53 protein-coding genes and 1 tRNA gene (1 of these 54 only partly in view) are annotated in these 56565 nt (G+C 64.4%); 27 read left to right on the forward strand and 27 right to left on the reverse strand.

All coding sequences use genetic code 11. From position 1 onward, the window contains the following. Nucleotides 1-664: 664 nt before the first annotated feature. The 4 genes from ACPEH1_RS07300 to ACPEH1_RS07315 form a co-directional block, all read right to left on the reverse strand. Nucleotides 665-2221 (reverse strand): DNA polymerase, encoded by a 1557-nt coding sequence (locus ACPEH1_RS07300; RefSeq protein WP_423715528.1) that lies wholly within the window; start codon nt 2219-2221, stop codon nt 665-667. Continuing rightward, complete coding sequence (locus ACPEH1_RS07305; RefSeq protein ID WP_423715529.1) at nt 2214-3929, reverse strand: RNA-directed DNA polymerase; 1716 nt, start codon at nt 3927-3929, stop codon at nt 2214-2216. The genes ACPEH1_RS07300 and ACPEH1_RS07305 overlap by 8 nt, the downstream gene beginning before the upstream one ends. Nucleotides 3930-5232: 1303 nt before the next feature. Then, the gene (locus ACPEH1_RS07310; RefSeq protein WP_423715530.1) at nt 5233-6306 is read right to left on the reverse strand and encodes a hypothetical protein; all 1074 of its coding nucleotides are present in this window, start codon (nt 6304-6306) and stop codon (nt 5233-5235) included. A gap of 288 nt (nt 6307-6594) precedes the next feature. Then, nucleotides 6595-7047 (reverse strand): hypothetical protein, encoded by a 453-nt coding sequence (locus ACPEH1_RS07315; protein WP_423715531.1) that lies wholly within the window; start codon nt 7045-7047, stop codon nt 6595-6597. Here ACPEH1_RS07315 and ACPEH1_RS07320 point away from each other — a divergent pair. Beyond that, complete coding sequence (locus tag ACPEH1_RS07320) at nt 7028-7723, forward strand: MarR family winged helix-turn-helix transcriptional regulator (protein ID WP_423715532.1); 696 nt, start codon at nt 7028-7030, stop codon at nt 7721-7723. The two genes, ACPEH1_RS07315 and ACPEH1_RS07320, sit on opposite strands and share 20 nt — an antisense overlap. A gap of 750 nt (nt 7724-8473) precedes the next feature. On the opposite strand, the gene ACPEH1_RS07325 is transcribed toward ACPEH1_RS07320, so the two are convergent. Beyond that, on the reverse strand, nt 8474-9007 hold the full coding sequence (locus ACPEH1_RS07325) for a hypothetical protein (protein WP_423715534.1): 534 nt from the start codon (nt 9005-9007) through the stop codon (nt 8474-8476). A 245-nt stretch (nt 9008-9252) separates the two neighbouring features. Between ACPEH1_RS07325 and ACPEH1_RS07330 the strand changes: the two genes are divergently transcribed. Beyond that, the gene (locus ACPEH1_RS07330) at nt 9253-9498 is read left to right on the forward strand and encodes an XRE family transcriptional regulator (RefSeq protein ID WP_423715535.1); all 246 of its coding nucleotides are present in this window, start codon (nt 9253-9255) and stop codon (nt 9496-9498) included. A gap of 5 nt (nt 9499-9503) precedes the next feature. Here the strand turns inward: ACPEH1_RS07330 and ACPEH1_RS07335 are convergent, their stop codons facing one another. Beyond that, nucleotides 9504-10706: a tyrosine-type recombinase/integrase gene (locus ACPEH1_RS07335; RefSeq protein WP_423715536.1), complete on the reverse strand. Its 1203-nt coding sequence runs from the start codon at nt 10704-10706 to the stop codon at nt 9504-9506. 264 nt (nt 10707-10970) lie between these two features. Here ACPEH1_RS07335 and ACPEH1_RS07340 point away from each other — a divergent pair, with 264 nt between their 5' ends. Continuing rightward, on the forward strand, nt 10971-11834 hold the full coding sequence (locus tag ACPEH1_RS07340) for a sce7726 family protein (RefSeq protein WP_423715537.1): 864 nt from the start codon (nt 10971-10973) through the stop codon (nt 11832-11834). A 32-nt stretch (nt 11835-11866) separates the two neighbouring features. After that, nucleotides 11867-12811 (forward strand): sce7725 family protein, encoded by a 945-nt coding sequence (locus ACPEH1_RS07345; RefSeq protein ID WP_423715538.1) that lies wholly within the window; start codon nt 11867-11869, stop codon nt 12809-12811. Between the two features lie 106 nt (nt 12812-12917). Here the strand turns inward: ACPEH1_RS07345 and ACPEH1_RS07350 are convergent, their stop codons facing one another. Beyond that, entirely contained in the window at nt 12918-13196 is a 279-nt protein-coding gene (locus tag ACPEH1_RS07350) for a hypothetical protein (protein WP_149500813.1), read from the reverse strand. A gap of 299 nt (nt 13197-13495) precedes the next feature. Between ACPEH1_RS07350 and ACPEH1_RS07355 the strand changes: the two genes are divergently transcribed. The 3 genes from ACPEH1_RS07355 to ACPEH1_RS07365 all read left to right on the forward strand — a co-directional run bounded on the left by ACPEH1_RS07355 (nt 13496) and on the right by ACPEH1_RS07365 (nt 15295). Further along, entirely contained in the window at nt 13496-14101 is a 606-nt protein-coding gene (locus ACPEH1_RS07355; protein ID WP_423715540.1) for a hypothetical protein, read from the forward strand. Continuing rightward, nucleotides 14079-14795, forward strand: coding sequence for a class I SAM-dependent methyltransferase (locus ACPEH1_RS07360; RefSeq protein ID WP_423715542.1), 717 nt, complete (start codon nt 14079-14081; stop codon nt 14793-14795). The genes ACPEH1_RS07355 and ACPEH1_RS07360 overlap by 23 nt, the downstream gene beginning before the upstream one ends. Nucleotides 14796-14875: 80 nt before the next feature. Beyond that, on the forward strand, nt 14876-15295 hold the full coding sequence (locus ACPEH1_RS07365) for a toll/interleukin-1 receptor domain-containing protein (protein ID WP_423715544.1): 420 nt from the start codon (nt 14876-14878) through the stop codon (nt 15293-15295). A 568-nt stretch (nt 15296-15863) separates the two neighbouring features. On the opposite strand, the gene ACPEH1_RS07370 is transcribed toward ACPEH1_RS07365, so the two are convergent. Beyond that, nucleotides 15864-15939 (reverse strand) — tRNA-Thr (locus ACPEH1_RS07370). Between the two features lie 59 nt (nt 15940-15998). Further along, the gene (locus tag ACPEH1_RS07375) at nt 15999-18878 is read right to left on the reverse strand and encodes an autotransporter domain-containing protein (RefSeq protein ID WP_423715545.1); all 2880 of its coding nucleotides are present in this window, start codon (nt 18876-18878) and stop codon (nt 15999-16001) included. Nucleotides 18879-19046: 168 nt separating this feature from the next. On the opposite strand from ACPEH1_RS07375, the gene ACPEH1_RS07380 reads away from it, so the two are divergent. The 4 genes from ACPEH1_RS07380 (at nt 19047) to ACPEH1_RS07395 (ending at nt 23876) form a co-directional block, all read left to right on the forward strand. After that, nucleotides 19047-19649 carry an RNA polymerase sigma factor gene (locus tag ACPEH1_RS07380; RefSeq protein ID WP_423715546.1) on the forward strand — a complete coding sequence of 201 codons (603 nt, stop codon included), beginning with the start codon at nt 19047-19049 and terminating at the stop codon, nt 19647-19649. Continuing rightward, nucleotides 19649-20626, forward strand: coding sequence for a FecR family protein (locus ACPEH1_RS07385; RefSeq protein WP_153164482.1), 978 nt, complete (start codon nt 19649-19651; stop codon nt 20624-20626). Before ACPEH1_RS07380 ends, ACPEH1_RS07385 begins: the two co-directional genes overlap by 1 nt. 62 nt (nt 20627-20688) lie before the next feature. Further along, on the forward strand, nt 20689-23424 hold the full coding sequence (locus tag ACPEH1_RS07390; RefSeq protein ID WP_423715548.1) for a TonB-dependent receptor plug domain-containing protein: 2736 nt from the start codon (nt 20689-20691) through the stop codon (nt 23422-23424). Between the two features lie 122 nt (nt 23425-23546). Beyond that, nucleotides 23547-23876, forward strand: a complete 330-nt coding sequence (locus ACPEH1_RS07395) for a YegP family protein (protein ID WP_423715550.1) — start codon at nt 23547-23549, stop codon at nt 23874-23876. Between the two features lie 42 nt (nt 23877-23918). On the opposite strand, the gene ACPEH1_RS07400 is transcribed toward ACPEH1_RS07395, so the two are convergent. From ACPEH1_RS07400 to murJ, 7 genes are all read right to left on the reverse strand, one after another. Then, nucleotides 23919-24593: a lysoplasmalogenase gene (locus ACPEH1_RS07400; RefSeq protein ID WP_423715552.1), complete on the reverse strand. Its 675-nt coding sequence runs from the start codon at nt 24591-24593 to the stop codon at nt 23919-23921. Next, nucleotides 24590-26473: a M61 family metallopeptidase gene (locus ACPEH1_RS07405; protein WP_423715553.1), complete on the reverse strand. Its 1884-nt coding sequence runs from the start codon at nt 26471-26473 to the stop codon at nt 24590-24592. Before ACPEH1_RS07405 ends, ACPEH1_RS07400 begins: the two co-directional genes overlap by 4 nt. Before the next feature lie 94 nt (nt 26474-26567). Continuing rightward, the gene (gene ispH / locus ACPEH1_RS07410; RefSeq protein WP_017354917.1) at nt 26568-27518 is read right to left on the reverse strand and encodes a 4-hydroxy-3-methylbut-2-enyl diphosphate reductase; all 951 of its coding nucleotides are present in this window, start codon (nt 27516-27518) and stop codon (nt 26568-26570) included. A 53-nt stretch (nt 27519-27571) separates the two neighbouring features. After that, nucleotides 27572-28078: a signal peptidase II gene (lspA, locus tag ACPEH1_RS07415; RefSeq protein ID WP_017354918.1), complete on the reverse strand. Its 507-nt coding sequence runs from the start codon at nt 28076-28078 to the stop codon at nt 27572-27574. Then, nucleotides 28078-30909: an isoleucine--tRNA ligase gene (ileS, locus tag ACPEH1_RS07420; protein WP_287255368.1), complete on the reverse strand. Its 2832-nt coding sequence runs from the start codon at nt 30907-30909 to the stop codon at nt 28078-28080. Before ileS ends, lspA begins: the two co-directional genes overlap by 1 nt. Beyond that, a complete protein-coding gene (locus ACPEH1_RS07425) occupies nt 30906-31853 on the reverse strand; it encodes a bifunctional riboflavin kinase/FAD synthetase (protein WP_423715554.1) in 948 nt (315 codons plus the stop codon). The genes ileS and ACPEH1_RS07425 overlap by 4 nt, the downstream gene beginning before the upstream one ends. Before the next feature lie 75 nt (nt 31854-31928). After that, nucleotides 31929-33533: a murein biosynthesis integral membrane protein MurJ gene (gene murJ / locus ACPEH1_RS07430; protein WP_423715590.1), complete on the reverse strand. Its 1605-nt coding sequence runs from the start codon at nt 33531-33533 to the stop codon at nt 31929-31931. 116 nt (nt 33534-33649) lie between these two features. Between murJ and rpsT the strand changes: the two genes are divergently transcribed. Further along, nucleotides 33650-33919, forward strand: coding sequence for a 30S ribosomal protein S20 (rpsT, locus tag ACPEH1_RS07435; protein WP_017354922.1), 270 nt, complete (start codon nt 33650-33652; stop codon nt 33917-33919). A gap of 199 nt (nt 33920-34118) precedes the next feature. Here the strand turns inward: rpsT and obgE are convergent, their stop codons facing one another. The 3 genes from obgE to rplU all read right to left on the reverse strand — a co-directional run bounded on the left by obgE (nt 34119) and on the right by rplU (nt 35960). Next, complete coding sequence (gene obgE / locus ACPEH1_RS07440; RefSeq protein ID WP_017354923.1) at nt 34119-35171, reverse strand: GTPase ObgE; 1053 nt, start codon at nt 35169-35171, stop codon at nt 34119-34121. Nucleotides 35172-35366: 195 nt separating this feature from the next. Continuing rightward, a complete protein-coding gene (gene rpmA, locus ACPEH1_RS07445) occupies nt 35367-35627 on the reverse strand; it encodes a 50S ribosomal protein L27 (RefSeq protein WP_017354924.1) in 261 nt (86 codons plus the stop codon). A gap of 15 nt (nt 35628-35642) precedes the next feature. Continuing rightward, entirely contained in the window at nt 35643-35960 is a 318-nt protein-coding gene (rplU, locus tag ACPEH1_RS07450) for a 50S ribosomal protein L21 (protein WP_017354925.1), read from the reverse strand. A gap of 293 nt (nt 35961-36253) precedes the next feature. Between rplU and uvrA the strand changes: the two genes are divergently transcribed. Together uvrA and ACPEH1_RS07460 are read left to right on the forward strand one after the other, a co-directional pair. Then, entirely contained in the window at nt 36254-39244 is a 2991-nt protein-coding gene (gene uvrA / locus ACPEH1_RS07455; protein ID WP_017354926.1) for an excinuclease ABC subunit UvrA, read from the forward strand. Then, a complete protein-coding gene (locus tag ACPEH1_RS07460; protein WP_017354927.1) occupies nt 39244-39648 on the forward strand; it encodes an acyl-CoA thioesterase in 405 nt (134 codons plus the stop codon). The genes uvrA and ACPEH1_RS07460 overlap by 1 nt, the downstream gene beginning before the upstream one ends. A 62-nt stretch (nt 39649-39710) precedes the next feature. Here ACPEH1_RS07460 and ACPEH1_RS07465 read toward each other — a convergent pair whose 3' ends face one another. Beyond that, complete coding sequence (locus ACPEH1_RS07465; RefSeq protein WP_017354928.1) at nt 39711-40154, reverse strand: copper chaperone PCu(A)C; 444 nt, start codon at nt 40152-40154, stop codon at nt 39711-39713. 34 nt (nt 40155-40188) lie between these two features. On the opposite strand from ACPEH1_RS07465, the gene ACPEH1_RS07470 reads away from it, so the two are divergent. The 4 genes from ACPEH1_RS07470 (at nt 40189) to ACPEH1_RS07485 (ending at nt 43759) form a co-directional block, all read left to right on the forward strand. Continuing rightward, nucleotides 40189-40968 (forward strand): enoyl-CoA hydratase/isomerase family protein, encoded by a 780-nt coding sequence (locus tag ACPEH1_RS07470; RefSeq protein WP_017354929.1) that lies wholly within the window; start codon nt 40189-40191, stop codon nt 40966-40968. An 83-nt stretch (nt 40969-41051) separates the two neighbouring features. Beyond that, on the forward strand, nt 41052-41960 hold the full coding sequence (gene tesB / locus ACPEH1_RS07475; RefSeq protein WP_026070594.1) for an acyl-CoA thioesterase II: 909 nt from the start codon (nt 41052-41054) through the stop codon (nt 41958-41960). 6 nt (nt 41961-41966) lie between these two features. Beyond that, nucleotides 41967-42473 (forward strand): putative signal transducing protein, encoded by a 507-nt coding sequence (locus ACPEH1_RS07480; protein ID WP_017354931.1) that lies wholly within the window; start codon nt 41967-41969, stop codon nt 42471-42473. Nucleotides 42474-42541: 68 nt separating this feature from the next. Then, nucleotides 42542-43759, forward strand: a complete 1218-nt coding sequence (locus ACPEH1_RS07485; protein ID WP_026070595.1) for an RNA polymerase sigma factor — start codon at nt 42542-42544, stop codon at nt 43757-43759. An 88-nt stretch (nt 43760-43847) separates the two neighbouring features. Here the strand turns inward: ACPEH1_RS07485 and ACPEH1_RS07490 are convergent, their stop codons facing one another. Further along, complete coding sequence (locus tag ACPEH1_RS07490; protein ID WP_153164487.1) at nt 43848-44426, reverse strand: EF-hand domain-containing protein; 579 nt, start codon at nt 44424-44426, stop codon at nt 43848-43850. A 155-nt stretch (nt 44427-44581) separates the two neighbouring features. Here ACPEH1_RS07490 and ACPEH1_RS07495 point away from each other — a divergent pair, with 155 nt between their 5' ends. Together ACPEH1_RS07495 and ACPEH1_RS07500 are read left to right on the forward strand one after the other, a co-directional pair. Next, nucleotides 44582-45337 carry an arginyltransferase gene (locus ACPEH1_RS07495; RefSeq protein WP_017354934.1) on the forward strand — a complete coding sequence of 252 codons (756 nt, stop codon included), beginning with the start codon at nt 44582-44584 and terminating at the stop codon, nt 45335-45337. A 37-nt stretch (nt 45338-45374) separates the two neighbouring features. After that, nucleotides 45375-46580, forward strand: a complete 1206-nt coding sequence (locus tag ACPEH1_RS07500; RefSeq protein WP_017354935.1) for an endonuclease/exonuclease/phosphatase family protein — start codon at nt 45375-45377, stop codon at nt 46578-46580. A 31-nt stretch (nt 46581-46611) separates the two neighbouring features. Here the strand turns inward: ACPEH1_RS07500 and purT are convergent, their stop codons facing one another. Further along, nucleotides 46612-47799, reverse strand: coding sequence for a formate-dependent phosphoribosylglycinamide formyltransferase (purT, locus tag ACPEH1_RS07505; RefSeq protein ID WP_423715555.1), 1188 nt, complete (start codon nt 47797-47799; stop codon nt 46612-46614). 139 nt (nt 47800-47938) lie between these two features. On the opposite strand from purT, the gene ACPEH1_RS07510 reads away from it, so the two are divergent. The 7 genes from ACPEH1_RS07510 to ACPEH1_RS07540 all read left to right on the forward strand — a co-directional run bounded on the left by ACPEH1_RS07510 (nt 47939) and on the right by ACPEH1_RS07540 (nt 52411). Next, nucleotides 47939-48823, forward strand: a complete 885-nt coding sequence (locus ACPEH1_RS07510) for an SPFH domain-containing protein (protein WP_153164489.1) — start codon at nt 47939-47941, stop codon at nt 48821-48823. A gap of 4 nt (nt 48824-48827) precedes the next feature. Next, a complete protein-coding gene (locus ACPEH1_RS07515) occupies nt 48828-49007 on the forward strand; it encodes a hypothetical protein (RefSeq protein WP_017354938.1) in 180 nt (59 codons plus the stop codon). After that, nucleotides 49004-49183, forward strand: coding sequence for a DUF4177 domain-containing protein (locus tag ACPEH1_RS07520; protein WP_017354939.1), 180 nt, complete (start codon nt 49004-49006; stop codon nt 49181-49183). The genes ACPEH1_RS07515 and ACPEH1_RS07520 overlap by 4 nt, the downstream gene beginning before the upstream one ends. Nucleotide 49184: 1 nt before the next feature. Further along, on the forward strand, nt 49185-50387 hold the full coding sequence (locus ACPEH1_RS07525) for an alpha/beta fold hydrolase (protein WP_423715557.1): 1203 nt from the start codon (nt 49185-49187) through the stop codon (nt 50385-50387). A gap of 90 nt (nt 50388-50477) precedes the next feature. Continuing rightward, nucleotides 50478-51032, forward strand: a complete 555-nt coding sequence (locus ACPEH1_RS07530) for a PH domain-containing protein (RefSeq protein WP_423715559.1) — start codon at nt 50478-50480, stop codon at nt 51030-51032. A gap of 9 nt (nt 51033-51041) precedes the next feature. Continuing rightward, nucleotides 51042-51851, forward strand: coding sequence for a D-alanyl-D-alanine carboxypeptidase family protein (locus ACPEH1_RS07535; protein WP_312709352.1), 810 nt, complete (start codon nt 51042-51044; stop codon nt 51849-51851). 29 nt (nt 51852-51880) lie between these two features. Next, nucleotides 51881-52411 (forward strand): hypothetical protein, encoded by a 531-nt coding sequence (locus ACPEH1_RS07540; protein ID WP_423715561.1) that lies wholly within the window; start codon nt 51881-51883, stop codon nt 52409-52411. A gap of 10 nt (nt 52412-52421) precedes the next feature. On the opposite strand, the gene ACPEH1_RS07545 is transcribed toward ACPEH1_RS07540, so the two are convergent. From ACPEH1_RS07545 to ACPEH1_RS07565, 5 genes are all read right to left on the reverse strand, one after another. Further along, nucleotides 52422-53096 (reverse strand): DNA-3-methyladenine glycosylase family protein, encoded by a 675-nt coding sequence (locus ACPEH1_RS07545; RefSeq protein WP_423715563.1) that lies wholly within the window; start codon nt 53094-53096, stop codon nt 52422-52424. A gap of 1 nt (nt 53097) precedes the next feature. Next, complete coding sequence (locus ACPEH1_RS07550) at nt 53098-53469, reverse strand: DUF423 domain-containing protein (protein ID WP_017356776.1); 372 nt, start codon at nt 53467-53469, stop codon at nt 53098-53100. Nucleotides 53470-53574: 105 nt separating this feature from the next. Then, entirely contained in the window at nt 53575-54654 is a 1080-nt protein-coding gene (locus ACPEH1_RS07555) for an SRPBCC family protein (protein ID WP_017356777.1), read from the reverse strand. A gap of 280 nt (nt 54655-54934) precedes the next feature. Beyond that, nucleotides 54935-55576, reverse strand: a complete 642-nt coding sequence (locus ACPEH1_RS07560) for a response regulator (protein ID WP_017356778.1) — start codon at nt 55574-55576, stop codon at nt 54935-54937. After that, nucleotides 55576-56565: the 3' portion of a sensor histidine kinase gene (locus ACPEH1_RS07565; protein ID WP_017356779.1), read on the reverse strand. It continues 207 nt past the right edge of the window; 990 of the gene's 1197 nt are visible here — the last part of the coding sequence; its start codon lies beyond the right edge, outside the window; it ends in the stop codon at nt 55576-55578. Before ACPEH1_RS07565 ends, ACPEH1_RS07560 begins: the two co-directional genes overlap by 1 nt.

Below are 56565 nucleotides of genomic sequence, written 5' to 3' on the forward strand. Positions count from 1 at the left end.
ACACCTGCCCAGTACGCCGCGCAGTTGGCGACGAAGAAAGATAACATCAGCACCGGACTCTAAACCCGCTCACTACTCAAGCCGGGGGGACGTCGCATCCGCAATAAGCGGCATGGAAGACAAGCCCGCAATCAGAACGCACTAACCCTTCGCGAATCAATGAGTTCCAACACTCACCCAAACAAAAAGCCCCGACCTAGGCCGGGGCTTTTGCTGAACTGGTGCCGGAAATAGGAATCGAACCTACGACCTACGCATTACGAACCCAGCCGACTGACTCCGGCGAGCGATCTAAGCGACAAGCAACTGATTGCACAAGCCCGACTCAGGCCGAGCGGACCGGCATGGACCGTTGCCAGCGGCACGTTGTACGGGGCTCGCACGGCAAGCTCCCAGGGGGGCTGTTCCGAAGACTTGCCGGAACTGGCCGCCTGACGGTAAGCGCCAACTAAGCCTTGGGCTGAGGACATCTCCATCTCGCCAGTCCCAGATGCGGACGAGGATGAGGACACTCCTTATCTATAGGGGCACTCCGTCGCTGAACCCCACACCGAGGAGCGTCGCATGACCAATGCACGTACACCGAGGGAACATAACCTTTACTGCCAGTTCTCTAGGACCCAGCAATGCGGCAGGTAAGCTCACCGTAAGCCAACGGCTCTTCCTAACCCGGCCCTCTCGCCTTGAAGAATGGCTCAATGGACGCCTTTCCAGCAATGGAACCACCAAAATGCTCCGTCATTGCAGACGCGAAAGTGTCCATTAGGAGGCACCTATCAAAGCCAGGGGGATGCTGCACCAACAGAGCGTCGTGCATGGGGACCTTAATCTTCACGCCAGGCAAGCTTGCAACCTTCAAGATCGCCTTCTTAAATATCAAAGCAGCAGTCCCCTGCACCACCTGACTCACCGAAGAGCGGCACTCCTTCGGCGTCAAAGGCCCAACCAGTTCACGCTGCAGGTAGTTCCCCATCGAGGTGCCAATCCTGCCGTTCTTCTCGAACTCCGCGTTAATTGACCTTTTCCACTCCTCAAACACATTGAACTCAGTAAAGAATTGCTTTGCGCTCAGACGAGTGCCGCCCGATGCAGAAGCAGCATCAATCAGAGCTTTCTGCCTCATTCCATATGCATATGACAAGAACAAACGCTTAGCGAAACCACGCTTTTCGTCGCATTCGAACAAACTGCGGGAAACCTCCAAATAGAGATCACCAGAAGAGTAGAGACTCAACATCTTCGGGTCAGAAGACAAAGCAGCCATCACACCAACTTCAAATTGATCGTAATCGACGTAGCTAAGCTCCATTCCCTTATCTGGGATTATGACATCCCGGTAATAGCCCGGAAGACCTTGGAGCGCTGGATCCCTGAAGTATATCCTCGAGGTTACCGTAGCTTGGGAGTCAAGAATAGGAAAGACCCTTCCCGCCCCTACAGACAGTCTATTCAAAATTGACCGACTAGCGTGAATGCGCTTAAGCTCGATCAAATCATCTCCAAAGCCGTCCTGCATCGGAAGCAGCCGGAGAATGTAATCAAGCGAGACCCCTGACATATCAAATCCACGAGACTCCAACCTCTCGACGACCACATCATCTCGTGGAACCTCATAAGGAAGCTCATGCTTCTCAGCGAATCGCTTCAATGTCAAGTAATAATCAACGTCGACCGTTTTCTTATGTTCGCGCAGCTTGGCCTCATCAACTCGAATCCCGTGTACAACGCAGGAGGTGAGCTCATTGAAAACGGGAAGCTCCACATCTATTGCACGCTCAAATTCACCTTTACTTTTTGCTTGCCCCAAGAGCTCCGTCCAATGCCGGCTGAGAGCATCACCTATCACAGCAAGAGTGCTGGCATCTAGCTCAGCCTGCCTGTAAAAGGCAGACAAATAGCTATCAACGACCGCCTCGTCACAAAACCCGAGCAACGTTTGGCGAACATCCTGACGTTCCCTTACCGCCTTACTTATTCGTCGCCCTGACGTCCCACGCTCAAATTCAACAACGTCGACAACACTCACAGGAAGCTTGCCCGCAGACCTAAAAATAGCGGGAGAAATCAACCAATAGTCGTGACATACCAACCGCACTGTCATCTCGACGATTTTATGCGCATCCGTCTCGGTCAAGGCACCATCGGACCAAAGAAAGTAGCGATCTCCACCGCGCTCCGAGAAGTCCTTAAAAAATATGAGAACGCCTGATCCATCAGTCATACACACTTATCTCGTCATAGAAGGAAACGAGGTTGGTCGAACGAGGGATGCAAACCAGAGACCCCTGCTTTGGCACATAAGACTTCGCTCTAATCGCGGTACCCTGGACGCGAATTCCTAGCTTACCGAAGAGCGGCCTAAGGTCCTCCTTATCAAACTCACGAGTTGCGAGCAGCAAATATCGCTGGTGCTGATAGGACCACTCACCACTGAAATGCTCGATTGCCTGCTTTAACGCCGCACCCCCCTCCCTGACAGATGCCAAGTACACAAAGATTGCTGGAATCTCGGGAGATGCCAAGTTCTCCGCAACTTTTCGCTCAGCCAGTGCAACAATAGCGTCAGTCTTGTACTCCTTCAGCGCCAGCAGCATCCATAGGTGATAGTTCTGCCAGGGATGAATTGAGATGACGGAATCGAGCATAAACCTCTCGATTCGATGGAAGCTTTCTTGAGATATAGCGAGAAATGACAGCACTCTACAAAACTGATCAGTGGAGACCGCTTGCGTCTCAAGGCTGTCTATCACTAGATCGACCAGCTCGCCTGCAACATCGGACTCGTCGACAAACATTCCAGAATCAAGCAAAATCTTAAGTCTATTTACCGCGAAACGAAACTGACGTAGCTGCGTATCCCCGGCCTTTATGAGATCCGCGAGCATACCAAAGACGAGAGGCACCGATCGCGAAATGATACGCCTACTCCTCGATTTCCACATGGCGTCAATTGCTGCGCTACGCGAATCAGAGACAGGGAAGAAATCAGACACCCGCTCATGACCAAGATTTATTATTTCCGTCTTGGATGAATTGATATTCATCCCTACGGCGCGAAGCTCAGAAATAAGATCTGCAACCGCTTTTCGAGCGCGCCGGTCATCAGCACAAACAATCCTTATGTCATCGACATACCTAAAATAATCGTAACCCATAGAAACCATTCTATGATCGACATCTGAAAGAACCACGTTCGCGATGAAGGATGACGCATCCCTGTTTTGCGGTAGGCCGTGCCGATCACTATAAGACCACTTCTCCAGCAAGGAACAGAGTGTCTGGACAGCGTTTCTAATATGCAACTTCGCTTGGCCGTCCGCCTTGATGAGCGGCAATTTCGAAAGAAACGCCTCGCGAATCAACTCAATCGATATGTTCTCGAAATAATTTATTAGGTCAGTTACCAGTATTATTTTGCCATCAACCAACGATGAATGCGTTATCCCCTCAAATGTCTGCCAAAGCTCGATCCGACTTTTGAAGAGGCGCTTCTCACGAGAACCTTCAATATAATGATCGCGCCAACGATGACCGAAAACTCGGGTGGACAACAGCGGGTCGTAATATTTTATTAGGAACGTGCAAATAGACTGATAAACAAACCTGTCATAGAAATCAGTCTCGAGCGCATACCTCAAGCCGAGACCTTTCTTTGGGACATCGCACAACGTTCGCGCGACACCCGCGTACTGACCATTTCCTTCACTAAGCAGCCCTGCGAGAACCGCCTGAAGGCTATCTTTTTTTTCAAAGAGGTCCCGGTACCCGAGCACGTCAGAGAACCAGTCATCGCGCATATCTTGGTTCAGATGCTTCAGCACGGAATCATGATCAATCGGAAATGAGAGGAAGCCCCCGTGACCCGAGGGCTCCGTCGCTGCCCGACGCTCATTCCGGAGTTCTTCGCCCTCTTTGCCCTCTTCGATCATACAATTCCTTCTGCGGACTAAGTCATTAGCTTAGGGCAGAGGATATCAGGCTATTCAAACGGACGCCCCGGTCGAACCAGCTCCGTCCGCAGCCTGCAGCCACGGTCCATCAGTGGCTGCCGCTGCCCCTACTGGCAGAGCGAAAGCTAACGTTTCGGCTACAGGCGTGACACTTGCGGTACCGGCCATACCTCCCGTCCCTGGCTCGGCCCAACAAGCCACCGCATTCGCAAACCAGCGGGCTGCGTCCTTGATCCCAGCGCCACAGCCTCACAGTGGCAATCAGCCCAGGGATCACCGACGCCGCGATTGCCAACGCTGGGGCCCAGCAAGCCACTGCGTAGATCCCTGCGAGCAATGAGCTTTCCCGGATCATCCCCAACGGGAGCATCAACAGCAGCCCTATCAACAGCGCTCCCACTACGGGCGCGTACATCTTGCCATCATCCAAGTCCAACGGTCCATGTGGTCATCCCGGCGATTGTTTAGCGCATCCTTGAAGATATCGGTCGCAGAGGATGAGACTTGACCCGCACCCACTTTTCGCCGCCCCTACAAGGTGGAACACCACCGCACGCTTCATACATGGCGCCAATCTTTGCTATTGCAGGCACCACCTGAAGCACCGCCGCCCGCGAGTTGCAGTTTTAACCGCGGCCGCATGTGCTTTGATAGCGTTTCGCATGGGGCAGACGCCTGCCTGCATGTCTATTGCGCAGTGCTTCTACGGCTGAGCCCGCAAAGAACCCAACGCAGCACCACGACCAAGTGCGGCACCGTTCGACAAGCTTGCGGGAAACAACAACTGACGTCCTCGCTACAGGAGCCACGAGACTGCGCTTGTGTCATGTGGATCGTCAGGAACGCTGCATACTTGGGCGAGCAATCTGTACGTCAAAGTAATCGCCGGAACGTTGCACCCATTGGGCGCTTATCAAATGCACGCCAGGCCGCACCAGAAGCTCGCTGAGCGCACCACAGGCGCGACCAGCGACACCCCTGCACAAACACCGGAAGAATTCGCCTCAGAGACTCACAGAAGCACCAGCCAGGAGCTAGCTATTCGCTCTCAGTACAATCCCGGATATAGTCTCTTGCGCGTCCCCGAAGGGGCGCGCATCTGGACCCGAGGCGCGAGGGCCGAAGGCCCGAGTACCTCTGGGTCCAGGCAAGGGACATCCAGCGAGACAATCGAGTAAATATCTACCTTCTCGAAGAGAAGGTAGTAGCTCTTGATCTAACGCTCTTATGGGGGCGCTGACATTTCCTATGCGGGTTCAACTCGCAGCCCTGCAGAACCGCACTATGCGGCGAGCTCGTTTCGCTTCTTGTCACGCCTCCTCCGCTGACTTTCTCGGTCCTGCTGTCGCCTGCGATCAGCGCGCGGATCGCTCGAACTACCTGCTGCGTTCAAAGCTTGCGTTCCCAGTTTTTTCAGGGCCGAGCACTGCGTTACGAATGGGCACACATAACAAGGAGACTTTTTCGAGCTTGAGCGATTTCCAATGCACGCAGGAACATAGCTTTCAACTGCATCCGTCTGATTGGCAGGATCAGAAGTCAATGCCATTGCGCTCCGCACCAAGTGCGCCTCGAACATCGCCGTAGCACGCGCCTCTGTCAACGGACCATTGGCTCCAAGATATCGCGCCAGCCGCGCAGGCCTGTCCTTCGCATGCAGCACATCGGCGTGCAATGCCCGCATTGCCGCAGCATGCACAGGGTCTTCCCCCAGGGGCTCCGTAAAGAAGCGTCGATCCCAAGTAGTAAGGTACAGGCGCTCACCCATCTCATCCCATGTGGGATGACCACGCATCCACCCTTGGAACAACTTTCCCGAGCAAAGCTGATTTGGCAGCGGGGGCTTCTTGGTCTTCCGCCCGTACAACCACCGTTCGATGACTATGTCGCAGAACAGATCGTACGGCATGCCAAGCTCATCCGCCTTCTGGCGGGCCTTCCAAAGGCAAGTCATGTCCTGCCGGTCGTTCATCGCGAAGCTCGTCTTGCAAGGCTGTTTGAAGGGCGCTTCTGATGCGTCGAAGCGGCGGTCCCATGCAGCACGGTACGCTTCGATGTACGCTTCAGTGAAAGCCTGTGTTGCTTGCAACGGCGACATGTACCGGTTCCCTACCCAGCGAGTCGGCATCAGCGATGGCTCAGACGCGAGCAGGTCCTTGTCGATGTAGGTGCGCTGAAAGCTGATCTCGCCCACTTGACGGGCCGTGGGGCTAGCCAGCCCCAGCACTTTTTGGTACACGACCTCCCTGCGCTGGGCGTCTGCCATATTTTTCACAGACATCTTTTTGCGGGCCGGGTTGGGCCGCTTTGCTTTTCCAGTTCCGCCCGTTGCTTTTGACCTCTTGATCTTTGCCATTCTCCAATTCCCCTAGATAAAGACAGCGTTATACCGACCGGCTTGATGAAATCACCGGTTTGTTGAGATTTTTTTAGCGAGCCTGCCCACACGATGCGGGGAACCAACCGATATGGACCAGTGGCACGATGTGCTCCTTTCGCACACCAGCGTTCACTGCGCCAAATCCGGACGAGCCACCTATCGAACCTGGCACTGCTCTGTCGGACCGTCCGACGATATTGCTGGATGCGGATGGCCCTTCCGCATCCAGCACAAAGGCCGCGTCGTCGCCCCTGATTGGATTACTTAGCGGCTGACGAGATCGAGCTCCATCACGTGCAGCTGCACCTCAGCGGAGACGAGCATGGCAGGCGTGAAGCGCTTCTTGCCGCAATGCCGGAGGTAGTTCATCGCGGGTCCGACGTAGTCGCGATATTTGATTCCCGTCATGTCAACCATCTGACGCGCCTTCCAGATCGAACGGAACATCGATTCTTCACAAACACGCAGATCGAAGCGGCGATCAGTAGCTCCCGTGTTGAGCTGAATCACCTTTGCGAACTCCATCGTTGCCTCGAACGCAGTCATATCGCGACAGGCCGAATACCGGCGCGCCTTGCAGCCACCTTCCTCAGAGAGCGATTCCGGCCCCATGATTTCCTCGGCAATGCTGTACTGGGCAACGCGAGATGCCTCACTACCCTCGCGCTGCGCAGCAAAGAGGCGGGTCGAACGGTCGATGCAGCTGTTCTTCTTCACTAGGTCTTCCTTTCTTTTGTCGCGGTTGCCGGCGGCATCCGTCGAAAGCAAGATTGCCAAGCTCAAACGCGGCGGACCCGTTGAATTCAACTATTCGACCAACTTAAGATGTGGCATGAGCCAACTGCCACACGCCGAATTCAAAGCGCTAATGATCTTGATCAATGGACTTTCGAGCGATCTCGAGGCCCGCTTGAAGACATACAAGCTCTCCACCTCCGCTTTCCTGGCACTAGATGCGATTGCTCGGACAGAAGTCGGGAATGCGTATCCGATGACTCGTGCCAGTCTTGCGAAGATGATCAACACAACACCCGGATCAATGTCGGTGCTCGTCTCCCGCATGATGCGCGACGGACTGATATCAGAGACATCACTGAACGACCGAGCAAAAGGGCTTGCTACCACCAAGTTAGGTCGCCAGATGTTGGCCGCAGGATCGGTCGCTTGGGAGGACACCTTCGACGGCCTTAGCGAGGCGCTCTCGCCCACGGCGAAGAAGCAGCTCCTACAGACCGTGGCTAAGCTGAACCTGATTCGTAAGCATGAACAGGATGAGGAGCGCAGGGTCGCTTACATGCGCACACTGTCGAAGAAAGAAACGATAGAGGCAGTAGCAAAACACCAGAAGGAGTCGAGGGCCGCTGCTTCTCGCGCTCGTGACGAATTTGACTGACGCCACCTGTATGGAGTGATCCGACCGACACCCCTGCTTTGGCGAGTTTCCCCTGCGAAGTCCGCGAACCATCTAGGACTTCGAGCTAGGACTTCGAGCATTGGACGCAGATCATCCGCATCCGCGCTTCAGAATCAGTGCTCGCAGATGCGCGCCAATCGCGGCACGACGCTAGCTTGGCAGGGCCGCCACACCCCTGCATCGGTAGCCCTCGGGCAGCCCCAGGTTGGCCGATAGAGCGATCCTAGAGCATCCATTCTGCGCAGCTAACTCAGTGACTGAGACAGCAGCCAGGCGACACATCAGCTAGCATAAAAAGGCCCACTGACGTTGCCATCAGCGGGCCTGGTTGCGGCAAATCTAGTTGCTCAGCGAGGGCGAATGCCCAAGCCCAGCAGCACAGCCCCAGCGATAGTCAGTGCTTGCCCTACTGCGAGCGCATGCATGTTGGCAATGTTGCCGTAACCGCTTGCTGAGGGGTTGATCAGGAAGTAGAGCCCAATTGCGAGTGCAACTAGACCCAACGCCACACACGCCGCTGTCGAGCCACGCTCTTCCCGGGCGTTCGCACTCACACGATTCGATTCAATAATTGCCTTGGGCAGGTCCGCATAGCACTTAGGACACTTCGCGGATGATCTGCCCGAGGGGATCGCAGCATGACAAGCCGGGCATTGGTAGAGATTAATTACTGAATCGCTGGTTTGCACGTTCTCTCCTCCATGATTGGATGTACTGGGGTTTCTGACGTCAGCCGCCGGTTGAACTACCCGTCTGAGCGTCCTTGACCAGAGCACGCAGCGCAGCGCGCTGCTCATCATCCAGACTGTATTCGGTATCACACACCCGGACCTCGATCCTATTGGCACCGGCGAAGGCCCCTGCTTCTGCCAAGGTCATCTTCTTGCCGAACGATAGGATCGCGTACTCGTGGCGATTGAAAGCAGGCATGTCGTTAGGAAGCGAAACAGCCTTCCCGTCCACGAGCATGTCAAACCCTGTACCGGCACAGCGAACGTCATAGGACATGTTGAAGGTCACGATTGCCGACACCGTAAAGGTGTCCGCCTTCGTCACAGGGCGGTCTCCGTCCACCGCACTACTCAGGCTCAGAGAAACGCCCCTACTGGTCTTGGACAGCTCCGATAGCTGCACTTTGGCATCGTAAGAGGTTCGATCCTTGAAGCGGTCATATGACCGCTGCCCCTGAGCTACGACCTCCCCTGACGCAACAGCGGTCAGCACCAACGACATGACGGCAACAAGCGCAATCCGGTTCTTCATCTCAACGTTCCCGACTGAGCGCTGACGGGCCCGGCCACCCCTTGCGACCGGTCACACCGCGTGCAACGCTATATACCGCAATGGTAATGACTTCTACTGAATAGGTATATGGCCCATGCTCCTGCAAGTTCACACACCGTTACCTCCGCGTGCCCTCGCCCCAAGTCATCACTGCTACGTTTTCCAAGCGGCTGTCCGAAGCTCGAGCACTGCGCGGGCTATCTCAGCGCGCGCTGGGGGCACTGGTGGATAAGGATCAGGACAAGAACCGGGGTGCCGTACTGATCAACAGGTACGAGCGTGAGCGAAACCAAGCGGATATGACCAAGGCCGCAGAACTTGCCGGCGCACTTGACGTACCTGTCGCATACCTCTTCGCTGAGGACGATGACCTGGCTGCCGCGATTTTGGCCTTCGTGAAACTCTCGTCCAAAGAGCGCCAAAGGATGCGGGACGAGCTTGAGCGCTTGGCCGGGCAGCAGCCTGACTGAGACCTTCATGCCGCTAGCTTGGCAACCGCTGCTGCCAAGGTGTCCGGGGCCAGGTGGGCGTAACGTAGAGTCATAGTTATATCCGCATGCCCCAATAGCTCTCGCACGGTGTTCAAGTCCACCCCTGCCCGCACCAGCCGCGAGGCAAAGTGATGTCGCAGGTCATGGAACCGAAATTGCTCGATGCGGGCGTCAGTGATCAGCTTACCCCACCCTTTTTTGATGTCGGTCACGTCGAAGACTTTGCCCGCACGGCGCTCGCCCGCTTGCCTAGCCCAACTCTGCAGGACTTCCATGGCTTCGGTGTTCAATGGAATGTGGCGCTGCCTCCCGGACTTGGCATTCTCGGGCCGGATGGTCAGCATCTTGGCGTCCCAGTTGATGTCAGCCCATGTCATTGATAGCAGCTCACCCCTCCGCATGCCGGTATTGATGGCTGTAAGGACCACCGGGGTCAGGTGATCGACATACCCGTCCATCGGCAAATCAGGCAGAACGTCTTGCCGGTACTTACGTCGGGCCGCATTGGCGTTCGCCCTGCCCTCTACACCAGCAAGATCGCGCGCTGCCAGCGCGGCGCGGAGCATTGCCTCTTCATCAGGGGACAAGAACCGCACGACCTTGCGGCTCGCAGCTGATCGCTGCCGCATGCCCATTAGGGGATTTGTCTCGATCAACTTCCACTCAACGGCCCGGGACAAGGCAGACCGCAGGCAAGCAAAGTCGCGCGCTGCGGTAGCCTTGGTGACGGCATCGGGGCCAGTGACACGCCCGCGCCACCATCGCTCCATCGTGGGCACGTCGATCTCAATGATCTGACGGCGTAACAGCCACGGGAACACTGATCGAATGCGGTCTGGGTACTGGCGACCACCCTTGAGCTCCGCAACGGCCCATGGTTCGAAGTGATCGTTGAGCAGCGCTTCGAGGGTGCAGCTAGTGGGTCTGGACTTTGCGAGAGCGGGCAAGCCAGACTGAACGTATTCAGCCACAGCCTGCCGGGCTTGATCCCGAGCTTGGTCAAGTGTCAGGTGCTCGACCGAACCCAATGTACGGCGCTTACCGTGCGCCCAGGTCACGATCCAAGCTTTATGCCCAGAGGGCTGCACGCGAAGGATCAGACCACGAACCTGAGCGTCCCTGAGCTCATAGGGGCGCTCTCGGGGCTCCGCTGTGAGAACAATGCGTTTGGTGAGGGCGGATGACATCGGGCGGAGGGTCCATAAGTGGCGATAAGACCAACTTAGGACGGGATGCGAGGCGGTGATTGGATAAGGACTATCCGTATCCGCCCAGATCTATACATGGAGCCAACCCTGCTACTCGTCCGGCAGCCTGGCAGTCAAGACCTTCCGCATGGTTCGATTTGCAGAGGTGACGTCCTAAGCTAAACTTCGACCCACGAACGGCCTGCTGCGACCAGAGAGTGACACTCCCTACCCGGTCGACACTCTTCAAAATGGCAACTCCAAATGAGTGACTCCACTAGCTTTTCCCACATTTGCTCAAGGGCGCTCAGTAGACCGGTATTCACCGCACTTGCGAAGGGAGCCGACCCTCTTAAGATCCTCGCACCGCTGTTAGAAAAACTAGCCGAGCGCGAGGTTCGCAGTGTCGCAGGCGCATTGGAGCTGGCCTTCAGTCACCTCAGCAGCCACCATAGGAATGAGTACGTCTACAAGAGTGCAGTGATTGATCGTATTGTGTTCGGGCGACACAGCCCCGCCACTTCAGCCGTTGGCATGGAGCTCCACGTCGGAAAATCTATTGTCGACATTGCGGTCTTCAACGGAACGTCGACGGCTTACGAGGTAAAAAGCGAGCTTGACTCACCTCGCCGCCTTACTTCACAGACCGCTGACTACCTCAAGGCTTTCGACAAGGTATATGTGGTCGCGCCTCGTAACAATGCGCACCGATACGAGTCGTTCTGCGACCAGCGCGTGGGGATCATGGAGCTCAACGAAAGAGGATCCCTCCGCACTGTTCGCGAGGCCGCTAGCAATATCCACAATATTGACACCCGGGCTCTGTTTAGGATGCTTCGACGTGACGAATACGTTGGCGCCATTGAGAAGCACCTCGGGCAGAAGATCTCTTTACCTAATGGACTTGTCTCGCAGTATTGCGAGAAAGAATTTTGCAAACTCTCCGTCGAGGACGCTCACGCTATCCACTTGAAAGCCATGAGGGGGCGAACGACCAACAAGGAATTTGTGGGCTACTTAAGGGCTCTCCCTAACCACCTACGCGCCTTAGGCTATTCAGCGAACCTAAGTTCGACGCAGCGAAGCAAGATTCGCGAGGTACTTGACTCTCACGCGAAATTAACTTAAACATCGGGGGCCACATCACTCACTGGATGACGATGTATAGCCCTTATCTCTGCGGTCGCCGCTCTGAGCTACTTGCTCTTCGGAATCTGAAGTCAGAGAACGTAGACTTCGAAAAATTTGTTCCTGTAGTTGAACCGGTACTAGAAAGCACAGGAGATCTTCTGCGATTCATCGATACTTACGGCAGGGAAGGAATTCGCGCCGTTATCATCATGAATCCACATCGGCATCAATACAAAGGCGGCACCGGAGTCGCAAGCAATTTACGCAAGGATCTGGCCGATTCGTTCGCTAAGTACACGGATCTAATTCCAGGCTTCATCTGGGATGCGAAGACAAATGTTACTCAGGCTAGCGCCTTCCAGAAGATTTATTCCGACAGACAGGTCGCCTTCCTACTTGATAGCCCTGTCATTAGTGATGCGGATCTAAAGTCCATTGCACACAGCCCAGAAACAGTTTTTGTCTTCTCACTCAGTTCAAGCGTAGGCAAGAAGCAACTCGCACTCATCCCGAAGTCTAAGATTGTTTCGATCCGCGATGGATTCAAAAAGCTTCCACGGAATGCTGATTACAACGGCGTTGAGTTCTTCAGTGACCAGCACCAACTAGTCGGCAAGGACTTCGCAGGAATTGGGGATTACACCATTACCGGCAAAGCGCTGGAGATCGGGGGCGGAAAACCCGGCGCAGTGGCGATTCACGCCTCCTTCCGTCCGAACGGCAAAGATGAAGCCTGGATAGAGCACTTCGTGTCGGACGAGATCGACCGCGACGTGGGCGACGCCGCCTCCAAATTTCTCGAAGCAGCCAAGAAGCTTGTACGCGCCGCGAAAAAGAGACCTACAGAGTTTGTAACCAATACCGCGCTAGATGCGTACCGTAAACATGTCGCTGAGGACACTTTTCCGGGACTTGGGAAGAATAAGGAGTATCAGATTCGCCACCACATCGTTCAGATGCTCGCACTTCTTTGAAGTGAGACTTCCTCAGCTTGCCCTGTATCAGCGTGATCAGGGACGGCTAGACCCTAAGCTCAAGGCAGGAAGGAAGGGGCAAAACCCCTCCCTTCCCCTGAATTTATTACTCTGAGTCCTCGGAACTGAAGGCAACCACATCGCTAAAGTCGGGCTCATGATCGGTGGTGCAGTTTTCGTGCCTCGCGATAGTACTTCCCAGACAACCGGCCGGATACTCCGTAAACTCCCATCGAACCCTGAAGCCTTCACCTTCGAAGGTCGCAGAGTACGAAAGTTCCGCACCCATTCCTCGCTCATCACCGCCATCCTGCTCAATTTCCAATTGAGACTCATCGAGTTCGATGACTTCCCCTGTGGAAATTATTCGAACATTGAACTTCATTCCGTTCTCCTGGTTCAGGTTGACCAGATCATCTGACCAACGCGCCGATGATAGGGTATCGACACACACTTCCAGCAGTGTTTGATCAGAGAGCCACCGATGCGGTGCGCCGATGGGCGAACTTGACAGAGTCCTACCGTATTTCAACGTAAGCGGCCTTGGAGCCAGTTCAGACAGGCCCCGGTGTCCAGCAAGGAAACGAACCATCCTCAACTACCAGCATCGAAGGCCAGCCAGCAGCGCCATCGATTGAATCACACTTATGCTGCACTGCAGTGCGGTCAGACATGGAACGACAAATGAAGTCACTGCTCAATTGGCTTGCCGCAGCGGCCTCCCTAATTGGCTTGTTCTTTACCCTTAATCCATTTTCGGAACGGCTTTCTTCGCTCCAAATCTTGATTATCGCAGCAATAGTAATTGTCTTTGGCGCGGCTGCCACATTTGACGTCAAAGAAGAACTCAGACGCGCCATCAAGAAGTATAAAACCACCGCCGAAATAAACACATACATGCATGAAATGCTCCGCAACAGTGGCAAATGTGAAATATGTTCGCGCGATGCCAGCTGGATTTCAGACAAACGGATTTTCTCGCTACTTCAAAGCAAGGCCTCGCGGAGCGAACTTACATTTCTCGTTCATCGTAGAACTCCAGAGCTCGATCAACTTGCATCGCTTGGCGCAGAGGTGATCGCGTATGGTGTATTCGGATTTGAACCGATGACTCGTTTCACTGTCGCGAACGCCGGCAACGATTCGTCTTCCTACGTCGCCATCGGCCACCGTAAGCCGAATGAAGCCCACGTCATTGAGGAGCTTGACTCTTCACATCCGACGTATTCGATGGCACGTGACCTAATTCGAGCCATTAGAGCTACCAATGATAAATATAACGCAAACTAAGAGCCTGCTGAACGTAACTCAGGAGTGGGATGCAATCGCCCGCATAAGGGAGGAGCAAATTTCATCAGGGAAAGACCACAGTGCAAACTTTGTATTGGGACCAGCAATACTGAGCGAGCTACCAAAAATTCACAACCTGGTAGATATAGGCTGCGGCACCGGATGGCTAACATCGCAGGCGGCTGGGCGGGCCACCGCAACGGTTGGGGTAGATCCGAGCGGCGAATCAATCGCCATCGCACGGGAGCGCCATTCAAAAAGTTCCGTAAGCTATTTCGCCGAGAGCGTTGAGCAAATGGCGAAGCGACGAAAGCGCCCAAGCTTTGACGCGGCGATTTCGAATATGGCAGCAAGCAGTTCACCCGATCTCGAGGGGTTTTTTCGAGCCTCACGGAAATTACTCAGAGAGGATGGACTCTTTATCGCAACCATCCCTCACCCCTGCTTTTGGCCCCTGTATTGGGGCTACGCGTCGCACCCTAGCTTTCATTACGAAAGAACGTTTGCAGTTGAGGCTGACTTTAAAATTCGGGATCATTTTACAGACATGCGAACCACGCATTTCCACCACCCTCTACAGAAATATCTCTCATCACTCTCCATTGCAGGATTTGCGGTTAAAAGGACACTTGAGCTCTCTGGCCGAGGCTTCGACTTCCCCCGATTCATGCTTCTTGTATCACGCGCCATCTAATCAAACAATGAGCATTACAATTCGCTCGCCGACACAGCGGCCGCGGAATCCGTCATCCGCCTCGATATTATTGATGAGCTATGAACATCTTCATTAGTCACAACAAGAAGCAAAAGTCCCAAGCGCGCCTTTTAGCAATGGCCCTTGTAGAACATGGAGAGAATGTTTGGTTTGATGAGTGGACAATTCTTCCAGGCGAATCTTTGACCGGAAGCATAGAGGACGGCTTGAGCAATTCAGATGTTTTTATTCTTCTTTGGTCAAAAGATGCCGCCGCCTCCAAGTGGGTAGGAACAGAGCTCAGAGCCTACATCAGGCGACGCGTTGACGACGAGAGCCTTCGAATAATCCCCATTATGATTGACGACACTCCACTGCCAACACTTGTAGCTGATTATCGAGGATTTCTAGCAAAGTCGAGAAATTCTCTTGGCACCATTGCAGCTCAAGTCTGCGGCGCCCCGTCGGAAGCTGCGCTATTCAGACGACTAAAGGCTTGAATAGATGAGCTAACGTACGATGACCAAGCCTCGGGAGATCCACTGCCATTCAAGCGCTGTCCCCAGTGCGGGGAGGACGATTTCGAACGCCGCTGCCTAACAGATGAAGGGCGAGATAAGACCTACTACGTCATCACTTGCAAGCACTGCGATTGGTCGGAATGGACCCAATAGCGAGACCTTGGTCAGATCTCAGAGGCATTTCGTCCATCCCGCCCCGATTTCAATTACGAGCTTGAGGCAACCATCGAATCACCTCCAAGCAATTAATTCGCCTGGAGCGCCCGCATGGGGAGCATCAGCAGCTGCCGTATAGCCAATGCAGCAGCCGCTCGACTGCACTTCGAGAAGCGCACCTCTCCTTCGCTTCTCGAAGATCAGTTGATAAGCGGTCTTGAAGCCGGGTGCTCAGATGGGATGGACTGCTGGCACAAGGACACAAGCCATCCGCAACCACCAGCGCTGAAGCCCGGCCAGCACCAGTTCGGCACGAACGCCTTTCCCCATCAATAGGTTCCGAACGCCCCAAACGAAAAGCCCCGACCAAGGCCGGGGCATTTGATGAAACTGGTGCCGGAAATAGGAATCGAACCTACGACCTACGCATTACGAATGCGCCGCTCTACCAACTGAGCTATTCCGGCTGAGCTGGCAATTCTAAGGCCGGGCGTCCGGGCGGTCAATTGCCCGGACGCCCCTGGGCTCAGAAGCGGTAGCCCAGGCCCAGCATCACGCCGTTCTGGTCCTGGCCGTCCCGGCGCTCGCCAACGTAGTCGATCATGATCGACAGGCGCTCGCTGGCGCGGCTGGTGACGCCGACGTTCCAGCTCAGGACCTGCTCGCCCACCGACTGGCTGGTCGAACCGAAGACCAGGTCCGGCGCGGCCGCGAAGCCGGTGCTGAACTGGGCCTGGGTGTCGCCCAGCTCCTTCTGCCACAGCACGCGGGCGTGCGGGGTGATGCGCTCGCCCTTGCGGCCCTCGAAGGTCTTGAACAGCTGCAGACCGGCACCCACGCGGATGCTCTCCAGGCTGTCGCTGCGGCCGGCCAGGGCGCCGGCGCCCTGCCCTTCGTTGAAGCGGACGTTGGACAGGCGAGCGTAGTCGACTACAGGCAGCAGCGGCTGGACCACCAGGCCGCGGGCCGTGGTGAACGAGAAACCGTGCTCCAGGCGGGCCGACAGCGCGTCGCTGTCGTACTTGGCGCGCAGCGGCGCTTCCAGGCCTTCGATACCCACGATGCTGCGGTGGGTGTCGTGACGCAGGTCGGTGTAGCGCAGCGAGGCCGACAGGTAGCCGCGCGAATACGCGGCATCCAGGTAGCCGCCCACGTCCAGCGCGCGCACGTCACCGCTGAAGCCGGTGCCGTCGCGGCCCTTGGTGGACATCTCCGCTGCGGCGACGCTGACGCCCAAGGTGACCTTGTCATCGGCCAGGCGCGTGTCGGCGCCGAGCACGATGCCGCCGGTGGTGTGGGTCATGCCGGCCACGCCGCCGTCGGCGTCGATGCGCCCCTGGCTGCCGAAGCCGCGGCCCCACATGCCAACGCTGCGACGGTCGCCAGCGGTGCCGGCACTGCCAGCGTCGCCGGCGGGCTGCACCAGGTGCATGGCCAGCTGGTTGAACAGGCTGCCATTGCCCATGCCCGGCTGCGCCGAGGCGGCCTGTGCTGCCTGGGCGGCCAGGCCGTCGGCGTCGCCGCCGCTGCTGCGCATGTCGAACTGGTGCTGCTGCACGACGTTGCCGATGCTGCCCACCAGGGCGGTGTCGGCCAGGCGCAGGGTGGCGTGGCTGTCGCCGCGCAGGCCACCGGCCTGCTGTGCGATCACGTCGCGGTCGGAGAACTGCAGCGAGGCCAGCAGCGGCTTGAGGCCGGCGGCGTTGCCGGTGGCGGCGCTGGCCAGCGCGCGGCCCAGGCCGTCGCCGGAGGTGGCGTTGGCGAACAGGCCGAGCTGGTCGAAGCCCGGGTTGGCGGTCAGCGACAGGCCGTTGGCGCTCTGCACGACGTTGAAGCTCAGCAGCGAGTTGTGGCGCGGGCGGAACACCTCGCCCTCGGCGATGCTGGCGGTGTAGCCGGTGTCGCCCAGGCGCACCACATCCTGGAAGCCGTCCTGGTAGATGGGGCCGGTGACCAGGTCGCGACGGTAGCTGCCGTCGTAGTAGCCGCGCGCGACGTTCAGTTCCAGGTGCGCACCGGGCGAGATCACCAGGGCGCCGTCGATCTGCTCGTCGTCGAAGAAGGTGCCGACGCGCAGGCGGCCGTTGGCGGCGCCGCCGTTCTCGGTGACGTCGAACAGGACCTTGCCGCCCGGCATGATGTTGACGTAGCCGTGGGTGACCAGATCGCCGCCGCGCGGCATCAGGGTGCCGTACACGCGCAGACGGTTGAAGCCGTCTTCGCGCCACGACGGGCCGCTGCCCTCGGCCAGTGCGTTGAGGTCCATTGCCGGCGAGGCGATGTCGCCATGACCGACCAGCATGCTGGTCTGCATGACGCGCACTTCAGCCGCGCGCAGAGCGCCGCCTTCCAGGGCGATGGTGCCATTGTCGACCAGCATGAAGTCCGCGCCGGTGGTGGCGGCGGTGCGCCACACGGCACCGTTGGTGACGCGGATGACGCCCATCGAATCGTCGAGGGTGGATGCGGCGAGATCATTCAGGCGCAGCTTGGACAGCAGCAGGGCCTGGATGCCGGGGTCGCTGAGATAGTCCTGCACCGAGTCCGGACCGATGCCGTTGGGCCCGCGGCTGGACGCGTTGTAGATGGACTGCGCCAGATTGATGTAGGTGGACTGCCAGTCGGTGTTCCAGCGCGCGAAATCGTCATCGACGAACGTCTGCAGCTGGCGGCCGGTGCGCAGGTAGCCGGCGTTGATGTCGCCGGTGACGTTGGCGGTCACGTTGAGCGTGTCGCCTGGGGCGTGGTATTCGGCCGAAGTCATGATGTTGTTGTTGAACATGTCCTCGCCGGCGAAGGTCACGCGCTTGGCGCCGGACCCGTCCGGATCGAAGCTCACCGAGTTGCCGCGGGTGCGCGCCGGATCGGAGAACACCAGCAGGCCGTTGGGCTGCACCACTTCGTACATCGCCTTGCGCAGCAGGCCGGCATCCATGCCACCACCGTAGTTGCCGGTGTATATCTCGGTCATGCGCGCCGACGGCGTGTAGATCACCTTGCCGCCACTGCTGGCGGCGTGGATCTGCACCGAATCAACGGTCGGCAGGTCGCCGGCCATGTAACGTTCGACGCCACCGGACTGCATGATGGAGCACGAGGAAATGCAGTGGCCGGACACGATGGTGTTCAGGCCGGCCGTGCGGATCACGCCCTGCAGCCACTCACCGGCAATCAGCGCGCCGCCGTTGGAGGTGCGCAGCACCACTTCACGGATCGGACGCCCTTCGGCCTGCGCCTTGGCCAGCAGCGCCGGCAGCGAGACCACGTCGGCGTAGGTCACGCCGCCGCTGAGGAAGATCCGATCGCCCTGTACGTGGTAGCTCATCGCGGCGGCTTCACCCGCCGCGCCCATCGCCGCCACGCCCAGCAGGCCTGCCAACGCCACACTCAACACCGATTGCTTCATGCTTTCTCTCCAGAAAAGGTCCTACCCCGCATCGCGCGGGACCTGTGCAGAACGTGGCGGAACGACGATCTCCCCCAGTCGGGCATCGACATAAAAATGAACGCATTCATTTTCAAAGGGTGGCACTTTCGGCCTTTCACATCCTGTCAACGTCGCGTAATACTCGGGATGCCCGTGATCGTTGCCGTTCGAGGTTCCGTTCTGTCCGCTCCGTCCCCCCTGCTGCGCTACGACCCGGAACCGCTGCCGCGGCCCGAGCGGTTCGCTGCGTTCGTGCGGGACGAGCGCGCGCCGCTGTGCGCCTTCCTGCGCGCGCGGGGGGCCAGTGCAGACGACGCCGAGGACATCGCCCAGGACTGCATGGAACGGCTGATCCGCTACCAGTCGCATGGCAGCGAAGAACTGCGCCTGCTGCTGTACCGGATTGCGCGCAACCGGCTGGCCGACCGCGGGCGGTCACCACACGCGCGCACGCACCTGCCACTGGCCGACGGCGATGGCGCGGCCGAACCGCTCTGCACCGCTCCGGGACCGCTGCGCCAGGCCGAGTCCGGGCAGATGCTGTCCCTGTTGCGGCAGGCGCTGTTCAAGCTGCCCGAGCGCTGCCGCGAGGTGTACCTGCTCAACCGGATCAGCGGCATGAGCTATGCGCAGATCGCCCGCCACCGGGGCATTACCGCCAAGACGGTGGAAAAACACATTGCCCGCGCCCTGCAGGGACTGCGCCAGGAACTGGGCCCCGACACCTTCGGCCAGGACGGAGACACCTGATGCGGGCTGCCACGCACCGCCGCGACGAACCGGCATTCAACCAGGCCGCCCATTGGGTGGCACGACTGGAGGCGCCGGATTGCAGCCGTGCCGAACGCGATGCGTTCGAACACTGGCTGGCCGAAGACCCGGGGCATGTGCGCGCCTGGGTGCAGGCCGAAACGCTGCATCAACAGATGGGCCAGCTGGCCAATGATCCGTGGGTGCGTGCCGGCACGGCGCGGAGTGCGCGCCCGCGCCGTGCGCGATGGCTGCCTGCCGTGGCGATTGCCGCCAGCCTGTGCCTGGCCGTTGGCCTGGTCTGGGCATGGGTGACGGATGGGCAGCCCACGCCGCAGCACTATGCCAACGCCACGCATCTGCCGCAGCAGCGCACGCTGGCCGATGGCAGCCGGGTCACGCTGGATGCCGGCGCGGCGATGACCACCCGGTTCGGGCTGCGGCAGCGCCACATCGCGCTGGACCGCGGTCGCATCCAGCTGCAGGTGGCTCCATCGCGCAGGCCGCTGCGGGTGCAGGCGGGCAACAGCACCATTGAGGACATCGGCACCACCTTCCAGGTGGAACGCTGGCAGGACAACCGCATCGACGTGGCGCTGCTGGACGGCGCGGTGGAGGTGCGCAGCGACGGCACGCAGGGCGGACACCTGATGCTGTCGCAGCCGGGCCAGCAGCTGCAGGTGCAGGCATCGGGGCAGATCACGCCCGGCCCCACGCTGCCCCAGGGCACGGCCGATGCCTGGCTGGATGGCCGGCTGGTCTTCGACGCGACGCCGCTGCAGACCGTGGTGGAACGCATGAACCGCTACCACGCCACGCCGATGGTGATCGCCGATCCGGCGATCGCGGCGCTGGCGGTCAGCGGTACGTTCCGTGCGGAGGATCGTGCGGGCCTGCTCGCCGCGCTGGAACAGGGCTGGTCGATCACTGGACAACAGCGCGCCGACGGCGCGCTGGAACTGCGCCGCCGGCACTGACGTCGATGGCCGTACGGGGGGGGCAACGACGGTGGCGGTGGCTGCGATGGCGCGTGTTCGTCGTGGCGATGTCGTGCGCGCTGTCGTGGACACTGATCCCACCGGTGGGCGCGCGCGAACGCGCCGATGTCGGCTACCACATTCCGCGCGGCCCGCTCGCGCCGGCCCTGCAGCAGTGGGCGCGGCAGAGCCAGCGGGTGCTGCTGTTCGATGCCGCCGAGCTGGCCGGCCTGACCACCCCCGGGCTGGACGCCACGCTGGAGGACGATGCGGCGTTGGCCCGCCTGGTCACCGGGTTGCCGGTCCACGTGCTGCAGACGACCCCGGGCGTGTTCGTGGTGCGCCGCGTTGCCGTCGCACCGGCACCGGTGCCCGCGCGACGGCGCCCTGCCCCAGCCCCGTCACCGGTGCTGGGTGCGCAGGTCGAGATGGCGCCGGTGCATGTCACCGGCAGCCGCTTGCCGCGCAGTTCGGTGCAGGCCTCGCTGCCGGTGGTGGTGATCGAGCGCGATGAGATGCTGCGCAGCGGCTACGGCTCGCTGTTCGATCTGCTGCGGCACCTGCCCGGCATGAACGGCCATCCGCCGCTGGCAACCTCGCGCGGGGGCGATTCGCTGTACCTGCCGGTGGGCGCGGCGGCGACCACCAGCCTGGATGGAATGGGGCCGCGTGCGACGCTGTTCCTGGTCAACGGCCGACGTCTGCCGCGCTACCCGATGGTGTCACTGGAACAGGGCGCGCTGACCGACCTGGGCGGCATCCCGCTGAGCTTCGTCGAGCGCATCGAACTGGTGCGCGGCGGGGCGTCGGCCATCTACGGCGCCGACGCGATGTCCGGGGTGGTCAACATCATCCTGCGCGAGCAGGCCGACGGTCCCGAAGCGATGCTGCAGTCGGGCGTGAGCAGCCGTGGCGATGGCGACCAGCAGCGCGTGCAGCTGGCCACCGGCGCCACCCGCGCCAACGGCGACCGCTGGTTTGCCGGCATTGATCTGCAGCGGGTACAGCCGTTGGCCGGCGACAGCCGCGCGTGGCATGTGGAACAGGAGCGCTACCCGATCGGCCTGTTGACCGACAGCGGCCTGTACCTGCCGGCAACGCGCTGTGCGGCGCCCTTGCAGCGCGATGCGGACGGCTGCTGGTTCGACAGTTCGCGTGGCCGCTCGCTGCAGCCGGCGGCCACCACCGTGGCCGCGTACGGACGCTATCGGCATGCATTCGGCGACGGCCACTACGCGTTTGCCGAAGTGCGCGGCAGCGAGGACCGGCAGCGCTTCGAACTCGGGCCGACCGCGGCCGCGCTGCGCATCGGCGAAGGACTGCTGTTCAACTATGTGTTCCAGGAAGGCGGCAGCGTGCGCCCGCGTGTGGAGGCCACCACGGCCGACGTCACCGTGGGCGTGGGCCGCGACCAGGCGGGCCGCAACTGGGACGCCGGGATCAGTCGCCAGCACAGCGCCGTGTCGCTCCACACGGCCGGCACGGTGCGCACCCAGCGCCTGTATGAGGCGGCCCAGCAGGGCTTCCTGCCCGGCTTCAACGCGCTGACCGCGCCGCTGGCCGAGCATCTGTTCCCGGCCATCCGCAACCGCGGCCGCACCGACCAGTGGCAGGCGTGGGCGGGACTTCAGCGCGATCTGGCGCAATGGCCCGGCGGCCCGGTGCAACTGGCCACCGGCCTGGACCTGCGCCACGAGGCCTGGAGCGCGCACCCGGACGCGTTGATCGGCGACGGCGAGCTGGCACTGGGACTGCCGGTGGAGCACCGGCGACTGTCGCGCCTGTCCAACGCCGCCTACGCCGAACTGGGCCTGCCATTCACCGATACCCTGCGCCTGGACGTGGCGGCCCGGCTGGACCGCGATGGCGATGACACCGCGTTCTCGCCGCGTGCCGGGCTGCGCTGGACGCCGTCCGAGCAGTGGTCGCTGCTGTGGTCCAGTGGCCGTGGCTACCGCGCGCCCAGCCTGTTCGAGCGCCGGCGCCCGCCCGGCTACTTCGGCCAGGTGGTGCTGCCCACCTCCAACGCCCTGCCCCGGTGTGCGATCACCGCCGCGCAGGGCTGCGTGGTGGACGTGGGCGTGGTGGAGAACAGCGCCCTCGATGCGGAAACCACACGCAGCCATTCGCTGGGGGTGGTGTGGTCGCCACGCGAGGACCTGTCGCTGTCGCTGACCGGCAATGTGGTCGACCTGCGCAACGAGATCCTGGACCTGCACCCGGCCGATGCGTTCTGGAACCGCGCCACCTGGGTGCTGGATGACGCCGGCCGGCTGCAGGCGCTGCGGCTGTCGTTCGACAACATCGGCCGCACGGTGTCGCGCAACTGGGTGTTGCGCGGCGACTACCGGTTCGGCCGGTCGGCCGAGGGGCCGTGGCGGGTATCGCTGGATGCGCTGCGCCAGCAGACGCTGCGCCGCCACCGCGCGCACGGCGAGACGGTCGACCTGCGCGGACATGCCACGCCCACGCTGTCGGCGGTGCTTACCACGCAGTGGCAGAGCGACCGCTGGGACCTCGCGCTGCGCGCCAATTACGTGGGCCGCACCCGCGCGTGGCTGCCGGGTGACGCCTGCCCGGCCACGCAGCGCGAGCAGGGCCGTTGCCACAACCCCGACCAGCTGCGCTGGAACCTGCACGTGGGCCGCCAGCTGGGGCCGCGCGTGCTGCTGGCGCTGGATGTGCACAACCTGTGGGACGCGCCGCCGGTCAACTACCTGAGCGGCAACGGCGGGCTGGCGCCGGGGCTGGATGATCCGCTGGGCCGCTACTTCATGATGACGCTGCAGGTGCGCTGAGCGCTGTAACGGACTTTCCCTACCCGCTGCTGAGGCATTCCCTGATTGAATGCGCGAGCCTGTCGTAAAAGGCTCATGCCTTACGTCCGGGGTACCGACCGATCAACCAGGGGATATCCGCTATGGCAGCACGCTATGACCTGAAACGCTCAGGGGATCAGTTCCACTTCACGCTGAAGGCCGGCAACGGCGAAACGCTGCTGTCCAGCGAGCGCTACACCAGCAGACAGAACGCACTGAACGGGATCGAATCGGTGCGCGAGAATGCGCCGCTGGACACGCGTTACACGCGCAGGAACGCCAACAACGGGGCGCCGATGTTCAACCTGAAGGCGGCCAACAGCCAGATCATCGGCACCAGCGAAACGTATTCGTCGGTGACCGCGCGCGAGGCCGGCATCCAGTTGGTGAAGATGAGCGCGCCCGGTGCGACGGTGAACGATCTCACCTGAGCGGGACGGCCCGTCGCCGACGGGCCACCTCATGCGGTGCCGCTAGGCCGAACGCGGCACCGAGCGCGCGATGCAGTACTGCGCGGCGTAGTACGTGGCCAGGATGCACAGCGCCGCGAGCGGCAGGCCGCCGCCGAAGCGGTCCCAGGCCAGGACCGAATCGCTGACCACGAACAGCGCGGCGCCCCACGCCGCCCAGCGTGCGCTGCGCCCCTCCTCACCGGCGGGGCGTGGCCACGCTCCGGCCCGCGCGAGCGCCAGCGTCGCCATCAGCGCCAGCACGGCCACATACACCCCCACCGGCACACGCAGATCGGCAGGCAGCAGCGGCCACAGGCCGTTGAGGTTGGCGCCGGCGAACAGCGCCAGCAGACCCGCGGCGGCCCACAGGCTGCGTCCGCTGCGCCACCCGGCGCGGAAGGCGACGATGTAGCACACGTGCGCCAGCAGGAACGCGAGCAGCCCCGGGACGAACGCATCCACCGGCAGCATCAACGCGATGTCGCCGATGCAGGACAGCAGCATGCCGGCCAGCACCGCCCGGCGATAGCCACTGCCGGCCAGCGGTGTCGCACGCCAGACGATGGACGCGATCAGCAGCGTGGTCAGCGGCTTGGCCAGCCAGTGCAGCCAACGTGCATCGCCCTCCAGTCCGGCGCCGATGATCGCCGCGACCGCCGCGATCAGGATCAGCACATCGCGCAGGCGCGGGCTCATCGCGGCTTCCACAGCTCGGCAAGGCGGTCGGGCCTGCCGCCAATGCGCTCCAGCGACGGATACTTCAGGCCATCGTGGTAGTCCAGCACAACGCTGTCGATGCGGTCCACGCGCTTGACCAGCAACGTGAGCGGCGCCTTGCCGGTGCGTGCGGCGGTGATCGCATCCTTGAGCGCCTGGCCGTTGAACACGCGGCCATCCAGGCCCAGCACGGTCATGCCCGGGGCCAGGCCCGCGTTGAACGCGGGGCTGTCCCACAGCACGTCGCTGATGTAGCCGGCGTCGCTGATCGACACGCCGATCGAGTACAGCAGGTTGTTGGTCCTGGCCCGGGATTCCTGCGCCTTGAATGCGTCGTTGGGCGTGTCGGTGTAGACCAGCCTCCAGCCGGCCGCCTCCAGCCCGCCGGTGAGCGGGCCGTGGCCATCCAGACGCTCGCGCAGGAAGGTGGCCCAGTCGAAGGGCGCCACGCCGTTCAAGGTGGTCACCACGTCATCGAAGGTGTACGGATGGACGTTCCAGTCGCCGTCGTTCATGCCGAAGAACGCCTTGGCGAAATCATCCAGTCCGCGTCGGTTGCCGGTAAGCGCGCGCAGCTTGCCCTCCACGTCCAGCCACATCATCTGGCCGCCGGAGTAGTAATCCTCGCTCAACTGGTAGTTGCGGAAGGCCAGTGCGCGGCGCTGGGCGATGGTGGGATCGTTGGTGGTGTCCTGCAGGGTGCGCCAGCCCAGCCCGGGGCGGCCGCGATCGTAGGTGGCGGCGACATTGGCCAGCACGTCGCGGGTCTGCTGCACGCTCCACAGCCCCGAGCGCGCGGCCAGTACCTGGCCCCAGAACTGGGTCTGTCCTTCGTAGAGCCAGAGCAGGCTGTCGCCCATCGGCACGTTGAAGTTCGGCGTGGTCAGGTCCGCGCCACGGCGGTACTTGCCGTTCCAGGAGTGGTTGAACTCGTGCGGCAGCAGGTCGCGTCCCAGCCAGGTCTTGTCCCACTCGGTGAAGTAACCCGGTTCGCCGCTGTTCTCGCTGGAGCGCTGATGCTCCAGGCCGATGCCGCCGAGCTTGTCGGTGAGCGCGAGGAGGAACTCGTAACGGTCGAAATGACGCGCGCCGTAGAGCTTGTACATCTGCTGCACCAGCGCGCGGTGCGCCTGCAGCTGCTCGGGCTTGGCGACCAGCGATGTGGCCTGGTCGGCAAACACGTTCAGGTGCACCGGCACCTTGGCGCCGGGGTCAAGGTCGAAGCGCTGGAAGTGGCGGCCGGCGAACAGCGGCGAATCGACCAGGTGGTCGTAGCTGATCGGCTTGAACACCACCGTGTCGCCGTCGCGGCGCTCGGTGTCCAACGCGGTGGCGTAAAACCAGCCCGGCGGCAGCGTGACCGTGGCCTGGGCCTGGATGTTGCGGGTGACCACGCCGGCCGGATACAGCGAGTTGGCATTCCACTGCAGGTTGAGCATGTCCGGGGTCATCACCACCCTGCCCTGGGTCCCCCCCTGCGAGGACAGGAACTTGAACTCGGCGACCACCTCGGTGGCGCCCTGCGGCACGTCCACGCGGAAGGCATACACATCGTAGGGGTCGCGCGTCCACGCAAGCGGCGTGCCGTTGGCGGTGACCACCAGGCCAGCGAGCTTGTCGATCGGACCGCTCGGCGAATGGCTGCCGGGCAGCCACTGCGGATACAGCAGGGTCAGCGGACCCGGCCTGGCCGGCACGGTGGCCTTGACCTTGAAGATGCGCCGGCCGATGTCACGTGCGTCCACGTCGATGCGCAGCAGGCCGGGGAAGGCAACGTCCTGCGGCGGCGGCGTCTGCGCATGTACGCCCGAAGCGGACAGGACCAGCAGCACGGAGAGGACGGCGGCACGCAGTTTCATCAGGCTCGGCTTCCAGCATACGAAAGACCCGATGCTAGACCTGCACGTCAGCGAACCACATGGCCAAAGGTCATGCCCCTGGCCGCCGCACCGATCAGGAGATCAGGCGCAGCCGCAGCTCCTTCGGCAGCGCGAACACCATCGACTCGGGCTCGCCATCGAGCTCGCCAATACTGCTGGCGCCCAGTGCCTTGAGCCGCTCGATCACGCCATCGACCAGCACCTGGGGCGCCGATGCGCCGGCGGTGAGACCGATGTGCTGCTTGCCGACAACCCACGCCGGGTCGATCTCCTCGGCGCCGTCGATCAGGTAGGACTCCACGCCCTCGCGCCGGGCCAGCTCGCTGAGCCGGTTGGAGTTGGAGCTGTTGGGCGAGCCCACCACCAGCACCAGGTCGCAGCGCTTGGCCAGGTCGCGGACGGCGTCCTGGCGGTTCTGGGTGGCGTAGCAGATGTCGTCATTCTTCGGCCCCTGCATCGCCGGGAAACGGGCGCGCAGTGCGTCGATGATGCTGCGGGTGTCATCCACCGACAGGGTGGTCTGGGTGGTGTAGGCGAAGTTCTCCGGCTGATCCAGCACCAGCGTATCCACGTCCTGGACGTCTTCGACCAGGTAGATCCGACCGTTGCCGCGTTCGCGGTCCCACTGCCCCATCGTGCCTTCCACTTCCGGGTGGCCGGCATGGCCGATCAGCACCACGTCGCGGCCGGCGCGGCAGTGCCGCGCCACTTCCAGGTGCACCTTGGTGACCAGCGGGCAGGTTGCGTCGAACACCTTCAGGCCGCGACGGTCCGCTTCCAGGCGCACGGCCTGGGACACCCCGTGGGCACTGAAGATCACCGTATTGTTGTCCGGCACTTCGTCGAGTTCCTCGACGAAGATGGCGCCGCGGCTTTTGAGGTCGTCGACCACGAAACGGTTGTGCACGACCTCATGGCGCACGTAGATCGGCGCCCCCAGGGTCTCGATCGCGCGCTTGACGATCTCGATCGCACGATCGACACCGGCACAGAACCCACGCGGATTGGCAAGCAACACATCCATCGGTCAGATACTCCGGCCGGCGCGAGCCGGTTATTGCTGAATACAGGGAGGGATTATCCCGCTTTTTTGCTGGCCTTGCCTTCGAACAGCCCGAACACGGCAATGCCCACGGCACCGGCCACGATCGCCGCATCGGCGATGTTGAACGACGGCCAGGCATAACTGCCGATGTACCACTGGATGAAGTCCACCACGTGCCCGTGTACCTGGCGGTCGATGACGTTGCCGATGGCACCGCCGATGACCAGGGCGAAGGGCAGCGCCCGACGCCAGTTGGCGCGGGGGGTTTCCCACAGCCACTTGGCCATCAGGGCGCTGATGGCAACAGCCAGCGCGGTGAAGAACCACAGCTGCCAGCCACCGGCATCGCTCAGGAAACTGAACGCCGCACCGGTGTTGTAGGTGCGGTACCAGTTCCAGACGCCGTCGATGACCGGCACCGGCTGGAACTCGGGCAGGCTGGACAGCACCCAGGCCTTGCTCCACTGGTCCAGGCCGATGACCACCACCGACAGCAGCAGCCACACCAGGGCATTGGGACGCGGACGGGCGGCGCTCATCAGAACCACCGCCGGTCTTCGCCGGCACCGTCGATGTTGGTCGCGCAGCGACCGCACAGCTCGGGATGGGCGGCCACACTGCCGACATCGGCACGGTAGTGCCAACAACGCACGCACTTCTGCTTGGTGGTCGGCTGGGCGCTGACGAACACCTCGTCAGTGGTTGCCGGACGCACCTGCACATCGCCACTGATCAGCAGGAAGCGCAGTTCCTCGGCCAGCGGCTGCCAGCGCGCGGCGGTTTCCGCATCGGCGGCCACGGTGATCTCCGCTTCCAGCGCGGCACCGATCGCGCCATTGGCGCGCATCGGCTCCAGCACCTTGGCGACCTGCTCGCGCAGGGCCAGCAGCTGATCGAAATCGGCGGCGCCCAGCGCGGCATCGGCCGGCAGCGGAGCCAGGCCTTCGTACCAGGTGGCGAACAGGACGTTGTCCTTGCGCTCGCCCGGCAGGTAGCCCCACAGCTCGTCGGCGGTGAAGCTCAGGATCGGCGCGATCCAGCGCGTGAACGCTTCGGCGATGTGATACATCGCGCTCTGCGCCGAACGGCGGCCGCGCGAGTCGGTCGGCATCGTGTACAGGCGATCCTTGGTCACATCCAGGTACAACGAGCCCAGGTCCACGCTGCAGAAGTTCAGCAGCAGCTGCACGATCTCGGCCATGTTGTAGCTGGTGTAGGCGGCCTTGATCTTCTCCTGCACCTCGAAGGCGCGATGCACGATCCAGCGGTCCAGCGCGACCATGTCGGCCGGGGCCACCAGGTGCTGCGCCGGGTCGAAGCCGTCCAGGTTGCCGAGCAGGAAGCGCGCGGTGTTGCGCAGGCGCCGGTAGGCATCGGCGTTGCGCTTGAGGATTTCCTGCGACAGCGACATTTCATTGCTGTAGTCGGCCGAGGCGATCCACAGGCGCAGGATGTCCGCGCCCAGGGTCTTCATGATGTCCTGCGGCTCGATGCCGTTGCCCAGCGACTTGGACATCTTGCGGCCGTGCTCGTCCACGGTGAAGCCGTGGGTGAGGCACTGCTTGTACGGGGCATGCCTGTCGATCGCCACGCCGGTGAGCAGCGAGGACTGGAACCAGCCGCGGTGCTGGTCCGAGCCTTCCAGGTACAGGTCGGCCGGCTTGCCGAAGCCGCGCGCCAGCAGCACGCCTTCATGGGTGACGCCGGAGTCGAACCACACATCCAGGATGTCGGTGACCTTCTCGTAGTGCGGCGCGTCCTCGCCCAGCAGCTCGGCGCTGTCCAGCGAGTACCACACGTCGATGCCCTCGACCTGCACGCGGTCGGCGACCTGCTGCATCAGTTCGACGGTGCGCGGATGCGGCTCGCCGGTTTCACGGTGGGTGAACAGCGCGATCGGCACGCCCCAGGTGCGCTGACGGCTGATGCACCAGTCCGGACGGCCATCGACCATGCTGCCGATGCGCGCCTTGCCCCAGCTCGGGAACCAGCCCACGTTGTCGATGGCGGCCATCGCGTCGCGACGCAGGTTGGCCTTGTCCATCGAGATGAACCACTGCGGGGTGGCGCGGAACACCACCGGCGTCTTGTGGCGCCAGCAGTGCGGGTAGCTGTGCTGGATCTCGACGAAGGCCAGCAGCGCGCCGCTGTCGCGCAGCACGTCCACGATCAGCGGCTGTGCCTTCCACAGGTGCACGCCCGCCAGCACCACATCGCCGGCCGGCGGCGTGGAGGGCAGGTACACGCCGCGACCGTCGACCGGATTGATCTGGCCGGCGTTGTACGCGTCCATCAGCCCGTACTGCTGGCTGACCACGAAGTCTTCCTGGCCGTGGCCCGGGGCGGTATGCACCGCGCCGGTACCGTCTTCGTCGGAGACGTGCGCGCCGTTGAGCAGCGGGATGTCGCGCTGGGGGTAGAACGGATGGGCCAGCAGCAGGTTTTCCAGCGCGGCACCGGCGGCGTGGCCGTGCGCCACCACCTCCTGCACGCCGTAGCGGCGCAGCGCGCGCTCGGCGAGGGCGGCGGCGATCACCAGCCAGCGGCGCTTGCCGGCATGCGCCGGGCCTTCGACCAGCGCGTACTGGATATCGGCACCCAGCGACACCGCCAGCGAAGCCGGCAGCGTCCACGGCGTGGTCGTCCAGATCGGCACGGCCACCTCGACATCGGCCGGCAGGCTGACGCCGAAGCGTGTGGCCAGCTGCGCCGGGTCGCGCGCCACGTAGGCGACGTCGATCGCCGGCGAGGTCTTGTCCTGGTACTCGATCTCGGCCTCGGCCAGCGCCGAGCCGCAGTCGAAGCACCAGTGCACCGGCTTGGCGCCGCGCACGATGTGGCCGTTGGCGAATACCTTGGACAGCGCGCGGATCTCGTTGGCCTCGAAGTCGAAACTCAGCGTCTTGTACGGGTTGTCCCAGTCGCCGATCACGCCCAGGCGCTTGAAGTCGCGGCGCTGCAGTTCGATCTGCTCTTCGGCGAACTCGCGGCACTTCTGGCGGAACTGTACGGCGTCGAGCTTGGTGCCGACCTTGCCCCACTTCTTCTCGACCGCGATCTCGATCGGCAGGCCGTGGCAGTCCCAGCCCGGCACGTAGGGCGCATCGAAGCCGGCCAGGTAGCGCGACTTGACGATGATGTCCTTGAGGATCTTGTTGACCGCATGGCCCAGGTGGATCTGGCCATTGGCATAGGGCGGGCCGTCGTGCAGCACGAACAGCGGGCGACCCTGCGCGTTCTCGCGCAGGCGGGCGTACAGGCCCTCGTCTTCCCAGCGCGACAGAATGCCCGGCTCGCGCTTGGGCAGGTCGCCGCGCATCGGGAATTCGGTTGCCGGCAGATGAAGGGTGGCTTTGTAGTCCTGGCTCACGCAGTGGCTCGCAATCTGTGTTCGGAAAGGATGTGGCGCGCCTGTTCGGCGTCACGGTGCATCTGGTCGGTCAGCGCCGCCAGGTCATGGAACTTTTCTTCATCGCGCAGCTTGGCCACGAACTCCACTTCGATGTGGCGCCCGTAGAGGTCGCCCTGGAAGTCGAACAGGTGCGCTTCCAGCAGCGGCTCCACCCCGTCCACCGTGGGCCGGGTTCCGAAGCTGGACACCGAGGCCCACGGCTGGTCGAACACGCCATGCACCCAGGTGGCATAGATGCCCGACAGCGCCGGCGTCTTCGGGAAGCGCAGGTTGGCAGTCGGGAAACCGAGAGTACGGCCCAACTGGCGGCCGCGCACCACCCGGCCACCGATCGCATAGGGGCGGCCCAGCAGGTCGGCGGCGTGGCTGAAATCGCCGGCACGCAGCAGCTGGCGGATGCGGGTGCTGGAAATGCGCTCGCCGCGCAGGTCCACCGGTTCGATCTCGCCGGCACTGAAGCCACGGTCGGCACCCATCGCCTGCAGCAGGGCCAGGTCGCCCCTGCGCCGGTTGCCGAAGCAGAACTCCGGTCCGATCCAGACCTCGCGCGCGCTCAGCCGTTGCACCAGCAGCTGCTCCACGAACGCCTCGGCCGGCATCGCGGCCATGCGCGCATCGAAGCGCAGCAGGCCTATCCCGTCCACGCCCAGTTCGCGCAGCATCGCCACCTTGTCGCGGGCCAGGGTCAGCCGCAGCGGCGGCTCGCCCTGGGCGAAGTACTCGCGCGGCAACGGCTCGAACGCAACCGCCACGGCGGCCACGCCCATCGCGCGCGCACGCGCTACCGCGTGGCGCACCAGCGCACGATGGCCCAGGTGCAGGCCGTCGAATGCACCGATGCAGACCACGCTTCCGTGCGGGAACAACGGCCCGCCCTCAACGCTTCTAAACAGCCTGCTCATCAACTTGGAATGCGGCCCACCGGGGCCGATGCTTTGCAAGGGATAGCCATGAAGTATAGCCGGGTGCCCGCCGGATCAATGCTCGCGCAGGTGACGCGGGCGGAAGCCCATCGCCACCAGGGCCAGCAGATAGGTCAGACCACCGCCGCCGACCAGCGCGGCCAGGTTGCCGATGCGGTGCCACTTGTCCATCCCGGTGAAGTCGGACATCAGCTGCAGCAGGCCCAGCAGCACCGCCACCATCGCCGCGCAGGCCAGGCCCAGCTTCGTCACATAGCCCACCCAGCCCGGCCGCGGCTGGTACACCCGGGTCTTGCCCAGCCAGTACCAGAGCAGGCCAAGGTTCAGGTAACTGGACAGAGCGCTGGCGATGCCCAGGGCCAGGTGCAGGCCGGGCTGCTTGCCCAGCGCCACCCAGACCCCCTGCGCCTTCAGCGCCTCCGGCACCATTACCTGGTACAGCACCGCCAGCAGCGCGAAATTGAAGACCATGTTGGCCACCAGGGCGACCAGGCCGGCACGCACCGGGGTGCTCGTGTCCTGCCGGGCGTAGAACGCCGGCAGCACCACTTTGAGCAGGGCGAACGCCGGCAGGGCCAGGCTCAGTCCGTACACCGACAATGCGGTCATCCGGGTGTCGAACGGGGTGAACTGGCCGTGCTGGAACAGCGTGGCGATCAGCGGTTCGGCCAGCAGCAGCAGGCCAAGCATGGCCGGCACCGCGATCAGCAGCGTGGTGCGCAGGCCCCAGTCCAGGGCATTGGAGAAGCCTACCTTGTCGGTACTGACGTGATGGCGGGCCAGCGCGGGCAGGATCACCGTGCCCAGCGCCACCCCGAACACGCCCAGCGGCAGTTCCAGGAAGCGGTCGGCCAGCGACAGCCAGGACTGCGAACCGTCGGTGAGCTTGGCCGCGATCACGGTGTCCAGCAGCAGGTTGATCTGGGCCACGGAGGAGCCGAACAGGGTCGGCACCATCAGGGTCAGCACCTTGCGCACGCCGGGATGGGTCCAGCCCCAGCGCGGCAGCGTGAGCAGGTTGATGCCCTTCAGCGAAGGCAACTGGAACAGCAGCTGCAGCAGACCCGCCGCCAGCACGGCCCACCCCAGGGCCAGGATCTGCTTTTCGGGGGTGCCACCCAGCTGCGGCGCCAGCCACAGCGCGCCGGCGATCATGCACAGGTTGAGGATGACCGGGGTCAGCGCCGGCATCGCGAAGCGCTGGAAGCTGTTCAGCGCCCCGCCGGCCAGGGCCGTCAGCGAGACGAACAGCAGGAACGGGAAGGTCAGCCGGAACAGGTCCACCAGCAGCCCGTGCTTGGCCGGATCGGTCTCGACGCCGCTGGAGAACAGTGTGGCCAGCTGCGGGGCGAAGATCAGCGCCAGCGCAGTCACCAGCAGCAGCACCCCGCCCAGGGTACCGGCCACCCGCGACATCAGCTCGCGCAGCTCGGCATGCGGACGGGTTTCCTTCACCTCCGTGAACACCGGCACCAAGGCGGTGGCGAACGAGCCCTCCGCGAACAGCCGGCGCAGGAAATTGGGCACCCGGAAGGCGACCCAGAAGGCGTCGGTCACCGCATTGGTGCCGAACGTGGTGGTCACGGCCAGGTCGCGTACCAACCCCAGTACGCGCGAAATCATGGTCATGCTGCTGAACGACAGCAGGCCCCGCAACATCTTCGGTGAACTCACCCGTGTTCCCTCTTGACAATTGACTTGACGTACATTTTTCGAGCCATCATACTTTCCAGCTTGCTGTTCCCATTACACCGATTTTTCAGGAAACCACCACTGTGGCCAATATCAAGTCCGCCAAGAAGCGCGCCAAGCAGACCGTCGTGCGCAACGCGCGCAATACGGCTCAGCGTTCGATGCTGCGCACCGCTGTCAAGAAGGTGATCAAGGCTCTGGATGCCAATGACGCCGCCGGCGCCGAGGCAGCCTTTGCCGTCGCCCAGCCGATCCTCGACCGTTTCAGCTCGCGTGGTCTGATCCACAAGAACAAGGCCGCTCGCCACAAGAGCCGCCTGACCGCGCGCATCAAGGCCCTCAAGGCCGCCTGATACGGCGAAGTGACTGCCGGAAGCCCTGCTTTCGGCGGTACAGAAAAGCCCGGCCCTGGCCGGGTTTTTTGTTGGGCGGCATCCACGTGCGGCGTGCGCGCCGCGGACCGCACAGCGCCCGGCAGTGCGGCGCGGGATACCGGCGGCACCACAGAAAAACCCGGCCGAAGCCGGGTTGTTCAGGGGCGCGCGGATGCGCTCAGTACGCATCGCGCGCTTGCGCCTCGTCTTCCTTCTGGCGGTCGAAGAAGGCCATGATGTTGGTCATGATCGGCCAGGTGCCTTCACGACCCAGTGCCGAGACCAGGTACCACGGCTGGGTCCAGCCCAGCTCGGCGATGATCTTCTCGGCGGCGGCCTTGGCCTCGTCCTCGAACATCAGGTCGGCCTTGTTGAGCACCAGCCAGCGCGGCTTCTGCAGCAGCTCCGGATCGTGCTTCTCCAGCTCACGCTCGATCGCGCGCACCTGCTCGATCGGCGACACGCCCTCCACGCCGCCTTCCATCGGGGAGATGTCCACGAGGTGCAGCAGCAGGCGGGTGCGCTGCAGGTGGCGCAGGAACTGCGCACCCAGGCCAGCGCCATCGGCCGCCCCTTCGATCAGGCCGGGAATGTCGGCGATCACGAAGCTGCGGTAATTCTCGACCCGGACCACGCCCAGATTCGGATACAGGGTCGTGAACGGATAGTCCGCCACCTTCGGGGTCGCCGCGGACACCGCACGGATCAGGGTGCTCTTGCCGGCGTTCGGGAAGCCGAGCAGGCCAACGTCGGCCAGCAGCTTCAGCTCCAGCTTGAGCAGACGCTCCTCGCCCTCCTCGCCCGGCAGCGCCTGGCGCGGCGAACGGTTGGTGGAGCTCTTGAAGTGCATGTTGCCCAGGCCGCCCTTGCCCCCCTTGGCCACCAGCAGGCGATCGCCATGCCCGGTCAGATCGCCGATCACTTCGTCGGTGCTGACGTTGATGACCACGGTGCCGACCGGCACGGTGATGACCAGGTCTTCGCCGCCCTTGCCGTAGGCCTGGCGGCCCATCCCGTTCTCGCCGCGCTGCGCCTTGAAGATGCGCTCGTGGCGGAAGTCCACCAGGGTGTTGAGGTTTTCGTCGGCGCGGATCCACACGCTGCCGCCGTTGCCGCCATCACCGCCGTCCGGGCCGCCCAGCGGAATGAACTTCTCGCGACGGAAACCGACGCAGCCGTTGCCGCCATTGCCGGCGGTGACCTGGATTTCTGCTTCGTCTACAAGTTTCATGATTCTGGATGCCAACTGGAGGCGGCGGGCAGCGGATGCGCCCGACCGCAGAGTCTAACGTCCCCGGTACGATCCAGGGACGGCGGCGGGAAGGATCCCGCCCGGTATGCGTTCAACAAAAACAAAAACCCCGCCGAAGCGGGGCTTTCGTCAGCGGCCCCACGCCGAGGCGTGGGCGCCTGCGTGTCGCGAAGATCAGGCTTCGGCGACGACGCTGACGGTACGACGCTTCTTCGGGCCCTTCACCGAGAACTCCACCTTGCCGTCGATCAGCGCGAACAGGGTGTGGTCACGGCCCAGGCCAACGCCGGAACCCGGGTGGAACTGGGTGCCGCGCTGACGCACGATGATGTTGCCGGCATCGATGGCCTGGCCACCGAAGATCTTGACGCCGAGGTACTTCGGGTTGGAGTCGCGACCGTTGCGCGATGAGCCTACGCCCTTTTTATGTGCCATGACTGCTTCTCCTTATTACTTGCTGCCACCGGCGATGCCGGTGATCTCGATTTCGGTGTAGTACTGACGGTGACCCTGGCGCTTCATGTGGTGCTTACGGCGACGGAACTTGATGATCCGGACCTTGTCGGCACGACCCTGGGACACGACCTTGGCGGTGACCGAAGCGCCGCTCAGTGCGTCGCCCAGCTTGATGCCATCGCTGTCGCCCAGCATCAGGATGTTGTCGAACTTGATCTCGTTGCCAACGTCGACATCGAGCTTTTCAACGCGGAGCGTTTCGCCCTGCGCCACGCGGTATTGCTTACCGCCGGTTACCAGTACTGCGTACATGACCAGACTTCCTCTGTAGTTATTGTGGTCTATGGACTGCCGCCATCGAGGGCGGACAGAAGCGGAATTTTAATGACTCACCCCGGCCCGGGTCAACCCACCCCCGGGTCTGGGGCGCAATCGCCTGAACCCCGTTCAGGTTGAGGCCCGACCGGTCTCAGGGAATGAGACACGGGGCTGGCAATGTCGCCGATTGCCCCCAAATCCCAAGCTCGGTAGGCTGACCGATTGCCGTCTCCGCTTGCCCCACCCGCTTGCCGACCCCCGGGTCGAAGCCCCACAACGGATCCCCCATGGCGATGGATTTCATCCGCATCCGCGGCGCGCGGACGCACAATCTCAAGAACATCGATCTCGACCTGCCCCGCGACAAGCTCATCGTCATCACCGGCCTGTCCGGCTCGGGCAAGTCCTCGCTGGCGTTCGACACGATCTACGCCGAAGGCCAACGCCGCTACGTGGAGTCGCTGTCGGCCTATGCCCGGCAGTTCCTGAGCGTGATGGAGAAGCCGGACCTGGACCACATCGAGGGTCTGTCCCCGGCGATCTCGATCGAGCAGAAGTCGACGTCACACAACCCGCGTTCGACCGTCGGCACGATCACCGAGATCTACGACTACCTGCGTCTGCTGTACGCCCGTGTCGGCAGCCCGCGCTGCCCCGACCACGGCTACCCGCTGGAAGCGCAGACGGTCAGCCAGATGGTCGATCACGTTCTGACCCTGGACCAGGAACAGCGCTACATGCTGCTGGCCCCGGTGATCCGCGAACGCAAGGGCGAGCATGCCCAGGTGTTCGACCAGCTGCGCGCGCAGGGGTTCGTGCGCGTGCGCGTGGACGGCGTGCTGCATGAAATCGATGCGGTGCCGCCGCTGGCGCTGCGCCAGAAGCACACCATCGAAGCGGTGATCGACCGCTTCCGCCCGCGCGAGGACATCAAGCAGCGCCTGGCCGAGAGCTTTGAAACCGCGCTCAAGCTCGGCGACGGCATGGTCTCGGTGCAGTCGCTGGATGTCGAAGACGCGCCGGCCCATCTGTTCTCGTCCAAGTACAGCTGCCCGGTGTGCGATTACTCGCTGCCGGAGCTGGAACCGCGCCTGTTTTCGTTCAACTCGCCGGTGGGCGCCTGCCCCGGCTGCGACGGCCTGGGCATGGCCGAGTTCTTCGATCCCTCGCGCGTGGTGGTGCACCCGGAGCTGTCGCTGTCGGCCGGCGCCGTGCGCGGCTGGGACCGCCGCAATGCCTATTACTTCCAGCTGATCGCCTCGCTGGCCAAGCACTACAGGTTCGACGTGGACGCGCCGTGGCAGAGCCTGCCCGACGATGTGCGCCAGGCCGTGCTGTACGGCAGCGGCGAGGAGACCATCACCTTCACCTACTTCACCGAGGCCGGCGGGCGCACCCAGCGCAAGCACCGCTTCGAGGGCATCATTCCCAATCTCGAGCGCCGCTACAAGGAAACCGAATCGGCGGCGGTGCGCGAGGAACTGGCCAAGTACATCAGCGAACGCGACTGCCCCGAGTGCCACGGCGCGCGCCTGAACAAGGCCGCCCGCCATGTGTTCGTGGCCGACCGTGCGCTGCCGGAACTGGTGGTGCTGCCGATCGACGAGGCGCTGAAGTTCTTCAGCGGCATGAGCCTGCCGGGCTGGCGTGGCGAGATCGCCGGCAAGATCGTCAAGGAGATCGGCGAGCGGCTGGGCTTCCTGGTCGATGTGGGCCTGGATTACCTCACCCTGGAGCGCAAGGCCGACACTCTGTCCGGTGGCGAAGCCCAGCGCATCCGGCTGGCCAGCCAGATCGGTGCGGGCCTGGTCGGCGTGATGTACGTGCTCGACGAGCCGTCCATCGGCCTGCACCAGCGCGACAACGAACGCCTGCTCGGCACCCTCACCCGCCTGCGCGACCTGGGCAACACGGTGATCGTGGTCGAGCATGACGAAGACGCCATCCGCCTGGCCGATTACGTGCTGGACATCGGCCCGGGCGCGGGCGTGCACGGCGGCGAGATCGTCGGTCAGGGCACGCTGCAGGACATCCTGGATGCACCGCGCTCGCTCACCGGCCAGTACCTGTCGGGCAAGCGCGCCATCGAGATTCCGGCGCGCCGGCACAAGCCCAACCCGAAGATGACGCTGCACCTGCGCGGTGCCAGCGGCAACAATCTCAAGGGCGTGGACCTGGACATTCCGTCGGGTCTGCTGACCTGCATTACCGGCGTGTCCGGCTCGGGCAAGTCGACGCTGATCAACGACACCCTGTTCTCGCTGGCCGCCAACGAGATCAACGGTGCCTCACACCCGATCGCGCCGTACAAGGAGGTCGACGGGCTGGACCTGTTCGACAAGGTGGTGGACATCGACCAGTCGCCGATCGGCCGCACGCCGCGCTCGAACCCGGCCACCTACACCGGTCTGTTCACCCCGCTGCGCGAGCTGTACGCGCAGGTGCCCGAAGCGCGTGCGCGCGGCTATTCGCCGGGGCGCTTCAGCTTCAACGTCCGCGGCGGCCGCTGCGAAGCCTGCCAGGGCGATGGCCTGATCAAGGTGGAAATGCACTTCCTGCCGGACGTGTACGTGCCCTGCGATGTGTGCCACGGCAAACGCTACAACCGCGAAACGCTGGAGATCCTGTACAAGGGCTACAACATCAACGACGTGCTGCAGATGACCGTCGAAGATGCGCTGAAGCTGTTCGAGCCGGTGCCGTCCATCGCACGCAAGCTGGAAACGCTGGTCGATGTGGGCCTGAGCTACATCAAGCTGGGCCAGAGCGCGACCACCCTCTCCGGCGGTGAAGCGCAGCGCGTGAAACTGTCCAAGGAACTGTCGCGGCGCGATACCGGCCGCACCCTGTACATCCTCGACGAGCCGACTACCGGCCTGCACTTCCACGACATCGAAGCGCTGCTCGGCGTGCTGCACAAGCTGCGCGACGAGGGCAACACGGTGGTGGTGATCGAGCACAACCTGGATGTGATCAAGACCGCCGACTGGATCGTCGATCTGGGTCCGGAGGGCGGCCACCGCGGTGGCACCATCCTGGTCACCGGCACGCCGGAAGACGTGGCCGCGCACCCGGCTTCGTACACCGGCCAGTTCCTGGCCAAGATGCTGCCCTCGATCACTGCGCGCCCGGAGCGCCCGGCCGCCGTGGCCAACAAGCCTGACGCCCGCCCTCCCCGCAAGGTCAAGCCGGAAAAGCCGGCCAGGAAGGCAGCCGCTGCCAAGAGTACCGGCAAGGCCAGCAAGACTGGCACCACCCGCAAGAAGAAGGACGCCTGATGAGCACCGACCACACCATTCTTGCCCGCGTACCGATCAGCGTGCGCTGGCGCGACATGGACAGCATGGGCCACGTCAACAACGCCAAGTACATCTCCTATCTGGAGGAGGCGCGCGTGCGCTGGATGCTGGGCGTGGACGGCGTATCGATGACCGACCGCATCGCCCCCGTGGTGGCGGCCACCAACGTCAATTACCGCCTGCCGATCGTGTGGCCCAACGACATTGTGGTGGAACTGTTCGTGGAGCGGCTGGGCAACAGCAGCATCACCATCGGACATCGCATCGTGGACCAGCAGGACGACACCCGCCTGTATTCGGATGGCAACGTGGTGGTGGTGTGGATGGACACTCAGACCGGCAAAAGCGCGCCCCTGCCGGATGCGATCCGCAACGCCTCGTAGCGCCGGGTTCCACCCGGCTGCGGTTGATCCGCCTATCCGGCCCCCATCAGTGCCGCGCGTTGTCAGGGCGTCGCTCTGCGCACCTGCAGGGTGGCGTCCACCTTGCGGCCGTCTTCCAGGCTCAGCCGCAGCGGGACCTGCCCGCCTTCCTTCAGGGCGATGGCAGGCTGCATCAGCATCAGGTGCAGGCCACCGGGTTTCAGGTCCACCGTGGCGCCCGGTGCGATCGGCATCCGCTCGACCTCGCGCATCCGGCTGACGCCATTGACCAGGGTGGTTTCATGCAGCGACACATCGCCGAATGCCCGGCTGCCCGCGCCGACCACCACCACGGCGTTCGGGCAGTCATTGCGGATCCGCCCGTAGCCGGCCGCCATCGGCATCGCGCCCGGCGGCAGGCGCACCCAGCCCTCACGCACGGTCACGCACGCAGGTTCGGCCGCCGCGGCCGATGCTGCGAACGCACACAGGCCCAACAATACGCACACGAATGGTTTGGTTATCATCGCCTCAGTTCCCTGTCCGCAACGAGATCGCAGCATGACGACGCTTATCGAGGTGATCAACCACGGCCCCATCCGCGAGCTGCGGCTGGCACGCCCGCCGGTGAACGCACTGGACACCGAGCTGTGCCGTCACCTGATCCATGCGGTCAACCAGGCCATGACCGACGATGTGCACGGCATCGTGCTGTCCGGCAGCGAGCGCATCTTCAGCGCCGGCATGGATGTGCCGCACCTGCTCGGCCACGGTGAGGACAGGCACAAGCTGCTGGACAGCTGGCAGGCGTTCTTCGGCGCGGTGCGCACCCTGGCCGAATGCCGCGTACCGGTGGTGGCGGCACTGACCGGGCATGCGCCGGCCGGCGGTTGCGTGCTGGCCCTGTGCTGCGACTACCGGGTGCTGGCGCGCAGCGCGGACCCGGCCCAGCCGACGGTGATCGGACTGAACGAGGTGCAGGTCGGCCTGGTGGCGCCGGAAGGCATCCAGCGCCTGATGCGTCGCGTGGTGGGCCATCACCGCGCCACCCAGTTGCTGATCGGCGGGGAGATGGTGCCGGCCGAGCGCGCGCTGGCCATCGGCCTGGTGGACGAACTGGCCGACGCGCCGCAGGTGGTGCCGCGCGCGGTGGCCTGGCTGCAGCGCCTGCTGAAGCTGCCGCGCCAGCCGATGCTGCTCACCCGCGCCATCGCACGCACCGATCTGCATGAAGCGCTGCATCCTGACCTGATCCAGCTGGACCGCTTCGTGGAGGCCTGGTACGCCCCGGACGCCCAGCAGGCACTCCAGACCCTGGTCGCCCGGCTGGGCAAGGCCTGACCAGCACGCGGGGGCCGTCATGCCGGCCAGCGGCCGGCGCTGCCCTATAATTCGGGTTCGCCCCCCTCTGCTGGTTGCCTCCCTTGTCCGACACGCACGAACCCGTCGTTTCCGAGCTGATCGACCTGCTCACGCTCGAACGCCTGGAAGACAACCTGTTCCGCGGCCAGAGCCGCGACATCGGCACAAAGTATGTGTTCGGTGGGCAGGTGCTGGGCCAGGCGCTGTCGGCCGCTCAGGCCACGGTGGACAACGGCCGCCACGTGCATTCACTGCACGCCTATTTCCTGCGTGCCGGCAACATCGACCACCCCATCGTCTACGACGTGGACCGCACCCGCGATGGCGGCAGCTTCTCGGTGCGCCGGGTCACCGCGATCCAGCACGGCAAGGTCATTTTCTTCTGCGCGGCCTCGTTCCAGCAGGCCGAGAGCGGTGCCGAGCATCAGCACAAGATGCCGGAAGTGCCGCAACCTGAAGACATCGAACCCAACCGCCCGCTGCCGCCGGAGGTGCTCGAACGCCTGCCGATCAAGGTCCAGCGCTGGCTGTCGCGCGGCGGCCCGTTCGAGTTCCGCCACGTGTACCCGCGCGACGAACTCAACCCGCCCAAGCGGCCGCCCTACCACCAGGTGTGGCTGCGGTTGAACGAAACCGTGGGCGATGCCCCCGAGCTGCATCAGGCCCTGCTGGCCTATGCCTCGGACTTCCACCTGCTCGGTACGGCCACGTTCCCGCACGGCATCAGCTATTACCAGCCACACGTGCAGATGGCCTCGCTTGACCACGCCATCTGGTTCCACCGCCCGTTCCGCGCCGACGACTGGCTGCTGTATTCGCTGGACAGCCCCAGCGCGCAGGATTCGCGCGGCCTGGCCCGTGGCCAGTTCTTCACCCGCGACGGTGTACTGGTCGCCAGCACCGCGCAGGAAGGGCTGATCCGCGTGGTCACCGACAGTGCCGCGGCCGCCGCCGTCCCGGCCAAGGACTAATTCGATATGCGTCAGATTTTCAGCAGCCAGCGCGTGGAAACCGTGGAAGGCGTGGCCCAGCTGCTGCGCGATGCGGGCATCGACGTGCGCATCACCAACGGGCGCTCGTACCACAGCAAGCGCGGCAGCCAGTTCAGCTACCTGGACACCAGCAAGGCGTCCACCCACCCGACCCTGTGGGTGGTGCATGCCGACGATCAGCCGCGCGCGCGTGAGATCCTGCGCGACGCACGCCTGCTGGAAACCACCCGGCGCGACCACCCCACCGCCGAGTTCGCCTTCCGCGACCAGGTAGGCGAGGTGGCGCCGCGCCGCAACTGGGCCTGGCGCATTCGCATCGGCCTGCTGCTGGTCATCGCAGCAGTGGCGATGGTGGTGATGATGCGCCACCGTGGCGCGCCCACGGCGGAGCCCGTGCAGACCCGGCAGGCGCCACCGCAGGCACCGGCCACCCAACCGGCACAGGAAGAGGAAGACGTCCGCGTGCGGATCACGCCGGCACAGCAACCGTAAGCCGCGTCCGGCGGTCACATTCCCTGCCCTGCCCCGTCATGATGTCACTATCCCCAGGGACCGATGCCATGACGCCACACCCGTTGACCGCCACACTGGAGCGCGAACTGCCCGCCGCTGCGGGCGGCTGTCAGCAGTCCTACGGCCGTATCGTGCTGGCCTGCCAGAACACGGTGACCGCGATCGCCCTGGCGATCACCCGCGACGTGCAAGCCAGCGAGGACATCGCGCAGGAGGCCTTCATCAAGGCCTGGCAGCAGCTCAACCAGCTGCACAGCCACGCCAGCTTCCTGCCGTGGCTGCGCCAGATCACCCGCAACCTGGCCCGCGACTGGCTGCGCGCCAACCGCGGCCGGCCACTGTCGGGCGAGGCGGCCGAGATGGCGATCAGCATGGCCGCCGATCCCCGTCCCAGCGCGCCGGAGTACCTGCAACGGGTGGAAGAAGAAGTGGCCGCCGAGGAAATCATTTCAGCGCTGCCCGAAGACAGCCGCGAAACGCTGCTGCTGTATTACCGCGAGGGCCAGCGTTCCCAGCAGGTGGCCGACCTGCTCGGGTTGAGCGATGCCGCCGTGCGCAAACGGCTGTCGCGGGCGCGGGCCACGGTACGCGAGGAGATGCTGCGCCGCTTCGGCGACTTTGCCCGCAGTTCGGCGCCCAGCGCGGCGTTCGCCACCACGGTGGTGTCGATGGCGCTGGTCGCTGCGCCCGGCACGGCCAGTGCGGCGATCCTGATCGGCACCGGCATCGGTACCGGCAAGCTCGGGTTGGGGGGTGCCAGCCTGTCCGGCGGCGCGGCGATGGGCTCGCTGGGCGCCGCCGCCAGCCAGAGCCACCTGTTTGGCAGTGGCTTCGACTGGGGCGCGGCGGTGGGCGGCATGGTGGGCGGCGTGGTCGGCAGCTACCTCGGCGGGCGCTACCTGATGCGCTATGCGGAAACCGATGCCGAGCGCGCGGCCGTGCGCGGGTTCGTGCACTACAGCACCTTCACCGCCATGCTGATGTGCATGGCGGTTTTCGTTCTGACCGCGCTGCAGGCCACGTGGTATTGGCCGCTGATCGCGCTGGTGATCGGGCTGGCCGTCGTCAACTACCAGTGCCTGGTGCCGCTGCAGCGGATCATGGCGCCGATGATCGCCCGCGATGCCGCCCGCCACGGACGCAGCGGGCCAACGTGGACCTACCAGTGGATGTACGGCGGCAAGGCGATGATGGCGGTGAACCTGCTGATGCTCGTGGTGATCGCCGGGGTGATCGCCCGGGGCGTCCGGCTGGGGCATGCCTGAGGCCGGACAGCACACCGCCGGTCGATGACCGGCGGTGTGGGGTGCCGGGCCGGGGCCCGGCGGTGCGTTGCGATGGGCGGACGCTGCGTCAGCGGGCCTTCGGTGCCGGCGGAGCGTCACCCCGGTGACCGCCGCGCGGACCACCGAACGGGCCCTTGGCGGCGTCGAACTCGGCCTTGCTGATCTGGCCGTCCTTGTTGGTGTCGGCGGCAGCGAACCACGCATCGCGGTGCTGCTTCATGCGCAGCTCGCGGTCGGCCTTGTCCAGGTAGCCATCCTTGTTGACGTCCATCTGGTCGAAGCGCGCGGCCAGGCGCGGATCAGCCTTGGCCTCCTCGCGGCTGATGCGGCCGTCCTTGTTGGTATCCAGCCTGGCCATCATGTCGTCGCGGCCACCCGGGCCACGGCCGTGCCGCTTGCCATGCCAGCGCGGCAGTTCTTCGCGCGAGAGCTTGCCATCCTTGTTGGCGTCCAGGGTGTCGAACTTGGCGGCAAGACGCGGCGCCTTGGCCGCCTCGGTGCGGTCGATGAAACCGTCGCCGTTGGTGTCCAGCGTGGCGCGGGCCGGCGCACCGGTCGGGGTCGGGGCATCGGCGGCCACCGCCAGACCGGTCGCACCGGTGGTCATCAGCAGGGCCATCAGCAGAAGGGGGTTGCGATTGCGCATGGGTCACTCCGGTTCGTAGGGAAATCCGTGTGCGGTGCGTGGGCACCCACACCGGTAACAACGCGCGGGCACCGTCGGGGTTGACCGTCCCGGCGGCCGTGTTCATTTGGCAGACAGTCGCGCCGCCTGCGACGGCCGGGCGCTATGCTGGGCGCATGGCAATACACGGCGACCGCGACGACGAGCTGCGACTGTTCCAGACCGGCGACCACCCCTGTGGCTACTGGCCGGACCGGGCCGCGCGCGACCTGGTGCTCGACCCCCACGACGCACGCCTGGGGTCCCTGTACCCGATGGCGCTGAGCTGGGGCTTCCGCCGCTCGGGCGATCTGGTCTACCGCCCGCACTGCGCGCAGTGCCATGCCTGCGTGGCGGTGCGTGTCCCGGTGGCGCGCTTCGCGCCGGACCGCAGCCAGCGCCGCTGCCTGGCACGCAACGCCGACCTTGAGGTGCGGATCGTGGCAGCCGAACAGACCGACGAGCAGTTCGCGCTGTACCACCGCTACCTGACCCATCGCCACGCCCAGGGCGGCATGGACGAACACGGCCCGCACGAGTTCGACCAGTTCCTGATCGGGCAATGGTCGCAGGGCCGCTTCCTGGAGGTGCGCGGGCCGGGCCAGCCGGGGCACCGCGGCGACCTGCTCGGCGTGGCCGTCACCGACGTCACCGCGCAGGGGCTGTCGGCGGTGTACACCTTCTTCGATCCGGACCAGGCCGCACGCGGCCTGGGCACCTTCGCGATCCTGCAGCAGATCGCCTGGGCCCGTCGCGAACAGTTGCCACACCTGTACCTGGGCTACTGGATCCGCGACCACCGCAAGATGGACTACAAGCGCCGCTTCCGCCCGCTGGAGGCCTACGACGGCCGCCGCTGGCACGATTTCGACGACGACCGGGACGGGCGCTGACGCACCGCTGACATCGCGTCGGGTGCAGAATATGCGCATGAAAGCCCATCCCCTGATCCTTGCCCTGGCCCTGCTGTGCAGCGCCTGCGCCCAGAGCCCCGTCAAGACCGCCGCCATGCCGGACACGTCCTCCGCGCCCCTGCGGATTGCCACCTACAACACCTCGCTGTACAGCGACGAGACCGGCGGGCTGATCGCCGAGCTGGAAGGCGACAGCGAGCACGCACGCAAGATCGCCGCAGTGCTGCAGCAGGTCCGCCCGGACCTGGTGCTGCTCAACGAGTTCGACTACGACGACGCCCACCGCGCCGCCGACCTGTTCCAGCAGCGCTACCTGGGCACCGCCCAGCCCGGCGGCGGCGAGCCGCTGCACTACGCCTACCGCTACCTCGCCCCGGTCAACACCGGCGTACAGAGCGGGCTGGACCTGGACAACAACGGTGAGATCGGCGGCGACGGCCGCGCCCGCGGCAACGATGCCTGGGGCTACGGCCTGCACCCGGGCCAGTACGGCATGCTGGTGCTGTCGCGCTACCCGATCGATGCGGACAAGGTCCGCAGCTTCCAGTTGCTGAAGTGGAGCACGATGCCGGGCGCGCTGCGGCCGATCGATCCGCGGACGGGCACCTCCTTCTACAACGACCACGTGTGGTCGCAGCTGCGCCTGTCCTCCAAATCGCATTGGGACGTGCCGGTGACCACGCCGAACGGCGTGGTCCACGCGCTGGTCTCGCACCCCACCCCGCCGGTGTTCGATGGCCCGGAAAAGCGCAACGCCGCGCGCAACCACGATGAGCTGCGCCTGTGGCAGGAGTACCTGTCGGCCGGCGACAAGCCCTGGCTGTGCGACGACCGCGGCCAGTGCGGCGGCCTGGCGCAGGACGCGCGCTTCGTGATCCTGGGCGACCTCAACAACGACCCGGTCGATGGCGATGGCCGCCACGAGGCGATTGTCGAGCTGATCGAGAACGCACGCGTGCTGCGCTATCCGACCCCGCGCAGTGCAGGCGCCGAACAGACCAGCCTGGCCTATGCGGCCAAGGGCATCGTACGCAAGGGTGCGCCGTTCCATGCCACCGGCGATTTCGGGCCGAAGTCGGGCACGATGCGCCTGGATTACGTGCTGCCCTCGGTCGGTTTCAGCTACGTGGGCAGCGGCGTGTTCTGGCCCGCCAACGAACACCCGGAGGCGAAAATCGCCGATGGCAGCGACCACCACCTGGTGTGGGTGGACGTGCGCTGAGGGACGTACCTACCGCTTCATTGCGCCCCGGTCAGGGGCGCAGTTCAATCCCGATGGCGTCGGCCGCCTCACGCGCGATGCGGCGTGCGTCGTCGATATCGGCGCCGCGCGCCAGGGTGACGCCGACGCGGCGGTGACCATGCACGCTGGGCTTGCCGAACAGGCGCAGCGCCGTGTCGGGATGGACCAGTGCGGCATCCACATTGCTGAAGAAGGGCACGCCTTCGCCGTGCGCCAGCATCGCGCAGGAGGCGGACGGACCGCTCTGGCGGATCAGCGGGATCGGCAGGCCGAGAATCGCCCGGGCGTGCAGCGCGAACTCGCTCAGTTCCTGCGAGGCCAGCGTGACCAGGCCGGTGTCATGCGGGCGCGGCGAGACTTCGCTGAACCACACCTCGTCGCCCTTCACGAACAGCTCCACGCCGAACAGGCCCCAGCCGCCGAGATCGTCGGTGATGGCCTGCGAGATTTCTTCGGCACGCGCCAGCGCGCGCGGCGACATCGACTGCGGCTGCCAGCTTTCGCGGTAGTCGCCGTCCTTCTGCCAGTGGCCGATCGGCGCACAGAACGAGGTGCCGCCGGCATGGCGCACCGTCAGCAGGGTGATTTCGTAGTCGAAATCGATGAAGCCTTCGACGATGCAGCGCCCCGCGCCGGCGCGGCCGCCGGTCTGCGCGTATTCCCAGGCCGGCGCGATGTCGGCCTCGCTGCGCAGGGTGCTCTGGCCCTTGCCCGACGACGACATCACCGGTTTGACCACGCACGGCAGGCCGATCGCCGCCACGGCGGCGCGGTACTCGGCCTCGGTATCGACGAACCGGTACGGCGAGGTCGGCAGCCCCAGGGTTTCGGCGGCCAGGCGACGGATGCCTTCGCGGTCCATCGTCAGGCGCGCGGCGCGCGCGGTGGGCACCACGCGCTGGCCGGTCTCCTGCTCGAGCTGCACCAGCGTTTCGGTGTGGATGGCCTCGATCTCCGGGACGATCAGATGCGGCTGTTCCTGGGCAATCAGCGCGCGCAGCGCCATCGCATCGAGCATGTCGATCACATGCGCGCGATGCGCCACCTGCATCGCCGGGGCATCGGCATAGCGGTCGGCGGCGATCACCTCCACCCCCAGCCGCTGCAGCTCGATGGCGACCTCCTTGCCCAGTTCGCCCGAGCCCAGCAGCAGGACGCGGGTGGCGGAAGGAGACAGCGGCGTGCCGAGCGTGGTCATGGCGTTTTCCGGGCATCAGGGGCGGGTGGGCATTCTAGAGCGTGGCGGCCGGCGACGGGATGATCCCGGGACAGGAGGCACTTGCATGTTGATATCATTTTGATATCTTTGAGTCCCAACCCTCCCAAGGACGATCCCCGTGAAAGAGAAAACCATCCGTTCGATGTCCGGCCTGGTGCTGCTCGCCCTGGTGCTGCTGGCGTCTCTGCTGGGCGGCGCCCTGTTTGTGGGCGGTGTCATCGAGCAGAAGCAGGCCGGCGGCGCGCTGGCGGTGCTGTCGATCCTCGCGGGGCTGGGCATCGGTGCCTTGGCGATGTTGGTGCTGGCCGGCGTATACACCGTGCAGCCCAACCAGGCCGTGGTGCTGAGCCTGTTCGGCAAGTATGTCGGCACGGTCAAGGACAACGGTCTGCGCTGGAACAACCCCTTCTTCAGCAAGAGAAAGGTCAGCCAGCGCGTGCGCAACTTCGAAAGCGGCAAACTGAAGGTCAATGAACTGGATGGCAGCCCGATCGAGATCGCCGCAGTGATCGTCTGGCAGGTGGTGGACGCCTCCGAGGCGGTCTACAACGTGGACGACTACGAGAGCTTCGTGCACATCCAGTCCGAATCGGCCCTGCGCGCGATGGCCACCAGCTACCCGTACGACCAGCATGAAGACGGCCAGCTCTCCCTGCGCAGTCACGCCGCCGAGATCTCCCAGCACCTCAAGGACGAACTGGCCGAGCGCCTGGCCGATGCCGGCGTGCAGGTGCTCGACGCGCGCATCAGCCACCTGGCCTACGCCGCCGAAATCGCCCAGGCGATGCTGCAGCGCCAGCAGGCCAACGCCGTGATCGCCGCACGTACGCGGATCGTGGCCGGTGCGGTGGGCATGGTCGAAATGGCCTTGGCCGAGCTGCAGAAAAACGGCGTCGTGCAGCTGGACGAAGAGCGCAAGGCGCACATGGTCAGCAACCTGCTGACGGTGCTGTGCTCGGACCGTGGCACCCAGCCGATCGTCAACGCCGGCTCGTTGTACTGACGTCATGGCCGAGAAGAAAGCCTATCCGCTGCGCATCAACGCCGACGTGCTGGCGGCCGCGCAGCGCTGGGCCGATGACGAGCTGCGCAGCCTCAACGCACAGATCGAGTACGTGCTGCGCGACGCACTGCGCAAGGCCGGACGCCTTCCCAAACCGGATGCCAACAAGGAGAACAGTGAATGAGCAAGCGTTGGAAGTACCTGACCGTGGAAGTGAAGCCCAGCTGGTCGGGGAAGATGGACACCGAGGAAGTGCAGACGCAACTGAACCGGCATGGGCAGCTTGGCTGGGAACTGGTCAACATCGTCATGGCCGCACCGATGACCGCAGCGGTCCTGGTCTTCAAACAGGAGGCCTGAGATGCACACGACGCTCCGTCGCGGCGCCGCTCTGATGTTCGCCAGCCTGGCGCTGGCGGCTGCGGCCGCGCCGCCGGAACAGACCGCCACTGCCGTGCTGGACCGACTGCAGGCCGGCGATGCGCAGGCGGCCGAGGCGCTGTTCACGCCGGAACTGGCCCAGGCCGCGCCCGCCGCCACGCTGCAGGCGCTGTGGCAGTCCTTCGGCGAACCGCGCGGCCGCGGCGCGGCGCGGGTGACCCCCCACCAGGGCATGCAGGTTGTCGTGCAGCCCCTGCAGTTCGCCACCGGCACGGTCGATGCGCAGGTGGCCGTGGATGCGGCCGGCCGTGTCGCCGGGCTGATCTTCCGGCCCGCCGCCACGCCTGCGGCGCCCGCCCCGGACGTGCCTGCCGGCGCCGGTTATCGCGAGCAGCCGCTGGAGATTCCCACCACCAGAGGCAGCCTTCCCGGCACGCTGGCCATGCCCGCCGGCACGGGGCCGTTCCGCGCGGTGGTGCTGGTGCATGGCTCCGGTCCACAAGACCGCGATGAAACCATCGGCGCCAACCGGCCCTTCCTGGACGTGGCGCGCGGGTTGGCGGCGCAGGGCATCGCGGTCCTGCGTTACGACAAGCGTACCCACGCCCGTCCGCAGGATTTCAGCGGTACCGGCTACACCGTGGACGATGAAACCACCGACGATGCGGTGGCCGCCATTGCGGCGCTGGCCGCTACCGCCGGTATCGATCCGCGGCACCTCTATGTGATGGGCCACAGCCAGGGCGGCATGCTGGCCCCGCGCATCGCCAGCCACTCGGGCAAGGTCGCCGGGGTAGTGCTCTGGTCCGCGCCGGCGCGCTCGCTGCTCACCCTGCTGCCCGAACAGAACCGCTACCTGCTGGGCCTGGACGGCCAGATCAGTGCCGATGAGCAGGCCTTCCTGGACAAGCTCGATGCGCAGATCGCCGCCGCGCGCGGCACGGCACCGACGGACGCCGCCGACCTGCCGCTGGGCCAGCCGGCACGGTACTGGCAGTCGTTCGAGGCGATCGATCCGGTTGTCGACGCGCGCCCTGGCGCAGCCGATCCTGCTGCTGCAGGGCGGGCGCGACTTCCAGGTGGTCGATACCGACTGGCAGCTGTGGAGGCGCGGGCTGGCACGGCAACGTGCGGTCACCTTCCGCGACTACCCGTCACTGAATCACCTCGGCATCGCCGGTGAAGGTCCGGGATCGCCGAAGGAATACACCCGGCCCGGCCACGTGGCCGCGCCGCTGATTGATGATGTGGCGCGATGGATCGGAGCACAGCCGTGAACGCGACACTCCCTGCCGCCCGCACCTTCGCGGTGGCACCTGCAGCGGTATGGCGGCTGCTCTGGCTGTGGGGGCCGCTGCTCGGCTGCGCGGCGCTGATCGTGGTCGGCACGCTGCAGTCCGACCAGCGCACCACGCACGAACTGGCGTTGACCGTGCCGTTCCTGGCGCTTCTGCTGGCGGTGCTGACCTGGGCCTTTTTCCGCCGCCGCATCACCCTGCAGGGCAGCACGCTGGACGTCACGGCCGCGTTCTACCGCAGGCAGGTGCCGGTGCAGGCGATGATGCTGGCCAAGGCGCGGGTGGTGGACCTGGCCGGACATGACGCGCTCCGCCCGCGGATGATGCTCAACGGCTACGGCGTGCCCGGCTTCAACGCCGGGCACTACCGGCTGCGCGACGGCAACCGTGCGTACTGCCTGCTCACCGACGCCAGCCGCGTGCTGCACATCCCCCTGCACGACGGCAGCGTGCTCCTGCTCAGCCCCGAGCAGCCCCGCGCCCTGCTGGCGGCACTGCAGGCGCTGGCCGGGCCTGCGGCCACGCACTAAGCTGGGCACATGCGCCGATCCCCTGCCCTGCTGATCAATACCGCCGAGATCGAACTGTGGCCCGGCGGACTGCTGCGCGCACGCGGCAATGCCGATGCGCGTGCCCTGGCGACTGCCCACACGGTATTGCGGCGCAAGCGTGATGGTCGCTACCTGGCGGCGGTATCCACGCACGGTGTACTGCCGCTGGTGCCGCGGCTGATGCGCGAACCCGGCATCGACGCGGCGCTGGATGCGCTCGAACACCACCTCACCGGTCGCGAGCGTACGCACGATCTTGACGGGGTGTTGCCGCTGCACGGCTTGGAGGTGCGCCTGGCGCAGCTCGGGGTCGATGCGCAGGCCTACGAGCACACGACCGGGCTGGCGCTGGAAGCCGAACCGGCACGACTGCAGTTCGCCGGCCGCGACCGCTACCGTCGCCCGCTGTGGCTGCACCATCGCGCGGCACGCAGCTGGCAGCGCATGCGCGCCCAGGCCGCCGCCGACGGGATCGTGCTGGAGGCCATCTCCGGCTATCGCAGCCACGATTACCAGCTCGGCATTTTCGAGCGCAAACGCGCGCGTGGGCTGGCGGTGGCCGATATCCTCACCGTCAACGCGGCACCGGGCTACAGCGAGCATCACGGTGGACGTGCGCTGGACATCGGCAGTCCGGGCGAACCCCCGGCGGAAGCGAGCTTCGAGGCCACCCCCGCCTTTGCCTGGCTGACGGCGCACGCGGCCGACGCCGGCTTCCGGTTGAGCTACCCACGCGACAATCCGCACGGCATCGTCTACGAACCCTGGCACTGGTGCTGGCACCCGGCGGGCGACTAACCTTCGCATTCGAACAAGGGAGCGGGATCATGGACGACATCAGCCCGTATCAGGTGGGCACGACGACGCGGCCAGCCGCACCGCGCCGGGCGTGGGATCACGCACCGCGCCCGCTCACCTCACCGATCCGGCAGATGGCCGCACTGGGCGCGATCCTGGCCGTGCTGGCAGTGGGGATGGCCGTGTACCACCTGGGTGATGCGGTCCAGATCAGCATCGAGACATCGGATGGGCGCATCGGCATGTCGCTGGCCGCGGCCGTGTTCCTGGTCGATGCGTGCATCCAGATCGCGCTGTCCTGGGGCGTGCTGCGCGCCAGCCGCGTGGCCGCCTGCCTGCTGATGGCCTACTACCTCGCGGGCAAGGTCCTGCTGCTTGTCGTTGGCGACGGCCCGACGGTGCCGGGCCTGGCCTGGATGGTGGTGGTCTGCGGGGTGATGCTGCGCGGCACGATCGCCACATTCCGCTACCACGGCCACCTGAAGCAGGAGCAACGCCATCCGCCCCGCCGGCTCAGCAACGACCCGGCCTTCGCGCCGAGGACGCCGGCCCTGGAGTGACCCGCCGCGCTCAGTCCTGCGAACGGTTGGTGGGCGCCTTCGGCGCGTCGGTGAAATCGGCGATCCGCCACAGGTACAGGCTGGCGTAGGTCCGGAACGGGCCCCACGCGGCGCCGCGCGCCTGCAGTTCCTTCGGCGTCGGCATCAGCGCGGCCTTGTCCACGCGCTGGGCACCCTTGCGCACGCCGAGGTCGTCGACCGGCAGGATGTCCGGCCGGCCCAGGCGGAACATCAGCATCATTTCCACGGTCCAGCGGCCGATGCCACGGATCGGCACCAGCGCGGCAATGATCGCATCGTGGTCCATCACCGACATCCGGCGCAGGTCGGGAATCTCGCCGGCCGCCTCGCGCCGCGCCAGGTCACGCAGCGCCAGCGCTTTGTTGCCCGACACCCCGCACGCGCGCAGGCCCGGATCATCGATGCGCGCCAGGGTATCGGCGTGCAGGCGCGGGCTGCCGATCGCCGCTTCCACCCGGCCCACGATGGTGGATGCCGCCTTGCCGCTGAGCTGCTGGAACAGGATCGCCCGCGCCAGCGCATCGACCGGGTCGAACGAGCGGCCCCACCCCGGGGGCGGCTCGATCGGACCGAGCCGTTTCATCCAGGTGCCGAGGCGACAGTCACGCCGGCTCAGCCAGGCGTATGCCTCCTCCACATCGAAGCCGCGGCGGAAGCGCGGCACCTCAACGCCTCAGGGCATTGAAGGCGTACACCACCCACCCCAGCATCAGCGCGCTGCCGCCGACCGGCGCCAGGCCGGTGCGGAACTGCCAGACCGCTCCGGCGACCAGGCTGCCCGAGAAAAGCAGCGTGCCCAGCAGCAGCACTGACAGGGCCAGCTTGCCGACCCGGTTCTGCTGGGTGGCCCCCAGCGCGGCCAGCGCCACGCCGTGCCCGAAGGCGAACAGCGCGGCGGTGTTGACGTGCGACTGCGCCAGCGGCTCGGCGATGCCATGCGACGCATAGGCCGACAGACCCACCGCCGCGGCGGCCAGCAGGCCGCCCAGGCAGGCCAGCAGTGAGGGTCTGCGCGCGCGTCGTTCGAGGTTGAGCATCCTTCCATCCTTCCAGACAAGGCTCCCACAACGGAGCGGCAAAAAAAAACGCGCCGCAGGAAGCGGCGCGTTTTCGTCGTGCGTTACATCACGGCAACCGTCGGTTTACTTGACGGCCCAGTAGATGTCGTACGTACCTTCCGGGGTGAAGGACTTGTCCACACCACCGTTCCAGGATTCGTACGGACGGTCGATCACTTCGTTGCCGGCAGTGACAGCCCAGGCACGCAGAGCGTTGCGCGCCACGTCCAGACCCGCCATGTGGCCGGTATAGGCCGCGTGGGCCGAACGGTGCGGCGCGACATGTACGTACTTGACCGGTGCGTCACCGTCGATCTTCACCGTCAGGGCCTCGGCCGAGGCCGCTTCAGCACCCTTCTTCTTGACCGGCTGGGCCACGTCGAAGGCGTACTTCTCCTGACCGAAGTCGGTGGTGATGATGCGCAGCGGACCGGCGGCTTCGAGGTTGTTGGCCTCCATCACGCGCTTGATCCATTCCTGGTTGTCGCGGATCGACTTGGTGATGGTTTCCTGACCGCGGTCGACGTTGCCGGCGTTGACGACCAGCAGGTCTTCGACCGGGACATCGACGATGGCCAGATCGGTCAGCGGGGCTTCGGCAGTGCGGTAGTCAACGTTCGGCACGGTGGCCAGCATGTTGGCCATGCGGCTCAGACCCAGCTTCAGGTCGTCACCGATGTGGCGGCTGACGTACAGGCCGGCGTAACGACCGAACAGGTCGAAGCCGTACTTGACGCTGTAGTCCTGCGTGATCTTGACGTTGCGGCCACCCTTGCCGGTCGGCTCGAGGGTGAAGCTGGTGGTCTTGTCGTGGCCCTTGCTCGGGTCCTCGATCGCGATCGCCACGTGCTTGTTCTGCTCGGACTCGGTGATCACCCAGCTGCCCTGGCCCAGGGAGCTTTCCTTGGAGGCGTAGTCCAGGCGGGCACCCACGCCGGCGGCCGGGCCGGAGTGCTTCAGCTCAACGGCGGGATCGCGCAGCAGCAGCGGGTTCCAGTCCTTGAAGCGGCGCAGGCTGTTGACCGTGTCGAACACGATCGTCATCTTGCGGTTGGTCTCGATGCTTTCGGAAATATGGCGCTCGCCCGGCAGACATACGCCAATGATGACGAACAGGCCAGCCACGATCCCCAAGGCGATCAGGAACTCGATAATACGGGTCATTCAGGAGTCTCCGGGGCCGATCCCACGGCCGGGTTGATTGAAGCGAAGCGCCAATCCTAGCAGGCTTCGCGGGTGTTGTTGATCAGGATTGGCGCACCGGTTTCCATGCCGGCAGCGGTTTTGCATAGACAAGGAGCGGAAAGATAGCGCATCGCGGGTGCCAGCACGTAGGGGATGGGCGATATTTCTTTGCCGGATTCGGCGAAAACCCCTCGCCAGCCGCCCGCATCCCTTGTGCCGCAAGCCTTTCGGCCATCGGTGAATGTTTTTGCCGTGGGCCTCAGACCAGTTGGAGTTCGAAGGCCTTCAATACGGCCCGGGTGCGGTCGCGCACGCCCAGCTTGGACAGGATGTTGGACACGTGGTTCTTGATGGTGCCCTCGGCCACGCCCAGCGAATTGGCGATCTCCTTGTTGGAGAACCCGCTGGCCATCAGCCGCAGGATCTCGGTCTCGCGGTCCGTCAACGGATCGGGCCGGTCCAGGCTGACGAATTCGTTGCGCATGTGCTCCAGCCCGGACAGCAGGCGCTGGGTCACGGCCGGCTGGACCAGCGAGCCGCCGTCGGCCACGGTCCGGATCGCCCCGACCAGCTGTTCCAGGGTGACGTCCTTGAGCAGGTAGCCCTTGGCGCCGGCCTTCAACCCGGCCAGCACAAGCTGGTCGTCGTCGAACGTGGTCAGGATGATGGTGGGCGGCAACTGGTTCAATCGCGACAGCATCTGCAGTGCTTCCAGCCCGGACATCACCGGCATGCGCATGTCCATGAGCACCACGTCGGGCCGTACCTGCGGAACCACGTCCACCGCCTGGCGCCCGTCGGCGGCCTCGGCGACCACCTCGATGCCATCGTCGAGTGCCAGCAGCGAGCGGATCCCCTGCCGCACCAGGGTTTGGTCGTCGACCAGGCAGACGCGAATCATCAACGCACTCCTTCCAGGATGGCACCCAGCATCAGCACTGGCACGCCGGGGACCGAGGCGCACAGGCGGAAGCCCTGTCCCCGGCGGGTTTCGATCTGCAGCTCTCCGCCGCATTGTTGCAGGCGTTCGCGCATCCCGCGCAAACCATTGCCAACCACGATGCCGTCGGCCCCCACCCCGTCATCATGCGCCTGCAGCACCACCATGCCCGGCGCCTCGCGGCGCACGCGGATCCAGAGATTGCGGGCGTGCGCGTGGCGCACGGCGTTGGTGATGATTTCCTGGGTGCAGCGCAGCAGGACGTGCGCGCGCTCGGGGTCTTCCACGCTCAGCGGCTCTTCGATGTCCAGGTGGATGTCCAGCGACGGCACCTGTTCGGTCAGCGGGCGCAGGGCGGCGGCCAGGTCGATGGCGCCGCTGTCGCGCAGCTGGCTGACCGCCTCGCGCACGTCGGTGAGCAGCAGTTTGGCCAGGGTGTGGGCCTGGTGCACATGTTCCTGGGCCTGGCCTTCGGTGATGTGGCCGGCCACTTCCAGGTTCAGGCTGAGCGCGGTGAGGTGGTGGCCGAGCAGGTCGTGCAGCTCGCGCGAGATGCGGGTGCGCTCGTTGACGCGCGCGCTCTCGGCCAGCAGCACGCGGGTGGCGCGCAGTTCGGTGTTGAGCCGGCGCTGCTCCTCGCGGGCGTCGGTCTGTTGCCGGGCGACCAGGCTGGTCACGAAGATGAACATGGAGAAGCCGCCGTACAGCAGCGACTGCATTATCGCCTCGAACAGCGAGAACGGCAGGAACAGGTAGTAGACCGGTGCGACGGCCAGCTGGCTCAGCAGCAGCCAGATCACGCCCACCCGTGCCGGCAGCATCCACGGGATCACCCCGGCGGCCACCATCATCAGAATGCTGCCCAGGCCCGAACCGCTGAGGAAGCTCACCCCGAGGGCCGACACGGTCAGCAGAACCAGGATCGCGCGGTCGTACCAGGCCGAGTGGCC

The organism is Stenotrophomonas sp. NPDC077421 (assembly GCF_049545505.1).
Classification (GTDB): domain Bacteria; phylum Pseudomonadota; class Gammaproteobacteria; order Xanthomonadales; family Xanthomonadaceae; genus Stenotrophomonas; species Stenotrophomonas nematodicola.

Excerpts from the sequence above, each read along its gene's own strand:
- ACPEH1_RS07515 (WP_017354938.1), top strand. The coding sequence starts at position 48,828 with ATGGCCGAGAAGAAAGCCTATCCGCTGCGCATCAACGCCGACGTGCTG.
- ACPEH1_RS07400 (WP_423715552.1), bottom strand. The coding sequence starts at position 24,593 with ATGAGCCCGCGCCTGCGCGATGTGCTGATCCTGATCGCGGCGGTCGCG.
- ACPEH1_RS07540 (WP_423715561.1), top strand. The coding sequence starts at position 51,881 with ATGGACGACATCAGCCCGTATCAGGTGGGCACGACGACGCGGCCAGCC.
- ACPEH1_RS07465 (WP_017354928.1), bottom strand. The coding sequence starts at position 40,154 with ATGATAACCAAACCATTCGTGTGCGTATTGTTGGGCCTGTGTGCGTTC.
- ACPEH1_RS07345 (WP_423715538.1), top strand. The coding sequence starts at position 11,867 with ATGTATAGCCCTTATCTCTGCGGTCGCCGCTCTGAGCTACTTGCTCTT.
- purT (WP_423715555.1), bottom strand. The coding sequence starts at position 47,799 with ATGACCACGCTCGGCACGCCGCTGTCTCCTTCCGCCACCCGCGTCCTG.
- ACPEH1_RS07340 (WP_423715537.1), top strand. The coding sequence starts at position 10,971 with ATGAGTGACTCCACTAGCTTTTCCCACATTTGCTCAAGGGCGCTCAGT.
- ACPEH1_RS07385 (WP_153164482.1), top strand. The coding sequence starts at position 19,649 with ATGCGGGCTGCCACGCACCGCCGCGACGAACCGGCATTCAACCAGGCC.
- rplU (WP_017354925.1), bottom strand. The coding sequence starts at position 35,960 with ATGTACGCAGTACTGGTAACCGGCGGTAAGCAATACCGCGTGGCGCAG.
- ACPEH1_RS07550 (WP_017356776.1), bottom strand. The coding sequence starts at position 53,469 with ATGCTCAACCTCGAACGACGCGCGCGCAGACCCTCACTGCTGGCCTGC.
- ACPEH1_RS07360 (WP_423715542.1), top strand. The coding sequence starts at position 14,079 with ATGATAAATATAACGCAAACTAAGAGCCTGCTGAACGTAACTCAGGAG.
- uvrA (WP_017354926.1), top strand. The coding sequence starts at position 36,254 with ATGGCGATGGATTTCATCCGCATCCGCGGCGCGCGGACGCACAATCTC.
- ACPEH1_RS07380 (WP_423715546.1), top strand. The coding sequence starts at position 19,047 with ATGCCCGTGATCGTTGCCGTTCGAGGTTCCGTTCTGTCCGCTCCGTCC.
- ACPEH1_RS07535 (WP_312709352.1), top strand. The coding sequence starts at position 51,042 with ATGCGCCGATCCCCTGCCCTGCTGATCAATACCGCCGAGATCGAACTG.
- ACPEH1_RS07425 (WP_423715554.1), bottom strand. The coding sequence starts at position 31,853 with ATGAGCAGGCTGTTTAGAAGCGTTGAGGGCGGGCCGTTGTTCCCGCAC.
- rpmA (WP_017354924.1), bottom strand. The coding sequence starts at position 35,627 with ATGGCACATAAAAAGGGCGTAGGCTCATCGCGCAACGGTCGCGACTCC.
- ACPEH1_RS07350 (WP_149500813.1), bottom strand. The coding sequence starts at position 13,196 with ATGAAGTTCAATGTTCGAATAATTTCCACAGGGGAAGTCATCGAACTC.
- ACPEH1_RS07480 (WP_017354931.1), top strand. The coding sequence starts at position 41,967 with ATGCGTCAGATTTTCAGCAGCCAGCGCGTGGAAACCGTGGAAGGCGTG.
- ispH (WP_017354917.1), bottom strand. The coding sequence starts at position 27,518 with ATGGATGTGTTGCTTGCCAATCCGCGTGGGTTCTGTGCCGGTGTCGAT.
- ACPEH1_RS07405 (WP_423715553.1), bottom strand. The coding sequence starts at position 26,473 with ATGAAACTGCGTGCCGCCGTCCTCTCCGTGCTGCTGGTCCTGTCCGCT.
- ACPEH1_RS07470 (WP_017354929.1), top strand. The coding sequence starts at position 40,189 with ATGACGACGCTTATCGAGGTGATCAACCACGGCCCCATCCGCGAGCTG.
- ACPEH1_RS07500 (WP_017354935.1), top strand. The coding sequence starts at position 45,375 with ATGAAAGCCCATCCCCTGATCCTTGCCCTGGCCCTGCTGTGCAGCGCC.
- ACPEH1_RS07305 (WP_423715529.1), bottom strand. The coding sequence starts at position 3,929 with ATGATCGAAGAGGGCAAAGAGGGCGAAGAACTCCGGAATGAGCGTCGG.
- ACPEH1_RS07365 (WP_423715544.1), top strand. The coding sequence starts at position 14,876 with ATGAACATCTTCATTAGTCACAACAAGAAGCAAAAGTCCCAAGCGCGC.
- ACPEH1_RS07355 (WP_423715540.1), top strand. The coding sequence starts at position 13,496 with ATGAAGTCACTGCTCAATTGGCTTGCCGCAGCGGCCTCCCTAATTGGC.
- murJ (WP_423715590.1), bottom strand. The coding sequence starts at position 33,533 with ATGTTGCGGGGCCTGCTGTCGTTCAGCAGCATGACCATGATTTCGCGC.
- ACPEH1_RS07460 (WP_017354927.1), top strand. The coding sequence starts at position 39,244 with ATGAGCACCGACCACACCATTCTTGCCCGCGTACCGATCAGCGTGCGC.
- ACPEH1_RS07525 (WP_423715557.1), top strand. The coding sequence starts at position 49,185 with ATGCACACGACGCTCCGTCGCGGCGCCGCTCTGATGTTCGCCAGCCTG.
- ACPEH1_RS07375 (WP_423715545.1), bottom strand. The coding sequence starts at position 18,878 with ATGAAGCAATCGGTGTTGAGTGTGGCGTTGGCAGGCCTGCTGGGCGTG.
- ACPEH1_RS07395 (WP_423715550.1), top strand. The coding sequence starts at position 23,547 with ATGGCAGCACGCTATGACCTGAAACGCTCAGGGGATCAGTTCCACTTC.
- ACPEH1_RS07300 (WP_423715528.1), bottom strand. The coding sequence starts at position 2,221 with ATGACTGATGGATCAGGCGTTCTCATATTTTTTAAGGACTTCTCGGAG.
- ACPEH1_RS07320 (WP_423715532.1), top strand. The coding sequence starts at position 7,028 with ATGCAGCTGTTCTTCTTCACTAGGTCTTCCTTTCTTTTGTCGCGGTTG.
- ACPEH1_RS07555 (WP_017356777.1), bottom strand. The coding sequence starts at position 54,654 with ATGACCCGTATTATCGAGTTCCTGATCGCCTTGGGGATCGTGGCTGGC.
- ACPEH1_RS07520 (WP_017354939.1), top strand. The coding sequence starts at position 49,004 with ATGAGCAAGCGTTGGAAGTACCTGACCGTGGAAGTGAAGCCCAGCTGG.
- ACPEH1_RS07310 (WP_423715530.1), bottom strand. The coding sequence starts at position 6,306 with ATGGCAAAGATCAAGAGGTCAAAAGCAACGGGCGGAACTGGAAAAGCA.
- ACPEH1_RS07490 (WP_153164487.1), bottom strand. The coding sequence starts at position 44,426 with ATGCGCAATCGCAACCCCCTTCTGCTGATGGCCCTGCTGATGACCACC.
- ACPEH1_RS07325 (WP_423715534.1), bottom strand. The coding sequence starts at position 9,007 with ATGAAGAACCGGATTGCGCTTGTTGCCGTCATGTCGTTGGTGCTGACC.
- ACPEH1_RS07335 (WP_423715536.1), bottom strand. The coding sequence starts at position 10,706 with ATGTCATCCGCCCTCACCAAACGCATTGTTCTCACAGCGGAGCCCCGA.
- obgE (WP_017354923.1), bottom strand. The coding sequence starts at position 35,171 with ATGAAACTTGTAGACGAAGCAGAAATCCAGGTCACCGCCGGCAATGGC.
- ACPEH1_RS07560 (WP_017356778.1), bottom strand. The coding sequence starts at position 55,576 with ATGATTCGCGTCTGCCTGGTCGACGACCAAACCCTGGTGCGGCAGGGG.
- lspA (WP_017354918.1), bottom strand. The coding sequence starts at position 28,078 with ATGAGCGCCGCCCGTCCGCGTCCCAATGCCCTGGTGTGGCTGCTGCTG.
- ACPEH1_RS07485 (WP_026070595.1), top strand. The coding sequence starts at position 42,542 with ATGACGCCACACCCGTTGACCGCCACACTGGAGCGCGAACTGCCCGCC.
- ACPEH1_RS07495 (WP_017354934.1), top strand. The coding sequence starts at position 44,582 with ATGGCAATACACGGCGACCGCGACGACGAGCTGCGACTGTTCCAGACC.